At 68.2% G+C, this 43,309-nt stretch carries 46 protein-coding genes; 28 read left to right on the top strand and 18 right to left on the bottom strand.

Annotation, left to right across the window (positions count from 1 at the left end):
• The 5 genes from H261_RS14365 to H261_RS14345 all read left to right on the top strand — a co-directional run.
• Window positions 1-584, top strand: a 584-nt coding sequence (locus H261_RS14365; RefSeq protein WP_008618816.1) for a hypothetical protein, incomplete at its 5' end; no start/stop codon positions are given.
• A 273-nt stretch (window positions 585-857) separates the two neighbouring features.
• Window positions 858-1,244, top strand: coding sequence for a DUF6165 family protein (locus H261_RS14360; protein WP_008618815.1), 387 nt, complete (start codon window positions 858-860; stop codon window positions 1,242-1,244).
• Between the two features lie 12 nt (window positions 1,245-1,256).
• Window positions 1,257-2,375: a glycosyltransferase family 9 protein gene (locus H261_RS14355; RefSeq protein ID WP_008618814.1), complete on the top strand. Its 1,119-nt coding sequence runs from the start codon at window positions 1,257-1,259 to the stop codon at window positions 2,373-2,375.
• Window positions 2,372-3,493 (top strand): glycosyltransferase family 9 protein, encoded by a 1,122-nt coding sequence (locus H261_RS14350; protein WP_008618813.1) that lies wholly within the window; start codon window positions 2,372-2,374, stop codon window positions 3,491-3,493. Before H261_RS14355 ends, H261_RS14350 begins: the two co-directional genes overlap by 4 nt.
• Window positions 3,494-3,496: 3 nt before the next feature.
• On the top strand, window positions 3,497-4,711 hold the full coding sequence (locus tag H261_RS14345) for a glycosyltransferase family 9 protein (RefSeq protein ID WP_008618812.1): 1,215 nt from the start codon (window positions 3,497-3,499) through the stop codon (window positions 4,709-4,711).
• A 66-nt stretch (window positions 4,712-4,777) separates the two neighbouring features.
• Here H261_RS14345 and H261_RS14340 read toward each other — a convergent pair whose 3' ends face one another.
• Both H261_RS14340 and H261_RS14335 read right to left on the bottom strand, forming a co-directional pair.
• The gene (locus tag H261_RS14340) at window positions 4,778-6,028 is read right to left on the bottom strand and encodes a pyridoxal-phosphate-dependent aminotransferase family protein (RefSeq protein ID WP_008618811.1); all 1,251 of its coding nucleotides are present in this window, start codon (window positions 6,026-6,028) and stop codon (window positions 4,778-4,780) included.
• A complete protein-coding gene (locus H261_RS14335) occupies window positions 6,025-7,077 on the bottom strand; it encodes a DUF2125 domain-containing protein (RefSeq protein WP_152426882.1) in 1,053 nt (350 codons plus the stop codon). The genes H261_RS14340 and H261_RS14335 overlap by 4 nt, the downstream gene beginning before the upstream one ends.
• On the opposite strand from H261_RS14335, the gene H261_RS14330 reads away from it, so the two are divergent.
• From H261_RS14330 to H261_RS14310, 5 genes are all read left to right on the top strand, one after another.
• Window positions 7,076-7,657: a gamma-glutamylcyclotransferase gene (locus tag H261_RS14330; protein WP_081608957.1), complete on the top strand. Its 582-nt coding sequence runs from the start codon at window positions 7,076-7,078 to the stop codon at window positions 7,655-7,657. The two genes, H261_RS14335 and H261_RS14330, sit on opposite strands and share 2 nt — an antisense overlap.
• Window positions 7,658-7,742: 85 nt before the next feature.
• Complete coding sequence (galU, locus tag H261_RS14325) at window positions 7,743-8,618, top strand: UTP--glucose-1-phosphate uridylyltransferase GalU (RefSeq protein WP_008618808.1); 876 nt, start codon at window positions 7,743-7,745, stop codon at window positions 8,616-8,618.
• A 184-nt stretch (window positions 8,619-8,802) separates the two neighbouring features.
• The gene (locus H261_RS14320; protein ID WP_008618802.1) at window positions 8,803-9,765 is read left to right on the top strand and encodes a DNA/RNA non-specific endonuclease; all 963 of its coding nucleotides are present in this window, start codon (window positions 8,803-8,805) and stop codon (window positions 9,763-9,765) included.
• Between the two features lie 57 nt (window positions 9,766-9,822).
• A complete protein-coding gene (locus H261_RS14315) occupies window positions 9,823-10,593 on the top strand; it encodes a hypothetical protein (RefSeq protein WP_008618801.1) in 771 nt (256 codons plus the stop codon).
• A 16-nt stretch (window positions 10,594-10,609) separates the two neighbouring features.
• Entirely contained in the window at window positions 10,610-11,740 is a 1,131-nt protein-coding gene (locus H261_RS14310) for an alpha-hydroxy acid oxidase (protein WP_008618800.1), read from the top strand.
• Between the two features lie 9 nt (window positions 11,741-11,749).
• Here the strand turns inward: H261_RS14310 and ddpX are convergent, their stop codons facing one another.
• On the bottom strand, window positions 11,750-12,316 hold the full coding sequence (gene ddpX / locus H261_RS14305) for a D-alanyl-D-alanine dipeptidase (protein ID WP_008618799.1): 567 nt from the start codon (window positions 12,314-12,316) through the stop codon (window positions 11,750-11,752).
• A 43-nt stretch (window positions 12,317-12,359) separates the two neighbouring features.
• On the opposite strand from ddpX, the gene tsaB reads away from it, so the two are divergent.
• A complete protein-coding gene (gene tsaB / locus H261_RS14300) occupies window positions 12,360-13,052 on the top strand; it encodes a tRNA (adenosine(37)-N6)-threonylcarbamoyltransferase complex dimerization subunit type 1 TsaB (RefSeq protein ID WP_008618798.1) in 693 nt (230 codons plus the stop codon).
• Entirely contained in the window at window positions 13,049-13,528 is a 480-nt protein-coding gene (locus H261_RS14295) for a GNAT family N-acetyltransferase (RefSeq protein WP_008618797.1), read from the top strand. Before tsaB ends, H261_RS14295 begins: the two co-directional genes overlap by 4 nt.
• Before the next feature lie 32 nt (window positions 13,529-13,560).
• Here H261_RS14295 and H261_RS14290 read toward each other — a convergent pair whose 3' ends face one another.
• Entirely contained in the window at window positions 13,561-13,809 is a 249-nt protein-coding gene (locus H261_RS14290) for a sulfurtransferase TusA family protein (protein ID WP_008618796.1), read from the bottom strand.
• Window positions 13,810-13,908: 99 nt separating this feature from the next.
• On the opposite strand from H261_RS14290, the gene H261_RS14285 reads away from it, so the two are divergent.
• The 14 genes from H261_RS14285 (at window position 13,909) to H261_RS14220 (ending at window position 26,453) form a co-directional block, all read left to right on the top strand.
• Window positions 13,909-14,328, top strand: coding sequence for a MucR family transcriptional regulator (locus H261_RS14285; RefSeq protein ID WP_008618794.1), 420 nt, complete (start codon window positions 13,909-13,911; stop codon window positions 14,326-14,328).
• A 135-nt stretch (window positions 14,329-14,463) separates the two neighbouring features.
• Window positions 14,464-14,895, top strand: coding sequence for a Fur family transcriptional regulator (locus tag H261_RS14280; RefSeq protein WP_008618792.1), 432 nt, complete (start codon window positions 14,464-14,466; stop codon window positions 14,893-14,895).
• 45 nt (window positions 14,896-14,940) lie between these two features.
• Window positions 14,941-15,747: a GNAT family N-acetyltransferase gene (locus H261_RS14275; protein WP_008618790.1), complete on the top strand. Its 807-nt coding sequence runs from the start codon at window positions 14,941-14,943 to the stop codon at window positions 15,745-15,747.
• Window positions 15,748-15,753: 6 nt separating this feature from the next.
• The gene (locus H261_RS14270) at window positions 15,754-16,563 is read left to right on the top strand and encodes a lysophospholipid acyltransferase family protein (RefSeq protein ID WP_008618786.1); all 810 of its coding nucleotides are present in this window, start codon (window positions 15,754-15,756) and stop codon (window positions 16,561-16,563) included.
• Window positions 16,564-16,612: 49 nt separating this feature from the next.
• Window positions 16,613-17,929, top strand: a complete 1,317-nt coding sequence (miaB, locus tag H261_RS14265) for a tRNA (N6-isopentenyl adenosine(37)-C2)-methylthiotransferase MiaB (protein WP_008618784.1) — start codon at window positions 16,613-16,615, stop codon at window positions 17,927-17,929.
• Complete coding sequence (locus H261_RS14260; protein ID WP_008618783.1) at window positions 17,926-18,921, top strand: PhoH family protein; 996 nt, start codon at window positions 17,926-17,928, stop codon at window positions 18,919-18,921. Before miaB ends, H261_RS14260 begins: the two co-directional genes overlap by 4 nt.
• Window positions 18,918-19,412, top strand: a complete 495-nt coding sequence (gene ybeY, locus H261_RS14255; RefSeq protein ID WP_008618780.1) for an rRNA maturation RNase YbeY — start codon at window positions 18,918-18,920, stop codon at window positions 19,410-19,412. The genes H261_RS14260 and ybeY overlap by 4 nt, the downstream gene beginning before the upstream one ends.
• A gap of 6 nt (window positions 19,413-19,418) precedes the next feature.
• Window positions 19,419-20,429, top strand: a complete 1,011-nt coding sequence (locus H261_RS14250; RefSeq protein ID WP_235062939.1) for a hemolysin family protein — start codon at window positions 19,419-19,421, stop codon at window positions 20,427-20,429.
• Window positions 20,426-21,961: an apolipoprotein N-acyltransferase gene (lnt, locus tag H261_RS14245; protein WP_008618777.1), complete on the top strand. Its 1,536-nt coding sequence runs from the start codon at window positions 20,426-20,428 to the stop codon at window positions 21,959-21,961. The genes H261_RS14250 and lnt overlap by 4 nt, the downstream gene beginning before the upstream one ends.
• 147 nt (window positions 21,962-22,108) lie before the next feature.
• Window positions 22,109-22,603, top strand: a complete 495-nt coding sequence (locus H261_RS14240) for a helix-turn-helix domain-containing protein (RefSeq protein ID WP_040476556.1) — start codon at window positions 22,109-22,111, stop codon at window positions 22,601-22,603.
• Between the two features lie 175 nt (window positions 22,604-22,778).
• Window positions 22,779-23,990, top strand: coding sequence for a methionine adenosyltransferase (gene metK, locus H261_RS14235; protein WP_407636094.1), 1,212 nt, complete (start codon window positions 22,779-22,781; stop codon window positions 23,988-23,990).
• Window positions 23,991-23,997: 7 nt separating this feature from the next.
• Window positions 23,998-24,714, top strand: coding sequence for a tRNA (guanosine(46)-N7)-methyltransferase TrmB (gene trmB / locus H261_RS14230; protein ID WP_008618774.1), 717 nt, complete (start codon window positions 23,998-24,000; stop codon window positions 24,712-24,714).
• A gap of 86 nt (window positions 24,715-24,800) precedes the next feature.
• A complete protein-coding gene (locus tag H261_RS14225; protein ID WP_008618773.1) occupies window positions 24,801-25,442 on the top strand; it encodes a DUF47 domain-containing protein in 642 nt (213 codons plus the stop codon).
• A gap of 9 nt (window positions 25,443-25,451) precedes the next feature.
• Complete coding sequence (locus tag H261_RS14220) at window positions 25,452-26,453, top strand: inorganic phosphate transporter (protein ID WP_008618772.1); 1,002 nt, start codon at window positions 25,452-25,454, stop codon at window positions 26,451-26,453.
• Window positions 26,454-26,477: 24 nt separating this feature from the next.
• On the opposite strand, the gene phoU is transcribed toward H261_RS14220, so the two are convergent.
• Entirely contained in the window at window positions 26,478-27,197 is a 720-nt protein-coding gene (gene phoU / locus H261_RS14215; RefSeq protein ID WP_008618771.1) for a phosphate signaling complex protein PhoU, read from the bottom strand.
• A 14-nt stretch (window positions 27,198-27,211) separates the two neighbouring features.
• A complete protein-coding gene (gene pstB, locus H261_RS14210; protein ID WP_008618770.1) occupies window positions 27,212-27,988 on the bottom strand; it encodes a phosphate ABC transporter ATP-binding protein PstB in 777 nt (258 codons plus the stop codon).
• Window positions 27,989-28,121: 133 nt separating this feature from the next.
• Between pstB and cobO the strand changes: the two genes are divergently transcribed.
• Both cobO and H261_RS14200 read left to right on the top strand, forming a co-directional pair.
• On the top strand, window positions 28,122-28,727 hold the full coding sequence (cobO, locus tag H261_RS14205; protein WP_008618769.1) for a cob(I)yrinic acid a,c-diamide adenosyltransferase: 606 nt from the start codon (window positions 28,122-28,124) through the stop codon (window positions 28,725-28,727).
• 203 nt (window positions 28,728-28,930) lie between these two features.
• A complete protein-coding gene (locus tag H261_RS14200) occupies window positions 28,931-31,711 on the top strand; it encodes a [protein-PII] uridylyltransferase (RefSeq protein WP_008618768.1) in 2,781 nt (926 codons plus the stop codon).
• 7 nt (window positions 31,712-31,718) lie between these two features.
• Here H261_RS14200 and H261_RS14195 read toward each other — a convergent pair whose 3' ends face one another.
• From H261_RS14195 to H261_RS14140, 12 genes are all read right to left on the bottom strand, one after another.
• Window positions 31,719-32,003, bottom strand: coding sequence for an RNA-binding S4 domain-containing protein (locus H261_RS14195; protein ID WP_008618767.1), 285 nt, complete (start codon window positions 32,001-32,003; stop codon window positions 31,719-31,721).
• A gap of 5 nt (window positions 32,004-32,008) precedes the next feature.
• The gene (locus tag H261_RS14190) at window positions 32,009-34,339 is read right to left on the bottom strand and encodes an adenosylcobalamin-dependent ribonucleoside-diphosphate reductase (RefSeq protein ID WP_008618766.1); all 2,331 of its coding nucleotides are present in this window, start codon (window positions 34,337-34,339) and stop codon (window positions 32,009-32,011) included.
• Window positions 34,340-34,598: 259 nt separating this feature from the next.
• Window positions 34,599-35,330: a lysophospholipid acyltransferase family protein gene (locus H261_RS14185; protein ID WP_008618765.1), complete on the bottom strand. Its 732-nt coding sequence runs from the start codon at window positions 35,328-35,330 to the stop codon at window positions 34,599-34,601.
• Window positions 35,327-35,947, bottom strand: coding sequence for a YdcF family protein (locus tag H261_RS14180; RefSeq protein ID WP_008618764.1), 621 nt, complete (start codon window positions 35,945-35,947; stop codon window positions 35,327-35,329). The genes H261_RS14185 and H261_RS14180 overlap by 4 nt, the downstream gene beginning before the upstream one ends.
• Window positions 35,944-36,840: a cell division protein FtsX gene (locus H261_RS14175; RefSeq protein ID WP_008618763.1), complete on the bottom strand. Its 897-nt coding sequence runs from the start codon at window positions 36,838-36,840 to the stop codon at window positions 35,944-35,946. The genes H261_RS14180 and H261_RS14175 overlap by 4 nt, the downstream gene beginning before the upstream one ends.
• A complete protein-coding gene (ftsE, locus tag H261_RS14170; RefSeq protein ID WP_008618762.1) occupies window positions 36,840-37,565 on the bottom strand; it encodes a cell division ATP-binding protein FtsE in 726 nt (241 codons plus the stop codon). The genes H261_RS14175 and ftsE overlap by 1 nt, the downstream gene beginning before the upstream one ends.
• A 59-nt stretch (window positions 37,566-37,624) precedes the next feature.
• The gene (locus tag H261_RS14165; RefSeq protein ID WP_008618761.1) at window positions 37,625-38,050 is read right to left on the bottom strand and encodes a type II toxin-antitoxin system VapC family toxin; all 426 of its coding nucleotides are present in this window, start codon (window positions 38,048-38,050) and stop codon (window positions 37,625-37,627) included.
• On the bottom strand, window positions 38,047-38,289 hold the full coding sequence (locus H261_RS14160) for a type II toxin-antitoxin system Phd/YefM family antitoxin (RefSeq protein WP_008618760.1): 243 nt from the start codon (window positions 38,287-38,289) through the stop codon (window positions 38,047-38,049). Before H261_RS14160 ends, H261_RS14165 begins: the two co-directional genes overlap by 4 nt.
• Window positions 38,290-38,428: 139 nt before the next feature.
• A complete protein-coding gene (gene dnaJ, locus H261_RS14155; RefSeq protein ID WP_008618759.1) occupies window positions 38,429-39,577 on the bottom strand; it encodes a molecular chaperone DnaJ in 1,149 nt (382 codons plus the stop codon).
• 69 nt (window positions 39,578-39,646) lie between these two features.
• Window positions 39,647-41,569 carry a molecular chaperone DnaK gene (gene dnaK, locus H261_RS14150; protein WP_008618758.1) on the bottom strand — a complete coding sequence of 641 codons (1,923 nt, stop codon included), beginning with the start codon at window positions 41,567-41,569 and terminating at the stop codon, window positions 39,647-39,649.
• Window positions 41,570-41,748: 179 nt separating this feature from the next.
• Window positions 41,749-42,618: an FkbM family methyltransferase gene (locus tag H261_RS14145; protein WP_152426880.1), complete on the bottom strand. Its 870-nt coding sequence runs from the start codon at window positions 42,616-42,618 to the stop codon at window positions 41,749-41,751.
• Between the two features lie 28 nt (window positions 42,619-42,646).
• On the bottom strand, window positions 42,647-43,309 hold a 663-nt coding region (locus H261_RS14140; RefSeq protein ID WP_008618756.1), incomplete at its 5' end, for a uracil-DNA glycosylase.

Below are 43,309 nucleotides of genomic sequence, written 5' to 3'. Positions count from 1 at the left end.
ACGCCCCCGCCATCACCCTCAAGGACCCCCTGGCCGCCTTCCTGGGCGCCCCCGCCGACGGCATGATCACCTATCGCTACGAGGACGCGGTGCGTCTGGCCGGCCATTCCTGCCCCACCGTGGCCGGAGCCTGGCTGATGACCATCAAGGCCCTGCGCGCCCTGTGGCCCGACGGCATGCCCGAGCGCGGCGCCGTCCAGGTGCTGATGGACGATGCCCAGGACGAAGGCGTTACCGGCGTGATGGCCGGCGTGGCCGGCCTGATCACCGGCGCCGCCGGGCCGGGCGGGTTCAAGGGGCTGGCCGGGCGCTTCGGCCGCAACGACCTGCAGCGTTTTTCCGCCAATATCGGGGCCGAGCTGGCGCTGCGTCGCCTGGACGACGGCCAGACGGCGGTGGCCAGCTATCATCCCGAACTGGTGCCCGCCGACCCCGAGATGCGCGACCGCCTGCAGCGCGTGCTGGGCGGCAGCCGCGACCCCGAGGATCACGCCCGTTTCGCCGAGCTGTGGCAGGAGCGGGTCAAGCGCATCCTGGTGGATTACGCCGACCTGCCCGGACTGGTCAGGATCGAGATGCGCTGATACCGGCGATGGCTCGCCGTATTGCCCTCGGTCGCCGGGCGCTTCGCTTGGCTTTGTCCGCTACGCGTTCCCTTTGGTCCGCGGCATAAGCTGCGGCGCGCGCACGCGCGCAGGCGCGTATCATTGAAATTTGTCGGCGAAGCCGACCGGCGCTTGCCGCCGAACCCGTGTGCGGAAATTTGATATCCTTGGTTCGGCGGTCCAATTGGGTTTTGGTCCCAGGCCGCGAAATCTGCTAAGACCGGCACGGTTTCCGGCAAGCATAGGTCCGTCATGTCCGTTCTGGTGCCCGTGTCGTGGGGCGAGATTATCGACAAGATCACCATTCTCGAGATCAAGGCCGAGCGTCTGTCCGACGCCGGCAAGATCGCCAACGTCACCAAGGAACTGGACGAGCTGGTCCTGGTGCGTGAGCGCGAATTCCCCGGCCATGCCGGTCTGGCGGCGCTGTCGGCCGAGCTCAAGGCCATCAACGAGACGCTGTGGGTGATCGAGGACGACATCCGCGACTGCGAGCGCGCCAAGGATTTCGGGCCGAAATTCGTCGAACTGGCCCGCGCCGTGTACTTCACCAACGACGAGCGGGCGGCGGTCAAGCGCAAGGTCAATGACCTGCTGGGCTCGGCGCTGATCGAGGAAAAGTCCTACGCTCCCTATTGAGGTGACGGCGCCTTGAAGCTGAAGCGCCTGATCTCCGACACAATGCGCCGCCTGCGGCCCCGGCCGCCAAGGCCGGGCGAGGCGGCGGGCGTGCTGCTGCTGTCGTCGGGCGGGCTGGGCGACACCGTGCTGTTCGCCCTGGTGTTGCCGCGCTTCCTCGAGCTGGCGCGGCCGGGCGAGACGGTCACCGTGCTGCTGCGCGCCGACGGGGCCAAGATGGCCTTTCTATTTCCGCCGGGAGTCGCGGTGTTCAAGGTGGATTTCGGCCGGCTGGGCAAGGATCCGGCCTATCGCGGCGCCACCTTCGACGATCTTTACCGCGCCCATTACCGTCTGGTGGTCTCCACCGACTTCAAGCGCCATCCCGACCTGGACGAGGCCCTGGCCTTCGCCTGCGACGCGCCCGAGACCGCCGCCATGCGCGCCCGGCCCTGGGCCAAGTACCAGAACCGCCTCGACGCCAATGCCGGGCGCTGGGGACGGCTGGTGGATTCGGGCGCGGCGCTGCAGGACAAGGTGGTGCGCTGGTCCCGTTTCGCTTCCGAACTGACCGGTAGAATCCAGCCGCCGCCCCGCGTGGCGCTGGCTCCGGAGCAGATGCCGGCCCGGGTGGAGCTGCCCGAGCCCACGGTGATCGTCCAGCCGTTCTCGGCGGTCAGGCAGAAGCAGAGCCCGCCCGAACTCTACGCCCGCATCGCCGCCGCCCTGCCGCCGGAATGGCGGATGCGCATCGCCGGCCATCCCGGCGACCTGGACAAAAATCCCGATTACCGGCCCCTGCTGGAGCTGCCCAACGTCTCGTTCGAGCCCGCCCCCTTCGCGGAACTGGCCGGCATCCTGCGCGGCGCCCGGCTGGTGGTCTCGGTGGACACCGCCTGCATGCATCTGGCCGCCGCGCTGGGGGTGCCCACCCTGTGCCTGGCCTCGGCCGGCTTCGTCGGCGAGATCGTGCCCTACGCCGACGCGGTCGGTCCGAGCAACCTGAAGGTGTTGGTTCATCCCATGGATTGCGCCGGCTGCCTGGGCGATTGCCGCCTGAACCCGGTGAATTCCATGTTTCCCTGCGTGGCGGCTCTCGACTCCGACGCGATTTTGTCGGACATTGCCAGGATGGTGGAGGGAGGTTCATGAAGATTGCCGCCCTGCTCGATCCGGTCCTGAGGCTCCTGCTCCGGTATAAGAAGCGCCGGAAGCGGGCCGAGGGCGTTTTGCTGGTCAGCTCGCGCGGGCCGGCCGAGATGGTGTTCCTGTCCGCCGTGCTGCCCCGCTTCATGCGCTTGGCCAAGCTGGACGAGAGCGTCACCCTGCTGTGCCGCTCCGACGCCGCCGGCATGGCCTTCCTGTTCCCCCGCACGCTCAAGCTGCGCCGCATCGATTTCCGCCGCCTGGACGAGCTGGAATACCGCTGGAGCAGCTTCAAGGACCTGTTCGCCCAGCATTACCGGCTGATCGTCTCGCTGGACTATGTGCGCGAGCACGACCAGGACGAGGCGCTGATCATCACCGCCGACCCGGCGGGGACGGCGGGCATGGTGCCGCCGCCCTTCAAGCGCAACTTCCACCAGCGCCTGGAGGAGAGCGAGAAGGTCTTCGACCTGCTGTTCGATTCCGGGCCGGTGCGCCAGGACAAGATCGTCCGCTGGTCGCGCTTCGCCGACGAGGTGCTGGACGACCGCCAGCCGCCGGTCCTCGCCCTGCTGGAAGACAGCCAGCTGCCCAATCCCGAGGCCCTGTCCGCCCCGACCATCGTGTTGCTGCCCTTCTCGGGGGTGAAGCAGCGCATGCTGCCCGCCGAGACCTGGCGGGACCTGGCCGACCTAGTGCCGCCCAACTGGCAGGTGCTGGTGGCCGGGCACAAGAACGATTTCGACAAGAACCCCGAATACATGGCACTGCTGACCCAGCCCAACGTCAGGATGGAGACCTCGGGCTTCGACCGGCTGGCCTCGACCCTGCTGGGCTCCAAGCTGGCCATCGGCGTCGATACCGCCGGCCTGCATCTGGCGGTGCTGCTGGGGGTTCCCACCCTGTGCATGGCCAGCGCCGCCTATGTGGGGGCCGGCGTGCCCTATGACGAGCGGGTGGTGCCCGGCAACGTGCAGTTCGTCTACGTGCCCATGGAATGCCAGGGCTGCCTGGGCCGCTGCAAGTTCCCGCTGGAAGACGGCATGTACAAATGCGTCAACGCCATCGATACCGATCAGGTGCTGGCCTTCGTCCGTGATTCGGTGTCCCGGGGCGTTTTCTAGTCCATGAGCCTGCTGTCGACCCTGTTTCCGCGCGGCATGCGCCGGCGCTGGTGGATGTTCCGTCCCATCGACGCCATCGTCGCCCTGTGGCCCGTCCCCCGCGTGCGCCGGGGCGCGGTGGTGGTGCGCATGGACGGCATCGGCGACATGGTGATGTTCCGCGCCGCGCTGGAGCATTACCCAACGGTGCTTGGCCTGGCGAAATCCGAGATCACCGTACTGGGCTGCCATTCGTGGAAGGCGGTGATCGGGGAAGTGTTCGATGGTTTCCGGGTGGTCACCATCGACGAGCACGCCTTCGAGAAGAAGTGGCTCTACCGCCTGAAGATTGCCCTGTGGATCCGCCGCCAGGGCTTTAAGGCCGCGCTGTGCGACATGTTCATGAGGAAGACGCTGACCGCCGATACCCTGGTCTGGGCCAGCCGGGCGCCGGAGCGCATCGTCTGCACCCCCTTCATCACCGAGCGCACCAAGGCGGAATATGCCTGGTACCTGGCCAAGGCGACGCGGGTGATCGACACCGGCCCCTATCCCACCCACGAGGGCCTCAGGCACTTCACCTTCCTGCAGGCCCTGGCGGGCACCCGCATGAAGCCCGAGCCGCCCGCCATTCCCTGGCCCGACCGCAAGCCGGACCTGCCCGAGGGCGCGCCTTACGTGGTGATGTTCATCGGCTCCAACGAACCCGGGCGGCGCTGGCCCCTGGAGAATTTCATTGCCGTAGCGAAACGTGCCCTGGAGTCCGGGCTGCGGGTGGTGTTCGTCGGCGGGAAGCAGGAGGCCTACGCCAAACCCGCTTTGGCCGCGCTCGGCCATCCCGGCCTGATCGACGCCATCGGCAGCCTCAAGCTGGGCCAGACCGTCGACGTGATGAAGCACGCCGCCTGCGTGGTCGGCAACGATTCCGGCCCCGGCCATCTGGCCATAGGGGTCGGCGCTCCCACCGTGCTGCTGGCCGGCGGCGGCCATTTCGGCTGCTTCGTGCCCTATCCCGAGGAAATCCGCCCGCCCCGGGCCCGCTTCCTCAACGCCCCCATGGAGTGCTACCACTGCCTGTGGCGCTGCCATAAGCGCGCCAGCACTCAGGACACCTTCCCCTGCGTCGCCGAAATTTCCACCGATGCCGTGTGGGCCGCGGTGCGGGAATTGGCTTCGCTGCGCGAATGGGCTACCGCCCAGACCCGCTCGGAGGACACCTCCGACCCTCCTTCTTTTTGAAAATCAAAGGGTGGGTCCGGGAGGCATGCCTCCCGGTGGGGGGCGGGGCGTCGCCCCGGTGTTGTCTTACCCGAACAGCACCCGTGACGCCGCCGCCGGACCGGCGCCCTGGGGCACCTTGGCCCCCAGCACGCTCTCGAGCGCACCAAGACAGGCCATGACATGCCGGGGCGTGGCGCTCTGGCCCATCAGGCCGATGCGCCAGACCTTGCCGGCCAGGGCGCCGAGGCCGGCGCCGATCTCCAGGCCGAAGCGGGCCAGCAACTGGCTGCGCACCGCCGCCTCGTCGACGCCCTCGGGCACGGTGACGGCGTTGAGCTGGGGCAGGCGGGACGCCTCGGCCACCAGCAGGCCGAGTCCCATGGCCTCCAGCCCGGCCTTCAGCGCCGCGTGCATGGCGCGGTGCCGCGCCCACGAGGCTTCCAGCCCCTCCTCGTGCAGCATGACCAGGGATTCGTGCAGGCCGTAGAGGGCATTGACCGGCGCGGTGTGGTGGTAGGTGCGCCCCGGCGGGTTCTTTGAACCCGCCGAAATCCCACCACTTGTTTGTTGGTTCGCCGGTTGGCGAACCAACTGGGCCCCGCCGCCCCAATAGGCGGTGAGCAGGGTGAGGTCGAGGAACCAGCTCTGCACCTTGGTCTTGCGGGATTTCAAGGCGTCCACGGCACGGGACGAGACGGTGACCGGCGACAGGCCGGGCGGGGCCGACAGGCATTTCTGGCTGCCGGAATAGACGGCGTCGGCCCCCCATTGATCCACCAGCACCGGAATGCCGCCCAGGGAGGTGACGGTGTCGACGATGGCCAGCGCCCCATGGGCGCGGGCCAGGGCGCACAGGGCGGCGGCGTCGGATTCCACGCCTGTCGAGGTCTCGGCATGGACGAAGGCCAGGACCTTGGCGCCGGGATGGGCCGTCAAGGCCGCCTCCACCTTGCCCGGGTCGACGGGGGTGCCCCAGGCATCCTCGACCACCACCGCGCGCGCGCCGCAGCGCTCGACGTTCTCCTTCATGCGGCCGCCGAACACGCCGTTGACGCAGACCACCACGGTATCGCCCGGCTCGATCAGGTTGACGAAGCAGGCCTCCATGCCGGCCGAGCCGGGGCCTGACACGGCGAAGGTCATTTCGTTGGCGGTACGGAAGGCGGCCTGCAGCAGGCCCTTGACCTCGTCCATCATGCCGACGAAGGCGGGATCGAGATGGCCGATGGTGGGCCGGGCCTGGGCGGCCAGTACGCGGGGATGGACGTCCGAGGGGCCGGGCCCCATCAGGAGGCGTAGCGGCGGCTGGAACGGCTGGACGGGCAGGTTGCTCATGATGGCGGGGCTCCGGGACCGGGGGGCGTGATGGGCAGGGGCGGCAGCCGCAGCAGCTTGACCTGCCCGGCGGAAAGAACGCCGTCCTGCAGGGTTATGGACAGGGTCAGGGTCGGGCGGCCCTGGGGATCGGGCCGGGCCAGGATGGCCAGCAGCATTTCGGCGGCCGAGGCCATGCCCGGCTCCATCAGCCCGGCCTCCTTCAGGCGGCCGATCATCTCGTTCCAGCCGCGGATGCGCGCCGTGGTGGCGACCAGCGGCTGCAGCGCGGGGTCGAAGGCCAGGGTGCCGTCGCCCTCCAGGCTCAGCGGCGCCCACTCCACCGCCACCTTGTCCAGCTCCACGGTGCCGCCGGCATTGCTCCAGGCGGCCAGGGCGGAGAGCGGCGCCGTCTCGGGGATGGTGCCCATGACGCGGCCTTCTACCCGCACGCCGTCGAGGCGGCGGTTGAGATTCAGGCCGGCGGGCAGGCTCATCTCGACGCCCCTGGCATCGAGGGTGAAGTCGGCCGAGGGCTTCTCGTGGCCGGGATCGGGGGGATTGAGCCATTGATAGGCGACGGCCAGCCGCTCCGCCGACAGCGGCCCTTGGCCCGGCTGCTCCAGCAGCGGCCGGCCGGCCTCGAAGCTGAAGGCGTGCAGGTCGCCGTCGCCGTCCACCCGAAGGCGCACCGAGGCCCCGGCGGCGGTGACCACACCCCGCCATCCGTCGCCCAGGGCGATGGCATGGCGGGTGCCCAATTCCAGGGTGGGGCCCAGCGGGTCGAAGCCGGGAACCAGCAGGCGCACACCGTCGCTCTGCCATTCGAGGCCCGAGGGCGTGGCCAGGACGAAGGCGCCCAGGTCGAGGCCGATGGCACCGGGAAAGCCGAACGGTACCGGCGGGGCGAAGTCCAGGCGCCAGCCGTCGGCGCGGCGGGCGGCGGCGAAATCCTCGACCCCCTTGCGCAACTGCCCCGCCACATGGAACCAATAGGCGGTATAGGCGCCGCAGCCGGCCAGGATCAGGGCGGCGGCGGCGAGGGCGGCAAGACGGAAACGCATGGGCATGGGCATCGCCACTCCGGAAGGAGATACCACCTCTAACCCGACGGCGGGTTGGAGGCAAGGCACCGACCTGTGGGTGTTCGCCTACGGCTCGCTGATGTGGAATCCGGATTTCCGCCACGAGGAGGCCCGCACCGCCCGGCTGGCCGGCTATCACCGCGCCATGTGCATCCTGTCGTACCAATGGCGCGGCACACCCGAGCGCCCCGGGCTGGTGATGGGCCTCGACCGGGGGGGATCGTGCCGGGGGCGGGTCTTCCGGGTGGCGGCCCCCCTTGTGCCGGCAGTGATGGAGCAGGTCTACCGCCGCGAGATGCCCACCGGAGTCTACGTGCCGCGCTTCGTCCCCGTGACCCTGGACGACGGGCGGCGGGTGGCGGCCTGGGCCTTCATCGCCCGGCGCGGCCATCCGCAATACCTGGCCGATGCCGCCCCGGAGCATCTGGCCGCCCTGATCCGCCAGGGCCGCGGCGCGGCGGGGCCGTGCCGGGACTATCTGGCCAACACCATCGCCCAGCTGGAGGCGCTGGGATTGGAGGACAAGAGCCTCGGGCGCCTGCTGACGTTGGTCGACATGCCCTGATTCCGCCGCAATCAGGACAAAACTCTGCCTGAATGGCGGGCGATGATCCTCTCCATCGCAACCGCTCTTTCGAGAGACATCCCCAATGATCCGTAAAGCCGTTCTGCCCGTCGCCGGCATGGGTACCCGCGTCCTGCCCGCCACCAAGGTGCTGCCCAAGGAATTGCTGCCGGTGGTGGACAAGCCGCTGATCCAGTACGCGGTGGAGGAAGCCGCCGAGGCCGGCATCACCGAGATCGTCCTGGTCACCGCCCGGGGCAAGGAGATGCTGGCCGACCATTTCGACCGCAACGCCGAGCTGGAGCGTTCGCTGGAGGCCAAGGGCAAGGCCGGGCTGCTGGAGATCGCGCGCGGCACCTGCCCCCGGGGCGTGACCATCACCACCGTGCGCCAGCCGGCGCCGCTGGGCCTCGGCCATGCCGTGCTGTGCGCCCGTCCGGTGATCGGCGACGAGCCCTTCGCCGTGCTGCTGCCCGACGACCTGATCCTCGGCAAGCCCGGCTGTCTGAAGCAACTGGTGGAGGTGTGGAACCAGACAGGCGGCCACGTCATCGCCGTGGAGAACGTTCCCGCCGATCAGGTGGACCGCTACGGCATCCTCGACGTCATCGAGGAGAAGGGGCGGCTGGCCCGCGCCCGCGGCCTGGTGGAAAAGCCCAGGCCCTCCGAGGCGCCCTCCACCCTGTCGGTGATCGGCCGCTATGTGCTGGATTCCGGCGTGTTCGACGCCCTGGAGCGCCGTGAGACGGGAGCCGGCGGCGAGATCCAGCTGACCGACGCCATCGCGCGGACCCTGGACCGCGTGCCGCTGCACGGCGCCCGTTTCGTCGGCACCCGCTACGACTGCGGCAACAAGGCCGGCTATGTGGCGGCGATCATCGACGCCGCCCTGGCCCATCCGGAAACTGCCTCCGCCGTCCTTGCCCATCTCGAGGCTCTGCGCGGGCGCCGGGCCGCCTGATTACTGAAAGAGGAAATAGTTAAGTTAGCAGCCTCCGATAGGAGGCTGCTAACGGCCGTATGAAACTTGTTTAAGTTGCAAATAGCATGGGATGACGGCAGCTTTTGTTGATGAAAACTACAGCATGAGGCCGTTCATGCCAGGTTTATTCAGATTTATTCCCGTCTTAGCCGTTATCGTCCTGGTGGCGTTTCCCGTCCTGGCCCAGCCTCTGGCCTGCAAGGGCCAGGGCGGCGTCCGGGAGCTTCCCTACGAATCGGCGGCGCCGGCCGGCTACGACCACGACCGCTTCGCCACCTTGCCGCGCGGCCTGATGTTTCCGTACGGCGCCTTCGTGTCGTCGTTCGAGACGGCCGAGGACCATCGGGCCGATTCCCCCTACAAGGGCATTCCCAAATGGGTGTCCTACGAGATGCGCGGGCTGACGGGCGACGACGGCAGGCCCATCCGCCCCCAGGGCGCCAAGCGCCCCGTCAAGTGGTACGAGCTGGAGGCCACCGGCTTCCTGTGGCGGGACGAGGGGCTGAAGCCTGGTATCGACGCCTCCTACCGGGGCTTCGCCGCCCTGTGGAACCGCGGCCACCTGGCGGCGCGCAACCACGCCAACCGTATCTCGTGGCAGGAGGGCTGCAACACCCACACCTTCGTCAACGCCCTGCCGCAATTCGCCGACATGAACCAGGGCGACTGGCTGGCGCTGGAGAATTACGCCATCGCTGCCGCCAACAAGTTCGGGCGGGTCTGGACCATCGCCGGGCCACTGTTCGAGCCCGAACGCGAGGTCGACACCATCGGCAGGGACGGCGTCACCGTGCCGGTGGCCATTCCCCACGCCTTGTTCAAGATCCTGGTGATCGAGAGGAAGGGCAGGGTGGAGGCCCGCGCCTTCCTGTTCCATCAGGCCGACGAGGAGCAGCGGGGGGCCTACCGCAAATGCGCCGGCACGCCGCAATCCCGCTACGATCTCGCCGCCTATTCCACCTCGCTCTCGGCGCTGGAGGCGGTCACCGGGCTGCGCTTCCTCACCGGCCTGCCCGATGCCGACCGCCAGGCGGCGGATGCCGGCTCGGCCCGGGAGCCGTGGCCGGTGGAGGGCAAGTACTGGGCCGACCGCTGCGGCGGCGAGGACGACGACGACGACGTATGAGGCCAGCCGCCGCGATCCCTGCTTTACGGCGTCGCCAAAGACGGCTTGGATAGGGGGATGGATCAGGGCGGAACCGACATCATCTGGAACCAGTTCATCCTGGCGGCGGCGCTGACCCGCACCGCCCGGCGGGAGCGGGAGCGCGGCGGCGAGGACGGGGAGGAGCCCCGCTTCTCCTATGCCGACACCCATGCCGGCGGCGGCCGCCTGCCGCCGCCCGCCGCCCTGGCCGCCGTGCTCGCCCGGCGGGACGTCTTCGCGTCGCGGGCCTGGCTGGACGCCATCGGCGGGCGGGATGACCATCCCGGCTCGTGGGTGCTGGCCGGGCGGCTGGTCGGCACCCTGGGCGGCCTGGACTTCGAAGCCGACGTCAACGACATCGACCCGGCGGCCATCGAGGCGGCCAAGGCCAGCCGCGAGGGCGGCTGGGTGCGGTTCTGGAGCCACGACTGGTTCTCGTTCCTGCGCCACCGTTTCGTCCTGGAGCCCCGGCCCCATTTCGTGTTCATCGATCCGCCGCCCGACGATCCGCGCGGCCCCGGCTACGCCATGGACGCCGCCATCCTGCTCGACACCCTGGACACGCCCTACATGGTCACCTATCCGGTGGACGCGCCCGGCGTCCAGCCCCAGGACGTCATCGACCAGATCGGCCGTTCCGGCCTGGAACTGCGCGGGGCCGGGCTGGAACGCGGCATGCTGCTGGGCGGCGGCGCCGAGACGGTGGTGCTCGACATCCTGGCCGATCTGCGCAATCTGGCCGAGGTGCTGGGCGGCGAGCTTTCCGTCAGGCTGCCCCAGGCCCCGGCCGACGATTACTGCATCTGACAGGAAGGACCCGAGCATGAGCGACGCGGCGAGCATCGGCGATCTGGCCCGGCGGGCGCGGTGGCGGCTGCCCGGCTTCGCCTTCGGCTTCCTGGACGGCGGCTCGGGCGAGGAGGGGGGATTGCGCCGCAACCGGGACCGCCTGGAGGCGGTGGTGCTGGCGCCGAAGGCCTGCGGCGGCGTCAAGCCCGAGACCACGGCCACCCTGTTCGGCCGCGACTACCGCCTGCCGTTCGGCGCCGCTCCGGTAGGCATGGGCAATCTGCTGTGGCCCGGCGCCGACCTGATGGTGGCGCGCCAGGCCGCCCGGCTGGGCTTTCCCGTGGTGGCTTCCACCGTCGCCACCACGCCGCTGGAGGAGATCGCCGAGGCGGCCGGGGGCAACGCCTGGTTCCAGCTCTACGTCTCGCGCGAGGAGCGCATCAACCGCGACCTGCTGGCCCGGGCCTGGGCGGCGGGCATCCGCGAGCTGGTGGTGACCGTCGACGTGCCGGTGGCCGGCGACCGCCGCCGCGACGTGCGCAACCGCTTCATCCTGCCGTTCCGGCCGGGGCCGCGCTTCGTCGCCCAGGTGGCCACGGCGCCGTTGTGGGCGCTGGAGACCCTGAGGGCCGGCTCGCCGGGCTTTCCCAATCTGGCCCGCTATGTGGGCGAGGTGGACGGCAAGACCCTGGCCGGCTTCATCTCGTCGCAGATCAAGGACGACCTCGCCTGGGACGACATCAAGGCCTTGCGCGACCTGTGGCAGGGAAGAATGCTGGTCAAGGGCGTCATGACCGCCCCCGACGCCAAGGCCGCCCTGGACGTCGGCGCCGACGGCGTCTGGGTGTCCAACCATGGCGGCCGCCAGCTGGACGCCGCCCCGGCCGCCATCGATTCCCTGGCCGCCATCCGCGCCGCCCTGGGCAACGGGGCGGTGGTGGTGATGGACGGCGGCATCCGCTCGGGCGAGGACGTGGTCCGCGCCGGCGCGGTGGGGGCCGATTTCGTGTTCTGCGGCCGGGCCTTCTATTACGGCGCGGCGGCGGCGGGCGAGGCGGGGGCGGCGCGGGCCGCCGACCTGCTGGCCGCCGACCTCAGGCGCACCCTGATCCAGATCGGCTGCCCGTCGTGGATGGCGCTGGATGACGGATGGCTGTGGAAATAGGCCCGCTCCTCATCCCATCATCCGCTCCGCCCCCAGCACACTATCGGACAGCAGGGGATAGCGGGCGGCGTCGTGCATCTGGTAGTGCCACCACTCGTTGGCATAGAAATCCCAGCCGGCGGCGTTCATCAGGCCCAGCAGCAGCAGGCGGTTGCGCTGCGCCTCCGCGGGTATGGCAATGACCGCGTGGTGGGAGAGCGGCGTGAAGGCGTCGAAGGCGGTGCCCATGTCCAGGGCCTGGCCGGTGGCCGCGTCCAGCAGGTCGAGGTCCACCGCCACGCCGCGCGAATGGGTCGAGCCCCGGCGGGGATCGGCGAGGAATTCCGGGTCGGGGGTATGGGCCCACAGCGCCCATTGCGCCTCGGACGGACGGAAGGCGTCGAGGACGCGCAAGGCGAGGCCCAGGGGTCGGGCCAGTTCGGCGGCTTTCCTCAGCAGCGGTGCCGCCTCGGCGTGCAGCCAGCAGCCGGCGGCCGGTCCATAGACCGGCTTTCCCGTGAAATTGTCGGGCGTGGCGTAGGCCAGCCGGATATGGAGTCCATAGTCTTCGGCGGCGATGGGGACCAGCGGATGCATCTTCTTTCTTTCAATTCGGACGGTGGGGAAGTATAGCGGCGCGATGATCGTTCTCGCCATGGACAGTTCGACCTCCGCCTGCTCCGCCGCCCTGTGGGCGGAGGGCAAGGTGCTGGCGCGCCGCCTGTCGCCCATGGCGCGCGGCCAGAGCGAGGCCCTGATGCCCATGGTCGCCGAGGTGATGGCCGAAGCCGGCCTCTCCTTCGCCGATGTCGGCCTGCTGGCGGTGACGGTGGGGCCCGGCGCCTTCACCGGCCTGCGCATCGGCCTGGCGGCGGCGCGCGGCCTGGCCCTGGCCGGCGGCCTGAAGCTGGCCGGGGTGGCGACGCCGGCGGCGGTGGCCTTGGGCGTGCCGGAAGGCGAGCGCCAGGGCCGCAACGTGCTGGTGGCCATCGATTCCCGCCGCGACGAATTGTGGCTGCAGCTGTTCGATTCCGCCTTGAAGCCGCTGTCGCCGATCCGCGCCCTGCGGCCGGAACAGGCCGGCGAGCTGGCCGCCGGCCCGGTGGTGGTGGCCGGTGACGCGGCGGCTCTGGTCCTGCCCCATCTGCCGCACGCCGCGGCATCCGCCGCGCCCGGCCACCCCGATGCCGCCCTGGTGGCCGAACTGGCGGCGGAACAGTGGAGCCGGGGGGAATCCCTGCCGCCCGAGCCCCTTTATCTCCGCGACGCCGACGTCACCCTGCCGGGAAAGACCGTGTCGGAAAAGACCGTGTCGGAAAAGACGGGGCCGTGATCGAGCTGGTTCCCGCCGGCCTGGTCCATGCCGAGCTGCTGGCCGGCATCCATCGCATCTGCTTCGCCGAGCCGTGGAGCGCCACCTCCATGGCCGAGGTGCTGGCCCTGGCCGGGTCCGAGGGGCTGATCGCCGTGGACGGCGGCTCGCTGACTCCCGCCGCCGAGGCGCCGGGACCGGCCGGGCTGGTGCTGTGGCGGCGCATCTTCGACGAGGCGGAGATCCTGACCATCGCCGTGCTGCCGCCCTGGCGCCGCGGCGGGCTGGGCGCCCGCCTGCTGGACGCCGCCATGGGCGCGGCGGCCAGGGCCGGGGCGCTGACCATGTTCCTGGAGGCCGCCGCCGACAACCATGCCGCCCTCGCCCTCTACCAATCCAAGGGATTCCAGCGTGTCGGACTACGTAGGGGGTATTACGGAGGTGTAGATGGGGTCACGATGAGTTGCCGTCTGGATCAGACTCCAGTCGAACCCTGATTCCCGCCAATATCCACAGACCGTCCCAGGACTTATTTCTTGCAAACGACAAGGTGGTGGATTCCCGTAGGGCCTTCACCCGGCTCGGGTATCAACGAGACGATTTCGTGTCCCAGTTCGGCGAGAGAACGCGGCACATTCCCCAGGGGTTCCGCACCTTTCAACCGCACCTCGACCGTTTCTCCCGAGGCCATGCGCTCCACCAGCAACTTGGTTTTGACGAAGGTCATCGGACAGACTTCGTTGGTGATGTCAAGGCTGTAGTTGGGCTTCTCAGTCATGCGAATTGTGTCACTTTCATTTGTCGTAATGGTTATTGCCAGCTTTGTATGAAGGATTTATATAAGGCCCCACTGAATGAATTTGGAGGGCTGCTCTCAATGTCGGAGCGTTCGAACAGCGGCGACCTGCTGGGCCTGACCACGGAAATCGTGGCCGCGCATGTCGCCAACAACAGTGTGGCGGTTGCCGATCTTCCCCATCTGATTCAGGAAGTGTACCGCACCCTGGCCTCGGTCGGCAGCACTCCCGCGGTGCCCGAGCGGCCTCAGCCCGCCGTGAACGTGAAGAAGTCGGTGACCCCCGACTACATCATCTGCCTCGAGGACGGCAAGAAGCTGAAGATGCTGAAGCGCCACCTCAAGACCGCCTACAACATGAGCCCCGAGGAATACCGCGACCGCTGGGGTCTGGCCGCCGACTATCCCATGGTGGCGCCCAACTACGCCCAGCACCGCTCGAGCCTGGCCAAGAAGATCGGCCTGGGCACCAAGCCGCGCAAGCGCAAGCGGGCGGTCTAGGTCCTCCCTTTTCCCGGGAAGACCTGCCGTCTCGACAATCGGGGGCGTTCCGGGCATGATCCCGGAATTCCCGCCTGGTGGGGCGCCCTTGGCGCCCCGTTCGTTGCGGGTCCCATCGTCAACCGGATCGCGGCAATGGTTTCACGCATCGAGCAACGCTGCATCGACAAGGGCATGAAGATGACCGACCAGCGTCGGATCATCGCGCGCGTGCTGTCCGAATCCTCGGACCATCCCGACGTGGAGGAGGTCTATCGCCGGGCCACCGCCATCGATCCCCACATCTCCATCGCCACCGTCTACCGCACCGTACGGCTGTTCGAAGAGGCCGATATCCTCGAACGCCACGATTTCGGCGACGGCCGGGCCCGTTATGAAGAGGCGGCGGGCGACCACCACGACCACCTGATCGACATGCAATCGGGTACGGTGATCGAGTTCACCAGCACCGAGATCGAGGCCCTGCAGCGCGAGATCGCCCGGCGCTATGGCTATCGGCTGGTGGGGCACCGCCTTGAACTTTATGGAGTTCCGTTGACTTCCGGTGACAAACCGGAAGACAAATAGGCGTTGCGGCTCAAACCGCGCCGCACGGACGGAACCAGGGGAATCATGCAATCCGTGTCCGAGACACGCGAGGCCGCCGATGGACTTGAGGTCCGGCTTGCCGAGAGCGCGGCCGAAGTGGCCGCCGCCCAGGCATTGCGCTATCGCGTCTTCTATCAGGAGATGGGGGCCAAGCCCTCCCAGGCCATGCGCGACCGCCTGGCCGATTTCGACGATTTCGATGCCGTCTGCGACCATCTGCTGGTCATCGACCGGGCGCGGGGCAAGGGCGCGGCCGGCGTGGTCGGCACCTACCGCCTGATGCGCCGGGCGGCGGGCGAGGGCTTCGGCCGCTTCTACACCGCCGGGGAATACGACATCGCCAATATCCTGGCCAATGGCGGCCGCTTCATGGAACTGGGGCGGTCCTGCGTCGATGCCGGCTACCGCAACGGCGCCACCATGAAGAAGCTGTGGGACGGCATCGCCGCCTATGTCTTCGAGAACGGGGTCGAACTGATGTTCGGCTGCGCCAGCCTGCCCGGCACCGACATCCAGGCCCTGGCCGGCCACCTGTCCTATCTCTACCACCATCATCTGGCGCCCGCCGACCTGTTGCCCCGCGCCCTGCCCCACCTGCGGGTGGACATGGCGCTGCTGCCCAGGGAGGCGCTGGCGCCCCGCCGGGCCCTGGCCGAGCTGCCGCCGCTGATCAAGGGCTACCTGCGGCTCGGCGGCTTCGTCGGCGACGGCGCGGTGATCGACCATCAGTTCAACACCACCGATGTATGCGTCATGGTCAAGACCGACCTGGTCACCGCCAAGTACCGGGCTCATTACGACCGCACCATTCCCGGCTGGTCCGAGGAATAGGCATTCATGATTTCCACCCCCGTCGCCATCCTGCGCTTCCTCGGCTTCGTGCTGTGGACCCTGGCGCTGCTGCTGCCCTTCCTGGCGCTGCGCCTGGTGTCGCGCCCCCGCATGCCGGCCTATACCCGCTTCTACTGGAAGGGGGTCATGGCCATCATCGGCTACGAGGTGGTGGCGCGGGGCCGGCCGCTGGAGGATGGTTCGCCGGCGCTCTACGTAGCGAATCACGCCTCTTATCTCGACATCATCGTGCTGGGCAGCCTGCTGCGCGGCTATTTCGTCGCCAAGAGCGAGGTGGCGGGCTGGGCCGGCTTCGGCTTCCTGGCACGCATCTCGCGCACCGTGTTCATCGAGCGCCGGCCCGGCGCCACGGCGCGCGAGAAGAACGGTCTGCTGGCCCGCTTCGACCTGGGCGAGTCGCTGATCCTGTTCGCCGAGGGTACCTCCAACGACGGCAATCAGGTCATGCCGTTCAAGAGTTCGTTCTTCTCGGTGGCCGAGGGCGAGGTGCGGGGCGCCGGCGGCATGCCGCGCGCCGTTTCGGTGCAGCCGGTGACGGTGGCCTATACCAGGCTGGACGGCCTGCCCATCACCCGGGCGCTGCGTCCCCTGCTGGCCTGGTACGGCGACATGACCCTGGCCGGCCATCTGATCGGGGCGCTGGGCATGGGCCGCATCACCGTCGAGGTGGAATTCCATCCACCGGTCACCATCGCCGAATTCGGCTGCCGCAAGAAGCTGTCGGCCCATTGCCACAAGGTGATCAGCCTCGGCCTGACCCGCATGCTGGCCGGGCGGCCGGCGGCGAATTCTTGACTCGGGCGGCCCCGGTCCTTAACCATGAACCTCCCGGACGCGTAAGACATTGGCCAAGCGACTTTTCGTCAAAACCTACGGCTGCCAGATGAACGTCTATGACTCCTCCCGCATGGCGGACGTCCTGGCGCCGCTCGGCTATGGCCCGGCCGAACAGGCCGAGAATGCCGACATGGTCATCCTCAACACCTGCCACATCCGCGAGAAGGCCGCCGAGAAGGTGTTCTCGGAACTGGGCCGCTTGCGCAAGCTCAAGGCCGCCAAGGCCGAGGCCGGCGGGCGGATGATCCTGGCGGTGGCCGGCTGCGTCGCCCAGGCCGAGGGCGAGGAAATCCTCCGCCGCGCCCCCTTCGTCGACATCGTGCTGGGGCCGCAGACCTATCACCGTCTGCCCGAGATGGTGGCCCAGGCGGCCCGTGCCGGCGGCGCCGTGCTCGACACCGAATTCCCCGCCGAGCCCAAGTTCGACTTCCTGCCCGAGCCCCATGCCGAGGGTACCAGCGCCTTCCTGTCGGTGCAGGAGGGCTGCGATAAGTTCTGCACCTTCTGCGTGGTGCCCTATACCCGCGGGTCCGAGTATTCCCGTCCCGCATCCGCCGTGCTGGCCGAGGCGACCAAGCTGGCGGCGGCAGGCGTGCGCGAGATCACCCTGCTGGGCCAGAACGTCAACGGCTGGCACGGCGAGGAAGGCTGGAGCCTTGGCCGTCTGATCCGCGAACTGGCCGAGGTGGAGGGAGTGGAGCGCATCCGCTACACCACGTCCCATCCCCGCGACATGGACGACGAGCTGATCGCCGCCCATGCCGGGCTGCCCCAGCTGATGCCGTTCCTCCACCTGCCGGTGCAGTCGGGCTCGGACCGTATTCTGGCCGCCATGAACCGCGGCCACGACCGCGCCGCCTATCTGCGGCTGGTGGACAAACTGAAGAATGCCTGCCCCGATCTCGCCCTGTCGTCGGACTTCATCGTCGGCTTCCCCGGCGAGAGCGATGCCGATTTCGAGGAGTCCATGGCGCTGGTGCGCGAGGTGGGCTTCGTCCAGACCTATTCCTTCAAGTATTCCTCCCGTCCCGGCACCCCGGCCGCCGCCATGGAGCGCCAGATTCCGGAAAGCGTGAAGGAGGAGCGCCTGGCCGCCCTGCAGGCCCTGCTGCTGGAGCAGACCACCCGCTTCAACCATGCCTGTGTCGGGCGCGAGATGCGCGTCCTGCTCGACCGTCCCGGCCGTTATGCCGGACAGCTGCTGGGCCGCTCGCCCTACATGCAGCCGGTCCACGTCAAGGCCGCCGCCCATCTGATCGGCAAGGTGGTCAGCTTGCGCATCACCAAGGTGCATCCCAACAGCCTGGAGGCCATCCCCGCGTGAACCCCGGCGACACCTCCCTCGGCGAGACCTCCCTGGTGCGCGAGTTTCCCGACAACGCCCTGGCCCAGGTGCTGTTCGGCCCCCACAACGCCAATCTCGACCGCATCGAAGGCCATCTGGGCGTGGGGCTGGACGTGCGCGGCAACACGGTGACCATCTCGGGCACTCCGGATTCCGCCGCCGAGGCGGCCCGCATCCTGGACAGCCTCTACCAATCGGCCAAGCGCCAGGGCCATCTGGAGACCGCCGACGTGGACAGCGCCGTGCGCATGGCCAAGCTCCCGAAAGGTCACGAGGATTCGGCCGGCGAGCTGGTCATCCGCACCAGGAAGCGCCACATCGCGGCCCGCACCCCGACCCAGGCCGAGTACATCCGGGCCTTGGGCGAGGCGCCGCTGACCTTCGGCCTGGGCCCCGCCGGCACCGGCAAGACCTATCTGGCGGTGGCCAAGGCGGTGTCCATGATGGTGGCGGGCGAGGTGGACCGCATCATCCTGTCGCGCCCGGCGGTGGAGGCCGGCGAGCGCCTGGGCTTCCTGCCCGGCGACCTCAAGGACAAGGTGGACCCCTACCTGCGGCCCCTCTACGATGCGCTGCACGACATGCTGCCCGGCGATCAGGTGGCCAAGAAGCTGCTGGCCGGCGAGATCGAGGTGGCGCCGCTGGCCTTCATGCGTGGCCGCACCCTGGCCAATTCCTTCATCATCCTGGACGAGGCCCAGAATACCACCACCATGCAGATGCGCATGTTCCTGACCCGCATGGGCGAGCATTCCCGCATGGTGGTGACCGGCGACGTCAGCCAGACCGACCTGCCGCCCGGCGTGCGTTCCGGCCTGCTGGACGCCGTCCATATCCTGGACGGCATGGAGGGCGTGCGCTTCGTCCGCTTCACCGACAAGGACGTGGTGCGCCACGATCTGGTGACCCGCATCGTCCGCGCCTATGATAAGGCCGACCGCGAGGCCAAGGGAAAGACCAGGGACAAATGACCGTCACCATCGAGATCGCCGTCGATATCCAATGTCCGGCCTGGACCGAGGCGCTGCCCGACGCCGAGGCGCGCTGCGGCCGCCTGGCCGCCACCGCGCTGGGCGCCATCGACCTGCCCGAGGGAACCGTCGAGCTGTCCATCGTGCTGGCCGACGATGCCACGGTCCAGGGCCTCAACCGCGACTGGCGGGCCAAGGACCAGCCCACCAACGTCCTGTCCTTCGCCTCCCTGGACGACGAGGACGCGCCGCTGGTGCCGGGCGCGCCGCTGCTGCTGGGCGACGTGATCCTGGCCTACGGGACCTGCGCCGCCGAGGCCAGGGACCAGGGCAAGACCCTGGCCGATCATTTTGGTCATCTTGTTGTCCATGGCGTCCTGCATCTGTTGGGCTATGATCACATGGACGAGGACGAGGCCGCCGAGATGGAATCCCTGGAAACCACCCTGCTGGCGGCGCTCGGGATTTCCGACCCCTATGGAGAGCAATAAAGTTCCATGAACGACCCTGGCAGTAGCCCGCCCCGCGAAGGCGGGGCAAACCAACGGAAGGCGGGCGAAAGCCTGCCCCGCGACGGCGGGACAAATTACAAGAAAGCGGGCGAGAGCCCGCCCCGTGAGAACGGGGCAAACCACAGAAAGACGGGCGACGAGTCGCTGTTCGGCGCCATGCGCGGCTGGCTGAAGGGCCGCCGCCGTCCCAAGGGCGCCGAGACCGTCCGCGATGCGCTGGAAGAGCTGATCGAGGACCGCGACAGCGCCGAAATCCCCATCGACGAGCACGAGCGCCTGCTGCTCGGCAACATCCTGCACCTGCGCAACGTCACCGCCTACGACGTCATGGTGCCGCGCGCCGACATCGTGGCGGTGGAGGCCAAGACCCCCCTGGAAGGGCTGATCGCGCTGTTCATCGGCTGCGGCCATTCCCGTCTGCCGGTCTACCGCCGCTCGCTCGACGACGTCATCGGCATGGTCCATATCAAGGATCTGCTGGAGGTGATGGGCCAGGGCAAGCCGTTCAACCTGCCCCGTCTGGCGCGGCGCGTCCAGTTCGTGGCGCCCAGCATGCGGGTCACCGATTTGCTGCTGGAGATGCGGCTCAAGCGCTCGCATCTGGCCCTGGTGGTGGACGAATACGGCGGCATCGACGGTCTGGTCACCATCGAGGATCTGGTGGAGCAGATCGTCGGCGAGATCGAGGACGAGCACGACCAGGACGAGGAGCCGGAATTGACGATCCGCGACGACGGCGTGGTCGAGGCCGACGGCCGCACCCCCATCGCCGAGTTCGAGGACCATATGGGGGCGGTGCTGACCGACGAGGAACGCGAAGAGGTGGAGACCCTGGGCGGGCTGGTGTCGTTCGTCGCCGGGCGGGTGCCGTCGCGGGGCGAGCTGATCACCCATTCCACCGGGCTGGAATTCGAGGTGATGGACGCCGACCCCCGCCGGGTGAAAAGGCTGCGGGTGCGCCGGGTGGCTACCCCGGAGCCGGCGGTCACGGAATGAGTCCGGAAATCCTGAAGCGGCGGTTTTGCGCCCTGGCCGGCTGGCGCCGGCGTCTGGCCCTGGTCCTGCTGGGGGCCGCGGCGGCCCTCTCGCTGCCGCCCACCCTGGTGCTGCCGGCCCTGTTCCTGGCCTTTCCCCCCCTGGCCTGGAGTCTGGACGCCGCCGCCACCCGCCGCGCCGCCTTCGGGGCCGGCTTCTGGTGGTTCACCGGCTGGTTCGCGGTGGGGCTTTACTGGATTTCCATCGCCCTGCTCACCGACGCCGCCAAGTTCGGCTGGATGATCCCCTTCGCGGTGTTCGGGCTGTCGGCGGTGCTGGCCGCCTTCTTCGGCCTCGCCACCCTGGGCGTTCATCTCTGCCGGCTGGGCCGCGTCGCCCGTGTTCCCGCCCTGGCGGCGGCGTTCACCCTGTCGGAATGGCTGCGCTCCTGGGTGATGACCGGCCTGCCCTGGAACCCCATGGGCTCGGTATGGGACATCAGCCTGGCCGTGTCGCAATTCGGCGCCTTCGGCGGCATCTGGGGCCTCAGCCTGCTCACCTACCTGATGGTGCTGGCCCCCGCGTTGCTGGCTGCTCCCGGCCACCGCCGCGCCGTGGCCGTCCTGGCCCTGGGGCTGCCCGCCCTGCTGTGGGCCGGCGGCATGCTCCGCCTGTCCCAGAATCCCGGGGCCGTGGTGGCGGACGTCCGTCTGCGCATCGTCCAGGCCGCCGTGGCCCAGGGCAACAAGTGGAAGGACGACCAGCGGGAAGCCAATCTGCGCGACCATGTGGCCCTGACCCGCGGTCCCGGCTTCGAGCAGGCGACCACGGTGATCTGGCCCGAGACCGCCGTGTCCTATTTCCTCGACCTCGACCGCCTGCACCGCGAGATGGCGGCGGCGGCGGTGCCGCCCGGCGGGCTGCTGCTGACCGGGGCGCCGCGCATCACCCCCAAGGGGGTCGAGCCGTTCCAGATCTGGAACTCGCTGATGGCGGTGACCGGGGATGCCGAGATCGCCGCCGTTTACGACAAGGTCCACCTGGTGCCCTTCGGCGAGTACGTGCCGCTGCGCGGCATCCTGCCCATCGCCAAGATCACCCATGGCGGCACCGATTTCTCGGCGGGGCCGGGACCGGTGGCCCTGGACCTGCCGGGCCTGCCGCCGGCGGCGCCGCTGATCTGCTACGAGGCCATCTTCCCCACCGCCGTCGTGGCGTCCGGCCAGCCCCGGCCGGGCTGGATTCTCAACGTCACCAACGACGGCTGGTTCGGCATCTCGTCGGGACCGCACCAGCATCTGGCGGCGTCGCGCATGCGCTCCATCGAGGAGGGCCTGCCCCAGGCCCGCGCCGCCAATACCGGCATCTCGGCGGTGATCGACCCGGCCGGCCGGGTGATCGCCCGGCTGCCGCTCGGCGAGCGGGGCGTCCTCGACGCCCCCTTGCCCCAGGCCTTGCCGCCCACCCTCTACGGCCGGTTCGGCAACGTCATCCCCGGTATTTTACTGCTTTTCGCCGGTTTGGCGGCTTTTTTTCTGCGCCGGTTGAATTAGCAATACCATCAACATACATATGGCATATGATAATCGCGCTAGTGCCGCGTGCGTAGCGTGTTGACTGTATACAACCGCGCCCGTATGGTGATTTTGCAACTTCCAGTATCTTGGGCGCCGCACCCAACGACCTATTAGGACGCAGCCATGGTTAAAAGCAATCATCAAGCCGCCCCCACCCATCGCGGTTCATCGCGGGGCCGTCTGCCGTCGGGTCAGCCCAATCCGGTCGATATCCATGTGGGCGCACGCGTACGGCTGCGCCGTACCCTGATGGGGATGAGTCAGGAGAAGCTGGGCGAATCCATCGGACTGACCTTCCAGCAGGTACAGAAATACGAGCGCGGCGCCAACCGCATCGGCGCCTCGCGCCTGTTCGACCTGTCGCGCGTCCTCGACGTGCCGGTGTCGTTCTTCTTCGACGACATGGCCGAAAACGTCCAGGACCAGAGCCCGCTGGCGGTGGCGCGCGGCATTTCCGGCCTGGGCGAGGAACCGGCCACCTTCGAGGCCGACCCCATGACCAAGCGCGAGACGCTGGAACTGGTCCGCGCCTATTACAGCATCAGCGACCCCCAGGTGCGCCGCCGGGTCTACGACCTGGCCAAGGCCCTGGCGGCGACGGGCGAGACCAAGAAATAACCCTTTGAAATCGCGGTTATTGGCCGAGGGGCGATTCGTCTTGACGAGTCGCCCCTTCGCCTGTCAGAAGAACCCCCCGGAGCAGTGCGACCGCTCCCGTGGAGATTTTGACCGCTTGCCGCCACGCTGATTTCGGCTAAGTGGGTGCATCACGATGGCGCTCCGTTGCGTGTTGATGCCCCAGGTCCCAATTTTGGTTGGATCTAGGAGGGTAAGCCCCGTGTCCAAGAAGAATTTCCTCTTCACCAGTGAATCCGTGTCCGAAGGCCATCCCGACAAGGTTGCCGACCGGATTTCCGATGCCGTCGTCGATGCGTTCCTCGGTGCCGACCCCCACGCTCGCGTGGCGGTGGAGACCCTGGTCACCACCAACCTGATCGTCATGGCCGGCGAAGTGCGCGGCCCGGCCTCGGTCAACGCTGCCCTGATGGATGAGCTGGCCCGCCACGCGGTCAAGGACATCGGCTACGAGCAGGACGGCTTCCACTGGAAGAACGCCAAGGTTCTCAACCACGTCCATGCCCAGTCGGCCGATATCGCCCAGGGCGTCGACGCCGCCGGCGACAAGGACGAGGGCGCGGGCGACCAGGGCATCATGTTCGGCTATGCCTGCAACGAGACCCCGGTGCTGATGCCGGCCCCCATCTACTACTCGCACGAAATCCTGAAGAGCCTGGCCGAGGCCCGCCATTCCGGCGCCGCCCCCCAGCTGCTGCCCGATTCCAAGAGCCAGGTCACCCTGGAATACCGTGACGGCAAGCCGGTGCGCGCCACCTCGGTGGTGGTCTCGCACCAGCACGTGGACGGCCTGTCCCAGGCGGAGATCAAGGAGATCGTCCGTCCCCACGTGAAGAACGTGCTGCCCGAGGGCTGGATGCCCGCCGACGACCAGTTCTACGTCAACCCCACCGGCCGCTTCGTCATCGGCGGTCCCGACGGTGACACCGGCCTCACCGGCCGCAAGATCATCGTCGACACCTACGGCGGCGCGGCGCCCCACGGCGGCGGCGCCTTCTCGGGCAAGGACCCGACCAAGGTCGACCGCTCAGCCGCCTATGCCTCGCGCTACCTGGCCAAGAACGTGGTCGCCGCCGGTCTGGCTGACAAGTGCGTGATCCAGCTCTCCTACGCCATCGGCGTGTCCAAGCCGCTGTCGGTCTACGTGGACACCTCGGGCACCTGCAAGGTGGACGAGGACAAGCTGGCCATCGTCCTGCAGCAGCTGGTCGATCTCAGCCCGCGCGGCATCCGCACCCATCTGGGCCTCAACAAGCCCATCTACGCCCGCACCGCCGCCTACGGCCATTTCGGCCGCAGCCCGGACGCCGATGGCGGCTTCTCGTGGGAGAAGACCGACCTGGTGGAGCAGCTCAAGAAGGCTTTCTAAGCTTTTCATGAGCAAGCATGCCGAAAATGGAAACGCGGCCGCCGAGCGGCCGCGTTTTTTCGGTCGGCGCCAGGGCAAGGCCCTGCGCCGCAACGCCCTCGGTCTGATCGAGGAGCTGCTGCCCCGCCTGAGCGTGGCGGTGCCCGAGCCCGGTGAACGCGTCGAGCCCGCCCTGCTGTTCCCCGGTGCGGTGCGCTCGGTGTGGCTGGAGGTGGGCTTCGGCGGCGGCGAGCATCTGGCCCAACTGGCCGAGGCCCATCCCGACGTGGGGCTGATCGGCTGCGAGGTGTTCCGGAACGGCATCGCCAGCCTGCTCGGCCATGTGGAGGCCCGGCAGCTGGGCAGCAATGTCCGCGTCTTCCCCGAGGACGTCCGCCTGCTGCTGCCCGCCCTTCCCGACGGTTCCTTAAGCCGCGTCTTCGTGCTGTTCCCCGACCCCTGGCCCAAGACCCGCCACGCCGACCGGCGTTTCATCCGCCCCGACACCCTGGACGTGCTGGCCCGGGTGCTGGAGGATGGCGGCGAGCTGCGGGTGGCCAGCGACGACCCCATCTACGTGGCTTGGGCCGCCCGCCACCTGGACGCCCATCCCGCCTTCGAAAAGCTGCTGGCCACCGCCGACCGCTCCCAGGTGCCGTCCGACTGGCCCGCCACCCGCTACGAGCAGAAATGCATCACCGGGCGGGCTCCCGTGTTCTTCCTGTACCGCCGCCGCCCGCGATAGGCCCCGGACGCGATTCGAACCGTGTCATCTGCCGGTCACATGTGCTATTGAGGCGGCAAATCTCGTAACTGCCCAAGGGTTCCCCCATGTTTTTCCGCATGTTCCGTGCCTTGATGCCCAAGGAGGAGGAATTCGTCGGATTGTTCATCCAGCACGCGGAGAAGATCCACCTCGCCGCCAGGGCGCTGGAGGACATGATGGGCGACGGCGCCGACATGGGGCTGCATTTCAAGCAGATCTGCGCCTTCGAGGGCGAGGCCGACCTCATCACCCGCGCCACCCTGCAGGCCCTGCACCGTTCGTTCATCACCCCCTTCGACCGCGACCAGATCCACCGGCTGATCACCACCATGGATGACGCGGTGGACGGCATCGAGGAGGTGGCGCAGCGCGTCGACCTCTATAGCGTCAAGGAATTCACCCCCGACATGCGGGCGCTGGCCACCGGCATCGTCGAGTGCGCCCACCTGCTGACCAAGGCCATCCCGCTGATGCGCGAAGTCACCCGCAACGCGGCGGCCATCAACGAACTGTGCGACGCCATCGGCCGCCAGGAAAGCGCCGCCGACAAGCGCCAGCACGAAGGCCTGCGCACCCTGTTCGCCACCGAGAAGGACCCGGTCAAGCTGATCACCCGCAAGGAGATCTATCAGCGGCTGGAAAAGGTCTCCGACCGCTTCGACGACGTGGCCAACGTCATCGAGACGGTGGTGATCGAACAGGTCTAGGCCCCGCCGATGGAATCCGTCGCCTTTCCCATCATCGTCGCCCTGGTCATCACGGCCCTGGTCTTCGATTTCCTCAATGGCCTGCACGACGCGGCCAATTCCATCGCCACGGTGGTGTCCACCCGGGTGTTGTCGCCCAAATACGCGGTGGCCTGGGCGGCGTTCTTCAACACCATCGCCCTGCTGTTCTTCACCACCAGCGTGGCCAAGACCATCGGCACCGGCATCGTCCAGCCCGGCCTGATCGACACCCATGTGATCTTCGGCGCCCTGGTGGGCGCCATCACCTGGAACGTCTTCACCTGGCTGCTGGGCATCCCGTCGTCCAGCTCCCACGCCCTGATCGGCGGCATCGCCGGCGCCGGCATCGCCAAGGGCGGCCTGGCCGCCCTGGTGATGTCCGGCTTCATCAAGACCGGCTCGGCCATCATCCTGTCGCCGCTGATCGGCCTGCTGCTGGCCATGCTGCTGGTGCTGGTGGTGTCATGGGCGTGCCGCCGCACCACCCCCTTCGCGGTGGACCAGCGCTTCCGGGTGCTGCAGTTCTTCTCGGCGGCCATGTATTCCCTGGGCCACGGCGGCAACGACGCCCAGAAGACCATGGGCATCATCACCGTGCTGCTGTTCAGCCAGGGCATGCTGGGCGACACCTTCCACGTGCCGCTGTGGGTGGCCATCACCTGCCAGATCGCCATGGGGCTCGGCACCCTGTTCGGCGGCTGGCGCATCGTCAAGACCATGGGCTCCAAGATCACCGACCTGCGCCCGGTCCAGGGCTTCTGCGCCGAGACCGGCGGAGCCATCACCCTGTTCGGCGCCACCTGGCTGGGCATTCCGGTGTCGACCACCCACACCATCACCGGCGCCATCATCGGCGTCGGCGCGGCGCGCAAGCTGTCGGCGGTGCGCTGGCACGTCGCCGGCAACATCGTGGTGGCCTGGGTGATCACCATTCCCGCCTCGGGATCGGTGGCCGCCCTGTTCTACTGGCTGTCCACCCACTTCTGGTAGGGCGTGTCCGGGCCTTCCGGGCCTTTACTCCGGATCGGCGCCGACGAAGGATGAGTCGTCCCGCTTGGGCCGGTCCTGGGGGGCCGCCCGGCCGAGGATGCGGAAATGGGCCAGTTCGGCGATGTTGGTGGCGTGGTCGCCGATGCGCTCGAAATTCTTGGCGATGAACATCAGGTGCGAGCACGGCGTGATGTTCCTCGGGTCCTCCATCATGTAGGTGAGGATCTCGCGGAACAGCGAGGCATAGACGTCGTCGATCTCCTGGTCGCGGTCGCGCGCCGCCAGGGCGCGCAGGGCGTCGTGGCCGAGATGGGCGTCCATCACCTCCTTGACCAGCCCCAGCGCCAGCCGCCCCAGGCGCAGCAGCGAGCGCATGGGCTCCACCGGCGGCAGGCGGTTCAAGACCAGCGAGCGCTTGGCGGCGTTGGCGGCAAGATCGGCGATGCGCTCGATCTCGCCGGCGATCTTCAGCGCCGCCACCACGGTGCGCAGGTCGTCGGCGACGGGCGAGCGCAGGGCCAGCACCCGCACCGCCTGTTCGTTGACGAAGGCCTCGACCGCGTCCACCTGGGCGTCGCCCTCCATCACCCGGGCGGCCAGACCACTGTCGCGGGCCTCCAGCGCTTCCAGCGCGGCGGCCATCTGGGCCTCGGCCAGGCCGCCCATGCGGGCCAGGGAATCGTCCAGCCGGGCCAGTTCGGAATCGTAGGACTTGACGATGTGCGGTTCGCCGATGGTGGTCATGCGGATAATCTCCCTCAGCCGAAGCGGCCGGTGATGTAGCCCTGGGTGAGCGGATTGGCCGGCGCCGTGAAGATCCGTTCGGTGGCGCCCACCTCGACGATGTCGCCCAGGTGGAAGAAGGCGGTGGTCTGCGACACGCGGGCCGCCTGCTGCATGGAATGGGTGACCATGACGATGGTGAAGCTCTCGCGCAGTTCGTCGATCAGTTCCTCGATGCGCGCCGTGGCGATGGGATCGAGCGCCGAGCACGGCTCGTCCATCAGGATCACCTCGGGCTCGACGGCGATGGCCCGCGCGATGCACAGGCGCTGCTGCTGGCCGCCCGACAGGCCGGTGCCCATCTGGCCCAGCACATCCTTGACCTCCTTCCACAGCCCGGCGCGCTCCAGCGAGCGGCGGACCAGGGAATCCATCGCTTCGCCCTCGGCCACCAGGCGGTGCAGGCGCGGGCCGAAGGCCACGTTGTCGTAGATGGATTTGGGGAAGGGATTGGGGCGCTGGAACACCATGCCGACCCGGGCGCGCAGCAGCACCGGGTCCATGCCGGCGGCGCCATAGATCTCCTCGCCGTCCAGGGTGGCGCTGCCGCTCACCCGCGCCGCCGCGATGGTGTCGTTCATCCGGTTGAGGCAGCGCAGGAAGGTGGATTTGCCGCAGCCCGACGGGCCGATTAGGGCGGTGACCTCGCCCGCCGCGATGTCCAGGTCGACACCCTTCAGGGCTGGCTTTCCGCCATAATGGACAGCAAGCGTCCGGGCCGTCATCTTGGGCTGGATCGATTGTTCCGTCATGTCGTCCTTCCAGAGTCCCGCAGGGCTTATACCGCTGGACGCAACCGGAAAAACGTGAAGGATTTGTTTCAGTCTTGAACCCCGCCGCCCGGTCGCCATCTATGGCGAACCCCCCCATCCCGCCGGAGAGACCATGACCGAGGACCAGGACCAGCGCCACCGCGAGAAAATGGCCAAGAAGAAGGCGTCGCGCGACAAGCTGATGGCCAGGAAGACCGGGGCGCGCGGCGTGATGCTCGTCCATACCGGGGCGGGCAAGGGCAAGTCCACCGCCGCCTTCGGCATGGCCATCCGCTGCGTCGGCCACGGCATGAAGGTCGGCATCGTCCAGTTCATCAAGGGCGCCTGGGACACCGCCGAGCGCCGGGTGATGGAGGGCTTCGGCGATCTGGTCACCTTCCGCGCCATGGGCGAGGGCTTCACCTGGGAGACCCAGGACCGCACCCGCGACATGGCCGCCGCCGCCCGCGCCTGGGAACTGGCCGCCGCCATGCTGGCCGATCCCGGCTACAAGATGGTGATCCTCGACGAGATCAACGTGGCGCTGCGCTACGAGTACCTGGACCTCGAGACGGTGCTGGCCGCCGCCAAGGCGCGGCCCGAGGGCCAGCACGTGGTGCTCACCGGGCGCAACGCGCTGCCCCCGGTGATCGAGGCCGCCGATCTGGTCACCGAGATGACCATGGTGAAGCATCCCTTCAAGGCCGGCATCAAGGCCCAGGCGGGGGTGGAGTTTTAGGCGCCGCCGGGGAGCGGCCGGGACGGCCGCGCTCCGGAGAGCGTCGCACAGGTTCGGAGCGCGGGCATCTTGCCCGCATGACCCTGCCCAAATGTCGGGCAATGGCCGCCGCATGCCCAATCCGCGTTCGAATGGGCTGGCGGGGGCCGGCATCCGCCTCCTATAATCGCTCCTTCGATTTCCTGCGGTGACGGCACCCGACCATGAGCAAGATCAAAGGCCAGCGCGCCATCATCAACCGCCAGGCGGTCATCGCCCGCCTGGATGGGCTGGTGGATGAGGACCTGCCCAAGAACAAGCGGCGGATGAGGGTTCTGGAGATTTTCAAGCAGGTGCTGGCCTCGGGGCGCGCCGAGGTACGCAGCCGCTTCGACGCCCACGGCGACGGCACGGCCACGGTGCGCGAGAACTGCTTCCTGATCGACCAGCTGGTCCGTCTGGTCCACGACTACGCCTGCGACCGCGAGTTTCCCCAAGGCGTGCGCACGGCGGGGGAGAGCATGAGTCTGGTGGCGGTGGGCGGCTATGGGCGCGGCGAGCTGTCGCCCCATTCCGACATCGACCTGCTGTTCCTGCTGCCCTACAAGCGCACGCCCTATCACGAGCAGGTGGTGGAATTCATCCTCTACATGCTGTGGGACATGGGGCTGAAGGTCGGGCATTCCACCCGCTCGGCCGAGGATTGCGTGCGCAACGCCAAGGCCGACCTGACCATCCGCACCGCCTTGCTGGAGATGCGCTGGCTGTGGGGCGAGCGGGCGCTGTTCGACGATCTGTGGACCCGCTACTCGGCCGAGATCATGGCCGGCACCGCCGAGGCCTTCGTGGAATCCAAGCTGGCCGAGCGCGATTCGCGCCATTCCAGCATGGGCGATTCCCGCTACGTGCTGGAACCCAACGTCAAGGAGGGCAAGGGCGGCCTGCGCGACCTGCACACCCTGTACTGGATCGCCAAATACGTCTACCGGGTCGAGGACGTGTCGGAACTGGCGGAGAAGGGGATCATCTCGCGCCCGGCGGCGCGGCGTTTCGCCAAGGCCCAGGCCTTCCTGTGGGCGGTGCGCTGCCACCTGCACTACCTGACCGACCGCCCCGAGGACCGGCTGACCTTCGACGTCCAGCCCGAGATCGCGGTGCGCATGCATTACGCCGACCGCGCCTGCTCGCGCGGCGTCGAGCGCTTCATGAAGCACTATTTCCTGATCGCCAAGGACGTGGGCGACCTGACGCGGCTGTTCTGCGCCCTGACCGAGGAGACCTTCAAGAGCAAACCGCGCCGGCTGCAGCAGTTGGGCCGCCTGTTTTCGCGCCGCACCACCGTGGCCGGCTTCTCGCTGGAGGGCGGGCGGCTCGACGTCACCGCCCCCGACCAGTTCGAGAAGGACCCGGCGGCGATGATCCGCCTGTTCCACACCGCGCTCGACCAGGAGGTGGACATCCACCCCCACGCGCTCGACATGGTCCACCGCAACCTGAAGCGCATCGATGCCGGCCTGCGCGTCGATCCGATCGCCAACCGGCTATTCGTCGAGATGGTCACCTCGCGCAAGAACCCGGAAGTGGCGCTGCGCCACATGAACGAGGCCGGGGTGCTGGGCCGCTTCATCCCTGATTTCGGCCGCGTCGTCGCCCAGATGCAGTACGACATGTACCATGTCTACACCGTGGACGAGCATACGGTGCAGGCGCTGGGCGTGCTGCACGCCCTGGAGCGCGGCGACCTCAAGGCCGAGGCCCCGACCTCCACCGAGGTGATCCATCAGGTGGTGTCGCGCCGCGCCCTGTTCATCGCGGTGTTCTGCCACGACATCGCCAAGGGCCGCGGCGGCGACCATTCCGCCCTGGGCGCCGAGGTGGTGATGAAGCTCGGTCCGCGCCTGGGGCTGACCGACGAGGAGACGGAATCCGCCGCCTGGCTGGTGCGCGAGCATCTGGCCATGAGCCGCATCGCCTTCAAGCGCGACATCGACGACCCCAAGACCATTTCCGACTTCGTCGCCCTGGTCCAGTCGCCCGAGCGCCTGCGCCTGCTGCTCTGCCTGACCGTGGCCGATATCCGCGCCGTCGGCCCCACCGTGTGGAACGCCTGGAAGGCCGGCCTGCTGCGCGAACTCTATTCCCGCGCCATGGAGGTGATGACCGGCGGCCTGTCGGGCACGGCCCGCGCCGCCCGGGTCAAGGCCGCCCAGGATTCGCTGCGTTCCGAGCTGTTCAGGCTGGCCTGGCCGCCCGAGGACATCGAGGCCCACATCGCGCGCGGCTATTCCACCTATTGGACTACCTTCGACACCCCCATCCACCTGCGCCACGCCCGGCTGGTGCGGGAAGCCGAGGCGGTGCGTGCGCCCTTGACCGTCGAGCCCCGGGTGGATTCCCACCGGGCCGTCACCGAGATCGTCGTCTATACCGGCGACCATCCCGGCCTGTTCTCGCAGATCGCCGGCGCCATGGCGGTGTCGGGCGCCAACATCGTCGACGCCAAGATCATCACCCTGGCCAACGGCATGGCGCTCGACACCTTCTGCATCCAGGATTCCGACGGCGGCGCCTTCGACAGCCCGGCCAAGCTGGCCAAGCTGTCGGCCTGCGTCGAGCAGGTGCTGTCGGGACGCGCCCGCCTCGACCGCGAGCTGGCGGCCCGGAAGGGCAAGCTGCCGTCCCGCGCCCACGTCTTCAAGGTGCCGCCCCGCGTGCTGGTCGACAACAAACCGTCGCGCTCCCACACCGTGGTCGAGGTCAACGGCCGCGATCGGCCCGGCCTGCTCTACGACATCACCAACGCCATGACCAATGTGGGGCTGCAGATTTCCTCGGCCCACATCTCCACCTATGGCGAGCGGGTGGTGGACGTGTTCTACGTCAAGGACGTGTTCGGCCATAAGATCGAGCATGGCCGCAAGCTGGAGCAGATCAAGGCCGCCCTGCTCGCCGCCCTGGAAGATCCCGCCGCCAGGACCGCCGCCGGCACCAAGGCGGCGGAGTGAGGCGGCCTCACGCCTCCGGCGCCCGTTCCCGTCCCAGATCGCGATAGAGGCCCTGCGCCTCGGGGGCCGGGCCGCGCCGTCCGCCCGGGGCGAGCATCTCGACAGTGCGCAGATAGGGGCCGGCGGGGAAGGTCACCCGGTCGCCGGGCCTGATGGCATGGGCCGGTTTGGTGACGGCGTGGCCGTTCAGACGCACTCCGCCGCCCTCAACCACATTCGCGGCCAGCGAGCGCGACTTGAAAAAACGGCAGAAAAACAGCCACTTGTCCAGTCGCTGCCCGCCGCCTTCCACTTACCTCATCCGCACTTGGAATAGCCGCACGAGGTACAGGTGTCGCAGCCTTCCGAGCGCAGCAGGGCCGGCTGGTTGCACTTGGGGCAGTGGCGCAGGCGGGTCTCGCCCAGGTTGACCACCTTGCGCCCCTCTTCGTAGCGGTCGTCGCGGGCCTCGATGGGTTCGCGCGCCGCCTTGGGGTCGGGCAGGAAGCCGATGGCGATCATGTGGCGCTCGATCACCTCGCCGATGGCGGCCAGCAGCGAGGGGACGTAGCGCCCGCCCACCCATTGGCCGCCGCGCGGGTCGAACACCGCCTTCAGCTCCTCGACCACGAAGGCCACGTCGCCGCCGCGGCGGAACACCGCCGAAATCATGCGGGTCAGCGCCACTGTCCAGGCGAAGTGCTCCATGTTCTTGGAGTTGATGAACACCTCGAACGGCCGCCGTCGCCCGTCCTGGATGATGTCGTTCAGCGTGATGTACATGGCGTGGTCGGAATCCGGCCAGCGCACCTTGTAGGTGGAGCCGGGCAGCGCCTCGGGCCGGTCGAGGGGCTGGGTCAGGTGGACGATGCCGGAATCCAGCGGGTCGGTATAGCGGGTCCGGGTCTTCTCCAGCGGCAGTTCCGGCTCGGCGCTGTCCTCGGGCCGGGCCTCCTTCTTGACCTCCAGCACGGCGCCGGTGACGTCGTTGGGGCGATAGGTGGTGCAGCCCTTGCAGCCCAGCTCGTAGGCTTGGGTATAGACGTCCTTGAAGGCGTCGAAGGAGATATCCTCCGGCACGTTGATGGTCTTGGAGATGGACGAGTCCACGTATTTCTGCACGGCGGCCTGCATCACCACATGGTCGCCGGGGGTGAGAGACAGGGCGTCGACGAAATAGGAGGGCAGCGGCGCGTTCTCGCCCCGCTGGCGGCGGAACAGGCGGTAGGCGTAGTCGCTGACCTCCTCCTCGCGGCGCGTGCCGTCGCGCTGGAGCACGCCGCGGGTATAGGTGAAGGCGAACACCGGCTCGAGCCCCGACGACACGTTGTCGGCAAACAGCGAGATGGTGCCGGTCGGCGCGATGGAGGTGAGCAAGGCGTTGCGGATGCCGTTGGCGCGGATGGCCTCGACCACCTCGGGCTCCAGGGAGCGGATGGTCTCGCCCGCCAGATACTTCTCGGCGTCGTAGAGGGGGAAGGCGCCCTTCTCCCTGGCCAGGTCGGCCGAGGCGAGATAGGCCGAGCGGCGGATGGCCGCCATCCAGGTCTCGGTCAGGCGGATGGCTTCACGCCCGCCATAGCGCGCCCCGCACAGGATCAGGGCGTCGGCCAGCCCGGTGATGCCCAGCCCGATGCGGCGCTTGGACACCGCCTCGTGGCGGTGGCGGTCCAGGGGATAGTTGGAGACGTCGATGACGTTGTCCATCATGCGCACCGCGACGCGCACCAGCCGGTCGAGCTTGCCGAGGTCGAGGCGCGCCCCGTCCTCGAACGGCCTGTCGACCAGCCGGGCCAGGTTGAGCGAACCCAGCAGGCAGACGCCATAGGCCGGCAGCGGCTGCTCGCCGCAAGGGTTGGTGGCGTGGATGTCCTCGCAGTAGGAAAGGTTGTTCAGCCGGTTGATGCGGTCGATGAAGATCACGCCGGGCTCGGCATAGGAATAGGTGGCGCGCATGATCTTGTTCCACAGCTCGCGCGCCGGCAGGCTCCTGTAGGTGACCCCCTTGAAGGTCAGTTCCCACGCGCCGTCCTCCTTCACCGCCTGCATGAAGGGATCGGTGACCAGGACGGAGAGGTTGAACATGCGCAGGCGCCCGGCTTCCCGCTTGGCGTCGATGAACGCCTCGATGTCGGGATGGTCGCAGCGCATGGTGGCCATCATGGCGCCGCGGCGCGATCCCGCGCTCATGATGGTGCGGCACATGGCGTCCCACACGTCCATGAACGACAGCGGACCCGAGGCGTCGGCCCCCACGCCCTTGACCGGGGCGCCCTTGGGCCTGAGCGTCGAGAAGTCGTAGCCGATGCCGCCGCCCTGCTGCATGGTCAGGGCGGCTTCCTTCAGGTGCTCGAAGATGCCGGCCATGTCGTCGGGGATGTCGCCCATGACGAAGCAGTTGAACAGCGTCACCTTGCGGTCGGTGCCCGCCCCCGAGATGATGCGGCCGGCCGGCAGGAACTTGAAGTCCTCCATGGCCTCGAAGAAGCGCGTCTCCCACAGGGCGGAATCGGCCTCCACCGCCGCCAGGGTGCGCGCCACCCGGCGCCAGGTGTCCTCGATGGTGCCGTCCAGCGCCGTTCCCTCGGCGGACTTCAACCGATACTTCATGTCCCAGATCTGCTGGGAAATGGATGCCACCTGCGTCATCGACCCGTCTTTCTTCTTCCGCGCCCTTGCGACAGGGCTTTCCGCCCCAAGTCTAGGACTCGCGGGGGTGGAGAATCAATGGGCAGCGTTCTTTTTTTGTACCAACAGGGTTGGGCCGGGCCAACTCCTTGGAATCGCGTTTCGAATCCGGTTATCCCCGGGATTCAGGGGCAGGGGCTGGGGATGGAATTCATCCCCGCCGCCATCCACAGGCTTATCCACAGCGGGCGGGGCTTTCCCACCCGCCGGGGACAAGGGGTCACAATCCGGGGTGACGCTCCCGCGCCTCGGCGACCAGCCGGTCGGTGGCGGTCTCGATGCGCGTCTCCAGCTCGGCCATGAAGGCCTTGCGGTCCATGCCGGGGGCGATGGGCTCCAGCGCCTCGAGGGTCAGGGTGCCGGGCTTCTTGGCGAAGCCGCGGCGGCGCCAGAACAGCCCGGAATTCAAGGCGATGGGCACCACCGGCACCTTCAGCGCGCCATAGAGCATGGCCACGCCGGAATGGTAGGGCAGCTTGGCGCCGGGGGCGGCGCGGGTGCCTTCGGGGAAGATCACCACCGGGCGGTTCGCGGCCACCGCCTCCTCGGCGCCCTTGACCATGGCCTTCAGCGCCTTGGTTCCCGCCGAGCGGTCGATGGCGATCACCCCGGTCTTGCCCAGGTACCAGCCGAAGAAAGGTATCCACAACAGCTCGCGCTTCAGGATATAGGCGGGGTCGCCCAGCAGCAGGTGGAAGACGAAGGTCTCGAAGGCCGATTGGTGCTTGGACGCGATGATCAGCGGCCCGGCGGGCAGATTTTCGGCGCCGCGCAATTCCCACGACAGCCCGGCCAGCACGCGCAGCGCCCCCAAGACGCCGCCCAGCCAGAACCGGGCCGCCGGCAGCATGGCCCTGCGCGGCAGGAGCAGCAGCGGCAGGTAGAGGATCGACAGGATCAGGGTCCAGATCCAGATGAAGACGATGAACAGGGCGGAACGGAGAACGGTCACGGCTTCCTCTCGGATTTCTTGGGGGCGAACAGCGGCCGGGCCAGCGCCGCCAGATACTTGGTGTACTCCACCGCCAGCAGGTGGGCGGTGCCGGGCCAGCGCCACCACTGGTCCCGCTTGAAGGCGTCGGGGAACACCGGGTGGGCGACGATGGCGGCGTCGGGCATGGCGCGGCGGAATTCCAGCAGGGCGCGGCGCATGTGATAGGCCGCCGTCACCAGGCGCAGCGAGGAAAAGCCCTCGCGCCGCATCCAGGCGGCGGTTTCGGCGGCGTTGCCCACCGTGTCGTCGGCGGCATGGCCCAGCACGATGCAGCAGCGGACCTTTTCCCCGGCCATATGGGGCTGGCGCAGCAATTCGGGCAGGTCGACCCCCTTGTGGACGCCCGAGACGAACAGCTTGCCGCCCTTGCCGGCCTCCAGCAGCGCCACGCCGGCCTCCAGCCGGTCGGCCCCGCCGGTCAGCACCACCACGGAATCGGTGACGGTGGCGCCGTCCTCGACCCGCGCCGCCAGATCGGCGGCGAACCACAGCAGCCCGCCGCCCCAGGCGCCGACCGCCACGCCGGCGGCCACCGCGGCATGGACGGCGAAGCGGCGCAGGCCGGCGCCGCTCATGGCATCTTGGCCAGGGTGCCGTGGACGGTGAGCCGCGCCGTCAGCATGGCGAGGGAGGCGGCCAGCAGCGGCAGCAGGCCGATGGCCACATAGCCCAGCACCGGCAGGCTGAGGCTGGGCAGGAAACCGCCTTCGAGGCGCCGCGCCGCCCAGCCGATGGCCGTCAGCGCCGGCACGGCGAGGCCCAGGCCCATCAGCCCGCCGGCGATCCCTAAGGCGAAGGCGCGGTCGGCGAACTGCCGGGCGATGTAGTCGTCATGGGCGCCGATCAGGTGCAGGACCTCGATGATGCCGTGATGCACCGCCATGCCGGTGCGGGTGGCGTAGACCACGGTGGCCGAGGTCACCATGCCGATCAGCACGACGACGATCACCGCCACCCATTGCATGGTGCGCGACAGGTTGATCAGGCGCGACAACCATACCCGGTGGTCGTCCAGCGAGGCGCCGGGTACGGCGCGGCCCAGGCGCAGCGCCACCTCGGCCAGGTCGATGCGGGATTCGGGGTCGATGGTGACGTCGATCAGCCGGGGCAGCGGCATGTCCTGGACCATCTCGGTGCTGCCCAGCCAGGGCTCGAGCAGGGCCAGGGTCCGCTTCTTGTCCAGGGCGCGGACCGCCAGCACGCCCGGCACCTTGCGCATGACGTCGATGGCGGAATTGACCCGCTCCTCGGTCACCGCGTCGGTGTGCTCGCCGCCGGCCGGCAGCACCTGCACGGTCAGGGTACCCGACACGTCGCGGTCCCAGCGCTCGATCACCGCGCCGATGACGAAGGCCCCGGCCACCGCCATGGACGACAGGAACACCATCAGCGCCACCAGCCAGGGCAGGAAGCGCGAGGTGGCGTCGCCGGCCAGCGGCAGGTCGGAATGGCGGCGCTTAAAAAGCATCACTCCGCCTCCAGATCGTCCACCGCCGCCGGCTCCTGCTGCAGGGTGGTGACCATGCCGTGCTCGATGTGCAGGCGGGGCAGGTGGGCGAAGCGCTGGACCAGCAGCTCGTTGTGGGTGGCCACCACGATGGTGGTGCCCAGCTTGTTCAACTCCTCGAACAGGTACATCAGCCGCATGGCGATGTGGTCGTCCACGTTGCCGGTGGGTTCATCGGCCAGCAGCAGGTCGGGACGCCCGATCACCGCGCGGGCGATGGCGACGCGCTGCTTCTGTCCGCCCGACAGGGTCGAGGGCTTGGCCCCCAGGTGATCGGCCAGCCCCACCCAGGACAGCAGTTCGGGCACATGGCGGCGGATCTCGGATTCCTTGACGCCGCGCACCCGGAGCGGCAGCGCGACGTTGTCCAGGGCGGTCATGTGGTCGAGCAGGCGGAAATCCTGGAACACCACCCCGATGCGGCGGCGCAGCGCCGGCAGCTCATAGCGCTTGGTGGCGGCGATGTCGCGGTCGAACAGCACCACCCGCCCGCGCGTCGGCCGCAGGCCGAGATACATCAGGCGCAGCAACGAGGATTTGCCGGCGCCCGACGGCCCGGTCAGAAAATGGAACGATCCGGCCGGCAGCTTGAAGGTGACGTCCTGCAGCACCTCCGGCCCCAAGCCGTAGCGCAGGCCGACGCTGTCGAACCGGATGATGTTTTCCCCACGAGGGCGATGCCGCACGGCGCTTCTCCCGAACGGCCCGAAGATGACACGGCTTGGCCCCTGGGGCAACCCATGGCCTATGGCCGCAGGGTGGCGATGCCAAGCATGGCGCCGCTTTCCGCCAGCCGCTGGTCAAGGGTGCACAGCGTCGCCCCGCTGTCCCGTGTCACCGCCAGATGCAGGGCGTCTTCCGCCCGCAAGGCCAGGGCATACTGGTCGGCGAACCGGGCCGCCGCGTGGAAATGAGCGCTGGTGACGGGAAGGACGGCGAAGGATTCGGCCGCCAGCCCGGTAAACAGGGCCAAGGAGGCGGCGCGATGCTCCGAACTCAGCTGACCGGTCCGCACCTTGATGGATAGGGCCGAGGAAAACTCGGTCACCACCCAGTCGCTGACCAGCAGGGCTTCCGGGTCTTGCGCGGCCAGCCACGCCTGCACCCGCTGCGTGGCGGCCTCATTGGTCAGGGCGGCCACCAGCAGCGAGGTATCGAGGTAGTATTTCAATAGCGGCTCTCGTCGCGCAGCCGCCGCATGAAGTCACCCGCCGGCTCGGCCTGGGGCACCATGGCCTCGGTCACCGCCCGCAACTCCGCCAGGCTGACCGGCTTTTTCGGTGCCCCAGCGGAGGTCAGGCGCGCCACCGGCTTGCCCCGCCGCATGATGCAGACGTCCTCGCCCGCCTCGGCCAGGGCGACCAGTTCGGACAGATGAGCCTTGGCATCGGCAAGATTGATGGAGTTCATGGCGCGGGCCTCATGACCAACATGTTAGTCACTTATAGCATGGGGGGGCTTTCATGCGAAGGGACGAGTCCCTTCGCAAAGAAAGGACCCTCCCCCCGACCCTCTCCCGCTCGCGGGAGAGGGAGTGACCGGGCGGTCGTCAGCCTTCCTTCAAGTCTTCCCAGAGTTCCTTGACCTTGGCGAAGAAGCCCTGGCTTTCGGGGGAGTTCTTGGCCTTCTCGCCCTCGCCGGCGTCGTTGAACTCCTGGAGGAGTTCCTTCTGGCGCTTGGTCAGGGCGACCGGGGTTTCCACCATGGCCTGGATGAACATATCGCCGCGGGCCGGGGAGCGCAGGACGCTCATGCCCTTGTTCCGCAGGCGGAACTGGTGGCCCGACTGGGTGCCTTCCGGGATGGTGACCTTGGCCTTGGAACCGTCGATGGTGGGGACCTCGATGGTGCCGCCGAGCGCCGCCGTGGTCATGGGGATGGGCACCCGGCAGAAGATGTTGGCGCCGTCGCGCTGGAAGATGCGGTGGGCGGCGATGGACAGGAAGATGTACAGGTCGCCGGGCGGCGCGCCGCGCATGCCGGCCTCGCCCTCGCCGGCCAGACGGATGCGGGTGCCGTCCTCGACGCCGGCCGGGATGTTGACCGACAGGGTCTTTTCCTTGCGGGTGCGGCCCGAGCCGCCGCAGGACCGGCAGGGGTCCTTGATGATCTTGCCCATGCCCTGGCAGGTGGGGCAGGTGCGTTCGATGGTGAAGAAGCCCTGCTGCTGGCGGACCTTGCCGTGGCCGTTGCAGCCCGAGCAGGTGACCGGTTGGGCGCCGTCCTTGCCGCCGGTACCCTTGCAATCCTCGCAAGGCGCGCTGGACGGCACCTTGACGGTGGCGGCCTTGCCGCCGAAGGCGTCTTCCAGGCTGATGTCCATATTATAGCGCAAATCGGCGCCGCGGCCCGAGGCCTGGCCGCGCCGGCCGCCGCCCATGAACTCGCCGAACATCTCGTCGAAGATGTCGGAGAAGCCGCCGCCGCCGAAACCGCCAAAGCCACCGCCGCCACCGGCTCCGGGGCCGCCCTGTTCGAAGGCGGCATGGCCGAAGCGGTCATAGGCGGCACGCTTCTGCTCGTCCTTCAGCACGTCGTAGGCTTCGTTGATTTCCTTGAACTTCTGCTCGGCATCGGCGTTGCCCGGATTGCGGTCCGGGTGGAACTGCATGGCCTGCTTGCGGTAGGCCTTCTTGATGTCGTCGCCGGTGGCGCCCTTCTCGACGCCCAGAAGTTCGTAATAATCCTGCTTGCTCATGGCTTTCGCATCCGAATTGGGGCCGGCGGCATTTCACCGCCGCCGGTCCCCGGATCTACAAACAGGCTGTTACTTGCCCTTCTTGTCGCCATCGACTTCCTCGAAGTCGGCATCGACCACCTTGTCGTCGCCGCCGCCCGGGGCGCCCTGGGCGCCGCCGCCGGCCGCTTCCGCGCCGCCGGCCGCTTCCTGGGCCTTGTACATGGCTTCGCCCAACTTCATGGAGGTCTGCATCAGGGCCTCGGTCTTGGCCTTGATGGCTTCGGAATCGTCGCTTTCCATGACGGACTTGAGGGCGGCGATGTCCTTCTCGATGGCGCCGGAGAGTTCAGCCCCGGCCTTGTCGCCGAATTCCTTGAGGCTCTTCTCGGTGGTGTGGATCAGGCCGTCGGCGTGGTTCCTGGCCTCGATCAGCTCCTTGCGCTTCTTGTCGTCGGCGGCGTGGGCCTCGGCTTCCTTGACCATCTTCTCGATATCGGAATCCGACAGGCCGCCCGAGGCCTGGATGCGGATCTGCTGTTCCTTGCCGGTGGCCTTGTCCTTGGCGCTGACGTTGACCAGGCCGTTGGCGTCGATGTCGAAGGTCACCTCCACCTGCGGCACGCCGCGGGGCGCCGGCGGGATGCCCACCAGGTCGAACTGGCCCAGCACCTTGTTGTCGGCGGCCATCTCGCGCTCGCCCTGGAAGACCCGGATGGTCACGGCGGTCTGGTTGTCCTCGGCGGTGGAGAACACCTGGCTCTTGCGGGTCGGGATGGTGGTGTTGCGGTCGATCAGGCGGGTGAACACGCCGCCCAGGGTCTCGATGCCCAGCGAAAGGGGGGTGACGTCGAGCAGCAGGACGTCCTTGACCTCGCCCTTCAGCACGCCGCCCTGGATGGCGGCGCCGATGGCCACCACTTCATCGGGATTGACGCCCTTGTGGGGCTCGCGGCCGAAGAATTCCTTCACCACTTCCTGGATCTTGGGCATGCGGGTCATGCCGCCGACCAGGATGACCTCGTCGATCTCGCTGGCCTTGACGCCGGCGTCCTTGAGCGCCGCCTTGCAGGGCTCGATGGTGCGCGCCACCAGATCCTCGACCAGGGCTTCCAGCTTGGAGCGGGTCAGCTTGATGTTGAGGTGCTTCGGCCCTGAGGCGTCGGCGGTGATGAACGGCAGGTTGACCTCGGTCTGCATGGAGGACGACAGCTCGATCTTGGCCTTTTCCGAGGCTTCCTTCAGGCGCTGCAGGGCCAGGCGGTCCTTGCGCAGGTCGATGCCCTGCTCCTTTTTGAACTCATCGGCGAGATAGTCGATGATGCGGGCGTCGAAGTCCTCGCCGCCCAGGAAGGTGTCGCCGTTGGTGGACTTCACCTCGAACACGCCGTCGCCGATCTCCAACACCGACACGTCGAAGGTGCCGCCGCCCAGGTCATAGACGGCGATGGTGCCGGCGCCCTTCTTCTCCAGGCCGTAGGCCAGGGCGGCCGCGGTCGGCTCGTTGATGATGCGCAGCACTTCCAGGCCGGCGATGCGGCCGGCGTCCTTGGTGGCCTGACGCTGGGCGTCGTTGAAATAGGCCGGGACGGTGATCACCGCCTGGGTGACCTTCTCGCCCAGATAGCCCTCGGCGGTTTCCTTCATCTTCTGCAGGATGAAGGCCGACACCTGGCTGGGGCTGTACTTGGCGTCGCGGGATTCGACCCAGGCGTCGCCGTTGTCGCCCGCCACGATGTGGTAGGGCACCAGGTTCATGTCCTTCTTGGTGATCGGGTCGTCGAAGCGCCGCCCGATCAGGCGCTTGATGGCGAACAGGGTGTTGGTGGGGTTGGTCACCGCCTGGCGCTTGGCCGGCTGGCCGACCAGACGCTCGCCCGATTCGGTGAACGCGGTCATGGACGGGGTGGTCCGCATGCCTTCGGCGTTCTCGATGACCTTGGCGCTCTTGCCTTCCATCACCGCGACGCACGAATTCGTGGTGCCCAGGTCGATGCCGATAACCTTGCTCATGACTGTCCTCATCTAAGTTCGGCAGATCCCGGCGGCCCTGAAGCATCAGCAGCCGCCCCGGAATCCCCATCCGGGTTGAATCCATCAATTGCCGGGCCGCACCAATTTCGACCCACCGGCGTTATATAGGGCGGCATGGGGCGTGTGCAACTTGGGAAAATGATGGAGGACCCCGGCAATCAGCCCCGCCGGTTGCCGCCCGGACGCTGACCGGTCATCACCTCGAGCAGCCGTTGTCCATAGGCTGAGCCGGTTTGCCGTTCATGCTCCAGGAGGAGGCGGACGGCCAGATCGAACGAGCCGTAGCAATCATGGGCGATGGTGGCCAGCTTCAGCAGCTGGGCCGGCGACATGGCCGACATCTTGCTGATGTCCCGGAAATAGACCGCATCCGCCCAGATGATCTGGTTGCCGCTGGCGTAGACGTCGTTGTTGAGCATCAGGGGCTGGAGCATGCGTCCGGCGAGCGGATGGAACTTGTGCAAGACGAAGCCATGGCCGCGCAGAAAGATGTCGAGGTCGGAGAACAGGGGCTGGCCGATATACATCGGCAGGAATTCCACCTCGGTATGAATCAGCACCGCGCCGGCAAGCCGGTTGGGGGCGTTCGACAGCGCCATCAACTCGCCGCCCTGAATGTCGATCTTGATGTAATCGACCCCCTCGGTTTCGGGAATGTCGTCGAGGCGGACCGTGGGGACCTGCTCCTTGCGGATCACCCGTCCCCATTCGGGAAATCCGTGGAGCATGCCGAGAATGTTCGGATTGGGCTCCAGCAGGGAGGTCATGCCCTGCCCCTGGCAGATGTGCAGGGTGTGTTCGCGGCCGTCGCCGACGGCATGAGGCAGGTAGAGATCGTCCTTGCCCTTCAGCGTCTGCAGCTTTTCCAGTGCCAGCGGATTGGGCTCGAAGCCGACGACCCGCGCGTGGTTGGAGCGTAACAGGGTTTTGTACGGCGGGTCCCCGTCGATAGGGTTGGCGCCGATATCGACGACAAGAATTTTCTCGTCTACGCCAAGAGTTCTTAGAAGAGGGGGAGCTGCAGTCATCGAAAACTCCAGGGTGTTTTGACGCGGCTCAATGCCGCGCCGCATCCATCCGCCGCTTGATCATCAAGAGGTCGCGCCAGGCGTCGCGCTTGGCTTCCGGCGTGCGCAGCAGATAGGCGGGGTGGAAGGTGGCCAGCGCCGGCACCGGGCGGGGCAGGCCGGGCGAGTTGAACTCGAACCAGCGGCCGCGCAGGCGGTTGATGCCGTCGGCCTTGGCCAGCACCGCCGCGGCGGCCGCGCCGCCCAGCAGGATCAGCACCTGGGGGTCGACCAGCTCGATGTGGCGGGTGAGGAAGGGCATGCACACCGCCACCTCGTCGGGGGTGGGCTTGCGGTTGGCCGGCGGGCGCCAGGGCACCACGTTGGAGATGTAGCAGGTGGTGCGGTCCAGCCCGATGGAGGCCAGCATGCGGTCGAGCAGTCTGCCGCTGGGCCCGACGAAGGGCAGGCCGCGGCGGTCCTCCTCCTGGCCCGGCGCCTCGCCGATGCACATCACGGCGGCTTCCGGGTTGCCGTCGCCGAACACGGTGGAGCTGGCCGCCTGCTTCAGGGGCAGCCCCTCGAACCTCTCCATGGCATGGCGCAGGGCCTGCAGGTCGGAGCAAGAGGCCGCCAGATGGGCGGCGGTGCCGGGCAGCGGCGAGGCGGACGGCGCGCCGGCGGGCGGCGCGGCCATGGGCCCGGCATGGTC

The sequence above is a fragment of the Paramagnetospirillum caucaseum genome (assembly GCF_000342045.1).
GTDB classification, from domain to species: domain Bacteria; phylum Pseudomonadota; class Alphaproteobacteria; order Rhodospirillales; family Magnetospirillaceae; genus Phaeospirillum; species Phaeospirillum caucaseum.
The sequence above is the reverse complement of the archived record's forward strand: the minus strand, read 5'-3'. Positions and strand labels throughout refer to the sequence as shown.

Excerpts from the sequence above, each read along its gene's own strand:
- H261_RS14360 (WP_008618815.1), top strand. The coding sequence starts at position 858 with ATGTCCGTTCTGGTGCCCGTGTCGTGGGGCGAGATTATCGACAAGATC.
- H261_RS14350 (WP_008618813.1), top strand. The coding sequence starts at position 2,372 with ATGAAGATTGCCGCCCTGCTCGATCCGGTCCTGAGGCTCCTGCTCCGG.
- H261_RS14345 (WP_008618812.1), top strand. The coding sequence starts at position 3,497 with ATGAGCCTGCTGTCGACCCTGTTTCCGCGCGGCATGCGCCGGCGCTGG.
- H261_RS14340 (WP_008618811.1), bottom strand. The coding sequence starts at position 6,028 with ATGAGCAACCTGCCCGTCCAGCCGTTCCAGCCGCCGCTACGCCTCCTG.
- H261_RS14330 (WP_081608957.1), top strand. The coding sequence starts at position 7,076 with ATGGGCATCGCCACTCCGGAAGGAGATACCACCTCTAACCCGACGGCG.
- H261_RS14335 (WP_152426882.1), bottom strand. The coding sequence starts at position 7,077 with ATGCCCATGCGTTTCCGTCTTGCCGCCCTCGCCGCCGCCGCCCTGATC.
- galU (WP_008618808.1), top strand. The coding sequence starts at position 7,743 with ATGATCCGTAAAGCCGTTCTGCCCGTCGCCGGCATGGGTACCCGCGTC.
- H261_RS14315 (WP_008618801.1), top strand. The coding sequence starts at position 9,823 with ATGGATCAGGGCGGAACCGACATCATCTGGAACCAGTTCATCCTGGCG.
- H261_RS14310 (WP_008618800.1), top strand. The coding sequence starts at position 10,610 with ATGAGCGACGCGGCGAGCATCGGCGATCTGGCCCGGCGGGCGCGGTGG.
- ddpX (WP_008618799.1), bottom strand. The coding sequence starts at position 12,316 with ATGCATCCGCTGGTCCCCATCGCCGCCGAAGACTATGGACTCCATATC.
- tsaB (WP_008618798.1), top strand. The coding sequence starts at position 12,360 with ATGATCGTTCTCGCCATGGACAGTTCGACCTCCGCCTGCTCCGCCGCC.
- H261_RS14290 (WP_008618796.1), bottom strand. The coding sequence starts at position 13,809 with ATGACTGAGAAGCCCAACTACAGCCTTGACATCACCAACGAAGTCTGT.
- H261_RS14285 (WP_008618794.1), top strand. The coding sequence starts at position 13,909 with ATGTCGGAGCGTTCGAACAGCGGCGACCTGCTGGGCCTGACCACGGAA.
- H261_RS14280 (WP_008618792.1), top strand. The coding sequence starts at position 14,464 with ATGGTTTCACGCATCGAGCAACGCTGCATCGACAAGGGCATGAAGATG.
- H261_RS14275 (WP_008618790.1), top strand. The coding sequence starts at position 14,941 with ATGCAATCCGTGTCCGAGACACGCGAGGCCGCCGATGGACTTGAGGTC.
- H261_RS14270 (WP_008618786.1), top strand. The coding sequence starts at position 15,754 with ATGATTTCCACCCCCGTCGCCATCCTGCGCTTCCTCGGCTTCGTGCTG.
- ybeY (WP_008618780.1), top strand. The coding sequence starts at position 18,918 with ATGACCGTCACCATCGAGATCGCCGTCGATATCCAATGTCCGGCCTGG.
- H261_RS14250 (WP_235062939.1), top strand. The coding sequence starts at position 19,419 with ATGAACGACCCTGGCAGTAGCCCGCCCCGCGAAGGCGGGGCAAACCAA.
- lnt (WP_008618777.1), top strand. The coding sequence starts at position 20,426 with ATGAGTCCGGAAATCCTGAAGCGGCGGTTTTGCGCCCTGGCCGGCTGG.
- H261_RS14240 (WP_040476556.1), top strand. The coding sequence starts at position 22,109 with ATGGTTAAAAGCAATCATCAAGCCGCCCCCACCCATCGCGGTTCATCG.
- metK (WP_407636094.1), top strand. The coding sequence starts at position 22,779 with ATGCCCCAGGTCCCAATTTTGGTTGGATCTAGGAGGGTAAGCCCCGTG.
- trmB (WP_008618774.1), top strand. The coding sequence starts at position 23,998 with ATGAGCAAGCATGCCGAAAATGGAAACGCGGCCGCCGAGCGGCCGCGT.
- H261_RS14225 (WP_008618773.1), top strand. The coding sequence starts at position 24,801 with ATGTTTTTCCGCATGTTCCGTGCCTTGATGCCCAAGGAGGAGGAATTC.
- H261_RS14220 (WP_008618772.1), top strand. The coding sequence starts at position 25,452 with ATGGAATCCGTCGCCTTTCCCATCATCGTCGCCCTGGTCATCACGGCC.
- phoU (WP_008618771.1), bottom strand. The coding sequence starts at position 27,197 with ATGACCACCATCGGCGAACCGCACATCGTCAAGTCCTACGATTCCGAA.
- pstB (WP_008618770.1), bottom strand. The coding sequence starts at position 27,988 with ATGACGGAACAATCGATCCAGCCCAAGATGACGGCCCGGACGCTTGCT.
- cobO (WP_008618769.1), top strand. The coding sequence starts at position 28,122 with ATGACCGAGGACCAGGACCAGCGCCACCGCGAGAAAATGGCCAAGAAG.
- H261_RS14200 (WP_008618768.1), top strand. The coding sequence starts at position 28,931 with ATGAGCAAGATCAAAGGCCAGCGCGCCATCATCAACCGCCAGGCGGTC.
- H261_RS14190 (WP_008618766.1), bottom strand. The coding sequence starts at position 34,339 with ATGACGCAGGTGGCATCCATTTCCCAGCAGATCTGGGACATGAAGTAT.
- H261_RS14180 (WP_008618764.1), bottom strand. The coding sequence starts at position 35,947 with ATGAGCGGCGCCGGCCTGCGCCGCTTCGCCGTCCATGCCGCGGTGGCC.
- H261_RS14175 (WP_008618763.1), bottom strand. The coding sequence starts at position 36,840 with ATGCTTTTTAAGCGCCGCCATTCCGACCTGCCGCTGGCCGGCGACGCC.
- H261_RS14160 (WP_008618760.1), bottom strand. The coding sequence starts at position 38,289 with ATGAACTCCATCAATCTTGCCGATGCCAAGGCTCATCTGTCCGAACTG.
- dnaJ (WP_008618759.1), bottom strand. The coding sequence starts at position 39,577 with ATGAGCAAGCAGGATTATTACGAACTTCTGGGCGTCGAGAAGGGCGCC.
- dnaK (WP_008618758.1), bottom strand. The coding sequence starts at position 41,569 with ATGAGCAAGGTTATCGGCATCGACCTGGGCACCACGAATTCGTGCGTC.
- H261_RS14145 (WP_152426880.1), bottom strand. The coding sequence starts at position 42,618 with ATGACTGCAGCTCCCCCTCTTCTAAGAACTCTTGGCGTAGACGAGAAA.